Origin of the sequence: Corynebacterium sp. HMSC078H07, assembly GCF_001812805.1 — a bacterium.
Lineage (GTDB): Bacteria > Actinomycetota > Actinomycetes > Mycobacteriales > Mycobacteriaceae > Corynebacterium.
This window is the reverse complement of the sequence record NZ_KV810470.1, coordinates 97,305-154,975: the sequence shown is the minus strand read 5'-3', so window position 1 is coordinate 154,975 and position 57,671 is coordinate 97,305. Positions and strand designations below refer to the sequence as shown.

Annotated in this window: 53 protein-coding genes (2 of these 53 cut by a window edge); 15 read left to right on the top strand and 38 right to left on the bottom strand. The window is 59.6% G+C overall.

Annotation, left to right across the window (positions count from 1 at the left end):
- On the bottom strand, positions 1–1,330 hold the 5' portion of the coding sequence (gene sufB / locus HMPREF2875_RS05910; protein WP_070671183.1) for a Fe-S cluster assembly protein SufB. The gene continues 116 nt to the left of window position 1, outside the view; only the first 1,330 of its 1,446 coding nucleotides appear in the window; it begins with the start codon at positions 1,328–1,330; the stop codon falls past the left edge of the window.
- Between the two features lie 21 nt (positions 1,331–1,351).
- The gene (locus HMPREF2875_RS05905; protein WP_070671386.1) at positions 1,352–2,002 is read right to left on the bottom strand and encodes a helix-turn-helix transcriptional regulator; all 651 of its coding nucleotides are present in this window, start codon (positions 2,000–2,002) and stop codon (positions 1,352–1,354) included.
- Positions 2,003–2,196: 194 nt separating this feature from the next.
- Between HMPREF2875_RS05905 and mptB the strand changes: the two genes are divergently transcribed.
- The 5 genes from mptB to HMPREF2875_RS05880 all read left to right on the top strand — a co-directional run bounded on the left by mptB (position 2,197) and on the right by HMPREF2875_RS05880 (position 7,837).
- Positions 2,197–3,960: a polyprenol phosphomannose-dependent alpha 1,6 mannosyltransferase MptB gene (gene mptB, locus HMPREF2875_RS05900; protein WP_070671181.1), complete on the top strand. Its 1,764-nt coding sequence runs from the start codon at positions 2,197–2,199 to the stop codon at positions 3,958–3,960.
- 6 nt (positions 3,961–3,966) lie between these two features.
- Entirely contained in the window at positions 3,967–4,881 is a 915-nt protein-coding gene (locus HMPREF2875_RS05895) for an ABC transporter ATP-binding protein (RefSeq protein WP_070671179.1), read from the top strand.
- A 54-nt stretch (positions 4,882–4,935) separates the two neighbouring features.
- Positions 4,936–5,697, top strand: coding sequence for an ABC transporter permease (locus HMPREF2875_RS05890; protein ID WP_070671177.1), 762 nt, complete (start codon positions 4,936–4,938; stop codon positions 5,695–5,697).
- Positions 5,698–5,852: 155 nt separating this feature from the next.
- Positions 5,853–6,755 carry a COX15/CtaA family protein gene (locus tag HMPREF2875_RS05885; RefSeq protein WP_210388161.1) on the top strand — a complete coding sequence of 301 codons (903 nt, stop codon included), beginning with the start codon at positions 5,853–5,855 and terminating at the stop codon, positions 6,753–6,755.
- Positions 6,756–6,868: 113 nt separating this feature from the next.
- On the top strand, positions 6,869–7,837 hold the full coding sequence (locus tag HMPREF2875_RS05880) for a quinone oxidoreductase family protein (protein WP_070671173.1): 969 nt from the start codon (positions 6,869–6,871) through the stop codon (positions 7,835–7,837).
- On the opposite strand, the gene HMPREF2875_RS05875 is transcribed toward HMPREF2875_RS05880, so the two are convergent.
- Positions 7,834–8,778 (bottom strand): heme o synthase, encoded by a 945-nt coding sequence (locus HMPREF2875_RS05875; protein WP_070671171.1) that lies wholly within the window; start codon positions 8,776–8,778, stop codon positions 7,834–7,836. The two genes, HMPREF2875_RS05880 and HMPREF2875_RS05875, sit on opposite strands and share 4 nt — an antisense overlap.
- 276 nt (positions 8,779–9,054) lie before the next feature.
- On the opposite strand from HMPREF2875_RS05875, the gene tkt reads away from it, so the two are divergent.
- The 5 genes from tkt (at position 9,055) to pgl (ending at position 15,774) form a co-directional block, all read left to right on the top strand.
- Positions 9,055–11,130 carry a transketolase gene (gene tkt, locus HMPREF2875_RS05870; protein ID WP_210388160.1) on the top strand — a complete coding sequence of 692 codons (2,076 nt, stop codon included), beginning with the start codon at positions 9,055–9,057 and terminating at the stop codon, positions 11,128–11,130.
- Positions 11,131–11,218: 88 nt separating this feature from the next.
- Positions 11,219–12,304, top strand: a complete 1,086-nt coding sequence (tal, locus tag HMPREF2875_RS05865) for a transaldolase (RefSeq protein WP_070671167.1) — start codon at positions 11,219–11,221, stop codon at positions 12,302–12,304.
- Positions 12,305–12,557: 253 nt separating this feature from the next.
- Positions 12,558–14,009 (top strand): glucose-6-phosphate dehydrogenase, encoded by a 1,452-nt coding sequence (gene zwf / locus HMPREF2875_RS05860; RefSeq protein ID WP_371327557.1) that lies wholly within the window; start codon positions 12,558–12,560, stop codon positions 14,007–14,009.
- Positions 14,010–14,029: 20 nt separating this feature from the next.
- Entirely contained in the window at positions 14,030–14,968 is a 939-nt protein-coding gene (locus tag HMPREF2875_RS05855) for a glucose-6-phosphate dehydrogenase assembly protein OpcA (protein WP_070671164.1), read from the top strand.
- Positions 14,969–15,012: 44 nt separating this feature from the next.
- A complete protein-coding gene (gene pgl / locus HMPREF2875_RS05850) occupies positions 15,013–15,774 on the top strand; it encodes a 6-phosphogluconolactonase (RefSeq protein WP_070671161.1) in 762 nt (253 codons plus the stop codon).
- A 146-nt stretch (positions 15,775–15,920) separates the two neighbouring features.
- Here pgl and secG read toward each other — a convergent pair whose 3' ends face one another.
- The 29 genes from secG to pyrR all read right to left on the bottom strand — a co-directional run bounded on the left by secG (position 15,921) and on the right by pyrR (position 47,883).
- Entirely contained in the window at positions 15,921–16,154 is a 234-nt protein-coding gene (secG, locus tag HMPREF2875_RS05845; RefSeq protein WP_039675251.1) for a preprotein translocase subunit SecG, read from the bottom strand.
- 196 nt (positions 16,155–16,350) lie between these two features.
- Positions 16,351–17,130: a triose-phosphate isomerase gene (tpiA, locus tag HMPREF2875_RS05840; protein WP_070671159.1), complete on the bottom strand. Its 780-nt coding sequence runs from the start codon at positions 17,128–17,130 to the stop codon at positions 16,351–16,353.
- Positions 17,131–17,168: 38 nt separating this feature from the next.
- Positions 17,169–18,386 carry a phosphoglycerate kinase gene (gene pgk / locus HMPREF2875_RS05835; RefSeq protein ID WP_070671157.1) on the bottom strand — a complete coding sequence of 406 codons (1,218 nt, stop codon included), beginning with the start codon at positions 18,384–18,386 and terminating at the stop codon, positions 17,169–17,171.
- 191 nt (positions 18,387–18,577) lie between these two features.
- The gene (gene gap, locus HMPREF2875_RS05830) at positions 18,578–19,585 is read right to left on the bottom strand and encodes a type I glyceraldehyde-3-phosphate dehydrogenase (protein ID WP_070671156.1); all 1,008 of its coding nucleotides are present in this window, start codon (positions 19,583–19,585) and stop codon (positions 18,578–18,580) included.
- A gap of 389 nt (positions 19,586–19,974) precedes the next feature.
- Positions 19,975–20,964, bottom strand: a complete 990-nt coding sequence (gene whiA / locus HMPREF2875_RS05825) for a DNA-binding protein WhiA (RefSeq protein ID WP_070671154.1) — start codon at positions 20,962–20,964, stop codon at positions 19,975–19,977.
- 141 nt (positions 20,965–21,105) lie between these two features.
- Entirely contained in the window at positions 21,106–22,071 is a 966-nt protein-coding gene (yvcK, locus tag HMPREF2875_RS05820; RefSeq protein ID WP_070671152.1) for a gluconeogenesis factor YvcK family protein, read from the bottom strand.
- Between the two features lie 65 nt (positions 22,072–22,136).
- Positions 22,137–23,018: an RNase adapter RapZ gene (rapZ, locus tag HMPREF2875_RS05815; RefSeq protein WP_083311870.1), complete on the bottom strand. Its 882-nt coding sequence runs from the start codon at positions 23,016–23,018 to the stop codon at positions 22,137–22,139.
- 95 nt (positions 23,019–23,113) lie between these two features.
- Positions 23,114–25,168: an excinuclease ABC subunit UvrC gene (gene uvrC, locus HMPREF2875_RS05810; RefSeq protein ID WP_070671148.1), complete on the bottom strand. Its 2,055-nt coding sequence runs from the start codon at positions 25,166–25,168 to the stop codon at positions 23,114–23,116.
- The gene (locus HMPREF2875_RS05805) at positions 25,168–25,731 is read right to left on the bottom strand and encodes a PH domain-containing protein (protein ID WP_070671146.1); all 564 of its coding nucleotides are present in this window, start codon (positions 25,729–25,731) and stop codon (positions 25,168–25,170) included. Before HMPREF2875_RS05805 ends, uvrC begins: the two co-directional genes overlap by 1 nt.
- A gap of 82 nt (positions 25,732–25,813) precedes the next feature.
- On the bottom strand, positions 25,814–26,296 hold the full coding sequence (ribH, locus tag HMPREF2875_RS05800; protein WP_070671144.1) for a 6,7-dimethyl-8-ribityllumazine synthase: 483 nt from the start codon (positions 26,294–26,296) through the stop codon (positions 25,814–25,816).
- 36 nt (positions 26,297–26,332) lie between these two features.
- Positions 26,333–27,595: a bifunctional 3,4-dihydroxy-2-butanone-4-phosphate synthase/GTP cyclohydrolase II gene (locus HMPREF2875_RS05795; RefSeq protein WP_070671142.1), complete on the bottom strand. Its 1,263-nt coding sequence runs from the start codon at positions 27,593–27,595 to the stop codon at positions 26,333–26,335.
- Positions 27,596–27,606: 11 nt separating this feature from the next.
- Positions 27,607–28,221 (bottom strand): riboflavin synthase, encoded by a 615-nt coding sequence (locus HMPREF2875_RS05790; RefSeq protein ID WP_070671140.1) that lies wholly within the window; start codon positions 28,219–28,221, stop codon positions 27,607–27,609.
- A 7-nt stretch (positions 28,222–28,228) separates the two neighbouring features.
- Positions 28,229–29,227 carry a bifunctional diaminohydroxyphosphoribosylaminopyrimidine deaminase/5-amino-6-(5-phosphoribosylamino)uracil reductase RibD gene (gene ribD / locus HMPREF2875_RS05785; RefSeq protein WP_256389695.1) on the bottom strand — a complete coding sequence of 333 codons (999 nt, stop codon included), beginning with the start codon at positions 29,225–29,227 and terminating at the stop codon, positions 28,229–28,231.
- A gap of 8 nt (positions 29,228–29,235) precedes the next feature.
- The gene (gene rpe / locus HMPREF2875_RS05780) at positions 29,236–29,913 is read right to left on the bottom strand and encodes a ribulose-phosphate 3-epimerase (RefSeq protein WP_070671137.1); all 678 of its coding nucleotides are present in this window, start codon (positions 29,911–29,913) and stop codon (positions 29,236–29,238) included.
- 28 nt (positions 29,914–29,941) lie between these two features.
- Positions 29,942–31,486 (bottom strand): RsmB/NOP family class I SAM-dependent RNA methyltransferase, encoded by a 1,545-nt coding sequence (locus HMPREF2875_RS05775; protein WP_070671135.1) that lies wholly within the window; start codon positions 31,484–31,486, stop codon positions 29,942–29,944.
- Entirely contained in the window at positions 31,483–32,448 is a 966-nt protein-coding gene (gene fmt / locus HMPREF2875_RS05770; protein ID WP_070671133.1) for a methionyl-tRNA formyltransferase, read from the bottom strand. Before fmt ends, HMPREF2875_RS05775 begins: the two co-directional genes overlap by 4 nt.
- 55 nt (positions 32,449–32,503) lie before the next feature.
- Positions 32,504–33,013, bottom strand: a complete 510-nt coding sequence (gene def, locus HMPREF2875_RS05765; RefSeq protein WP_070671131.1) for a peptide deformylase — start codon at positions 33,011–33,013, stop codon at positions 32,504–32,506.
- Between the two features lie 91 nt (positions 33,014–33,104).
- Complete coding sequence (locus tag HMPREF2875_RS05760) at positions 33,105–35,138, bottom strand: primosomal protein N' (protein ID WP_070671129.1); 2,034 nt, start codon at positions 35,136–35,138, stop codon at positions 33,105–33,107.
- A gap of 11 nt (positions 35,139–35,149) precedes the next feature.
- Complete coding sequence (metK, locus tag HMPREF2875_RS05755; RefSeq protein ID WP_070671127.1) at positions 35,150–36,373, bottom strand: methionine adenosyltransferase; 1,224 nt, start codon at positions 36,371–36,373, stop codon at positions 35,150–35,152.
- 133 nt (positions 36,374–36,506) lie between these two features.
- Positions 36,507–37,748: a bifunctional phosphopantothenoylcysteine decarboxylase/phosphopantothenate--cysteine ligase CoaBC gene (gene coaBC, locus HMPREF2875_RS05750; RefSeq protein WP_070671125.1), complete on the bottom strand. Its 1,242-nt coding sequence runs from the start codon at positions 37,746–37,748 to the stop codon at positions 36,507–36,509.
- 197 nt (positions 37,749–37,945) lie between these two features.
- A complete protein-coding gene (rpoZ, locus tag HMPREF2875_RS05745; RefSeq protein ID WP_039675212.1) occupies positions 37,946–38,248 on the bottom strand; it encodes a DNA-directed RNA polymerase subunit omega in 303 nt (100 codons plus the stop codon).
- A gap of 38 nt (positions 38,249–38,286) precedes the next feature.
- Positions 38,287–38,856: a guanylate kinase gene (gmk, locus tag HMPREF2875_RS05740; protein ID WP_070671123.1), complete on the bottom strand. Its 570-nt coding sequence runs from the start codon at positions 38,854–38,856 to the stop codon at positions 38,287–38,289.
- An 8-nt stretch (positions 38,857–38,864) separates the two neighbouring features.
- Positions 38,865–39,185: an integration host factor, actinobacterial type gene (gene mihF / locus HMPREF2875_RS05735; protein WP_070671121.1), complete on the bottom strand. Its 321-nt coding sequence runs from the start codon at positions 39,183–39,185 to the stop codon at positions 38,865–38,867.
- Between the two features lie 259 nt (positions 39,186–39,444).
- Positions 39,445–40,305, bottom strand: coding sequence for an orotidine-5'-phosphate decarboxylase (gene pyrF, locus HMPREF2875_RS05730; protein WP_070671119.1), 861 nt, complete (start codon positions 40,303–40,305; stop codon positions 39,445–39,447).
- The gene (gene carB, locus HMPREF2875_RS05725) at positions 40,289–43,630 is read right to left on the bottom strand and encodes a carbamoyl-phosphate synthase large subunit (protein WP_070671118.1); all 3,342 of its coding nucleotides are present in this window, start codon (positions 43,628–43,630) and stop codon (positions 40,289–40,291) included. Before carB ends, pyrF begins: the two co-directional genes overlap by 17 nt.
- A gap of 30 nt (positions 43,631–43,660) precedes the next feature.
- Positions 43,661–44,869 (bottom strand): glutamine-hydrolyzing carbamoyl-phosphate synthase small subunit, encoded by a 1,209-nt coding sequence (gene carA / locus HMPREF2875_RS05720; protein WP_371327556.1) that lies wholly within the window; start codon positions 44,867–44,869, stop codon positions 43,661–43,663.
- A gap of 65 nt (positions 44,870–44,934) precedes the next feature.
- Positions 44,935–46,296 (bottom strand): dihydroorotase, encoded by a 1,362-nt coding sequence (locus tag HMPREF2875_RS05715; RefSeq protein ID WP_070671116.1) that lies wholly within the window; start codon positions 46,294–46,296, stop codon positions 44,935–44,937.
- 18 nt (positions 46,297–46,314) lie between these two features.
- The gene (locus HMPREF2875_RS05710) at positions 46,315–47,286 is read right to left on the bottom strand and encodes an aspartate carbamoyltransferase catalytic subunit (protein ID WP_070671113.1); all 972 of its coding nucleotides are present in this window, start codon (positions 47,284–47,286) and stop codon (positions 46,315–46,317) included.
- A complete protein-coding gene (gene pyrR / locus HMPREF2875_RS05705) occupies positions 47,287–47,883 on the bottom strand; it encodes a bifunctional pyr operon transcriptional regulator/uracil phosphoribosyltransferase PyrR (RefSeq protein ID WP_070671111.1) in 597 nt (198 codons plus the stop codon). It lies immediately after the preceding gene.
- Between the two features lie 172 nt (positions 47,884–48,055).
- On the opposite strand from pyrR, the gene HMPREF2875_RS05700 reads away from it, so the two are divergent.
- From HMPREF2875_RS05700 to HMPREF2875_RS05680, 5 genes are all read left to right on the top strand, one after another.
- Positions 48,056–49,402 (top strand): TIGR01777 family oxidoreductase, encoded by a 1,347-nt coding sequence (locus HMPREF2875_RS05700; RefSeq protein ID WP_070671109.1) that lies wholly within the window; start codon positions 48,056–48,058, stop codon positions 49,400–49,402.
- Positions 49,403–49,489: 87 nt separating this feature from the next.
- Positions 49,490–50,005, top strand: a complete 516-nt coding sequence (locus HMPREF2875_RS05695) for a YbjN domain-containing protein (RefSeq protein WP_070671107.1) — start codon at positions 49,490–49,492, stop codon at positions 50,003–50,005.
- Entirely contained in the window at positions 49,998–50,513 is a 516-nt protein-coding gene (locus tag HMPREF2875_RS05690) for a YbjN domain-containing protein (protein ID WP_070671105.1), read from the top strand. The genes HMPREF2875_RS05695 and HMPREF2875_RS05690 overlap by 8 nt, the downstream gene beginning before the upstream one ends.
- Positions 50,510–51,103, top strand: a complete 594-nt coding sequence (locus HMPREF2875_RS05685) for a hypothetical protein (protein ID WP_070671103.1) — start codon at positions 50,510–50,512, stop codon at positions 51,101–51,103. Before HMPREF2875_RS05690 ends, HMPREF2875_RS05685 begins: the two co-directional genes overlap by 4 nt.
- Before the next feature lie 2 nt (positions 51,104–51,105).
- Positions 51,106–51,585, top strand: coding sequence for a hypothetical protein (locus tag HMPREF2875_RS05680; RefSeq protein ID WP_246817043.1), 480 nt, complete (start codon positions 51,106–51,108; stop codon positions 51,583–51,585).
- A gap of 44 nt (positions 51,586–51,629) precedes the next feature.
- Here the strand turns inward: HMPREF2875_RS05680 and HMPREF2875_RS05675 are convergent, their stop codons facing one another.
- From HMPREF2875_RS05675 to HMPREF2875_RS05650, 6 genes are all read right to left on the bottom strand, one after another.
- Positions 51,630–52,484 (bottom strand): PPK2 family polyphosphate kinase, encoded by an 855-nt coding sequence (locus HMPREF2875_RS05675; RefSeq protein WP_070671099.1) that lies wholly within the window; start codon positions 52,482–52,484, stop codon positions 51,630–51,632.
- A gap of 24 nt (positions 52,485–52,508) precedes the next feature.
- Positions 52,509–53,264, bottom strand: a complete 756-nt coding sequence (locus HMPREF2875_RS05670) for a sulfite exporter TauE/SafE family protein (protein ID WP_070671097.1) — start codon at positions 53,262–53,264, stop codon at positions 52,509–52,511.
- Complete coding sequence (gene coaD, locus HMPREF2875_RS05665) at positions 53,261–53,746, bottom strand: pantetheine-phosphate adenylyltransferase (protein WP_070671096.1); 486 nt, start codon at positions 53,744–53,746, stop codon at positions 53,261–53,263. Before coaD ends, HMPREF2875_RS05670 begins: the two co-directional genes overlap by 4 nt.
- Before the next feature lie 5 nt (positions 53,747–53,751).
- The gene (rsmD, locus tag HMPREF2875_RS05660) at positions 53,752–54,321 is read right to left on the bottom strand and encodes a 16S rRNA (guanine(966)-N(2))-methyltransferase RsmD (RefSeq protein ID WP_070671094.1); all 570 of its coding nucleotides are present in this window, start codon (positions 54,319–54,321) and stop codon (positions 53,752–53,754) included.
- A 63-nt stretch (positions 54,322–54,384) separates the two neighbouring features.
- The gene (locus tag HMPREF2875_RS05655; RefSeq protein WP_070671092.1) at positions 54,385–56,481 is read right to left on the bottom strand and encodes an ATP-dependent DNA helicase RecG; all 2,097 of its coding nucleotides are present in this window, start codon (positions 56,479–56,481) and stop codon (positions 54,385–54,387) included.
- Positions 56,482–56,484: 3 nt separating this feature from the next.
- Positions 56,485–57,671: the 3' portion of a DAK2 domain-containing protein gene (locus HMPREF2875_RS05650; protein WP_070671090.1), read on the bottom strand. Its footprint extends 220 nt past the window's final position; only the last 1,187 of its 1,407 coding nucleotides appear in the window; its start codon lies beyond the right edge, outside the window — the gene reads right to left on this strand; its stop codon occupies positions 56,485–56,487.

Genomic DNA, 57,671 nt, shown 5'->3' with positions numbered 1-57,671 from the left:
CTTCTTCCTCGGCAATGCCGCGGGACATGAGGTAGAACAGCTGCTCTTCAGAGACCTGGGAGACGGTGGCCTCGTGGCCCAAGGTGACGTGATCGTTGCGGATGTCGTTGTACGGATAGGTATCCGAGCGCGAGTCATTGTCCACGAGCAAAGCATCACACTCGACGTTCGCGGTGGAGTTGGAGGCATTGTTGTTGACCTGCACGAGTCCGCGGTAGGCGGCGCGGCCGCCGTTGCGGGCCACGGACTTCGACACGATGTTGGAGGAGGTGTTCGGCGCCATGTGGATCATCTTGGAGCCGGTGTCTTGAACTTGGTTTTCGCCTGCAAAGGCCAAGGAAAGAACCTCACCCTTAGCGTGCTCGCCGGTGAGCCAGCAGGACGGGTACTTCATGGTGACCTTGGAACCGATGTTGCCATCGACCCACTCCATGGTGCCGCCTTCTTCAACCTTGGCGCGCTGGGTCACCAAGTTGTAGACGTTGGTGGACCAGTTCTGGATCGTGGTGTAGCGGCAGCGACCGCCCTTCTTCACGACGATCTCAATGACACCTGTGTGCAATGAGTCCGAGTTGTAAATCGGGGCAGTGCAGCCCTCGATGTAGTGGACGTAAGCGTCCTCCTCGACGACGATCAACGTGCGCTCGAACTGGCCCATGTTCTCGGTGTTAATGCGGAAGTAGGCCTGGAGCGGGATGTCCACGTGCACGCCCTTCGGGACGTACACGAAGGAACCACCGGACCAGCAAGCGTTGTTCAGTGCGGAGAACTTGTTATCACCAGCAGGGATCACGGTGCCGAAGTACTCCTGGAGAATCTCCGGGTACTCCTGCACGGCGGTGTCGGTATCGACGAAGATAACGCCCTGCGCCTCAAGATCCTCACGGATCTTGTGGTAGACCACCTCGGACTCGTACTGAGCAGCAACACCTGAGACAAGGCGCTTCTTCTCAGCATCCGGGATGCCCAGCTTGTCGTAGGTTTGCTTAATGTCTTCCGGAAGATCATCCCAGGTCTGGGCCTGCTTCTCGGTTGAACGAACAAAGTACTTAATGTTGTCGAAGTCGATCGCAGACAGATCAGGGCCCCACGTCGGAACCGGCTTCTTATTGAACACACGCAGTGCCTTGAGGCGCGACTCGAGCATCCACTCGGGCTCGTTCTTCTTCTTGGAAATGTCGCGAACGACATCCTCGCTCAATCCGCGGTGTGCTGCTTGGCCGGCTTCGTCGGAATCGTGCCAGCCATACTCGTAGCCGCCGATGGAGGAGATGATCTCGTCATCGCTCATCTTGGTTTCAAGCCCTGGTGCTGGTTGTGCCTGTGTCAAAGCCCGCTCCTTTCTCGTCGATTAGCGTTCCTGCCGTTCCGCCGTAGAGGGCGACACGGGTGTTAAAGGGATATTTGTGGTGCAAATGCCGTGGCCGTCCGCAATGGAGGCCAAAGGTTGCACATGTTTTCCTAAAAGGGCAGAGAAGACTTCCTGTTCAGCCTCACACAGCTCCGGGTGCTCAGCGGCCACATGAGCCACCGGGCAATGGTGCTGGCAAATCTGCACGCCGTTACCCACAGACGTGACCGTGGCAGCGTAACCGTGCGCATCAAGAGCCTCAGCAAGCTGGCGTGCTACCGCTGGAACCGATTCATCTTCGTTGACCAGAGGTTTAACGTCTTCCACGAGGCGCTCGAAGCGAGTCTTGGCGAAGCGGCGTACCGCCTCTGGGCCACCTGTTTCACGCAACGCAGTCAGAGCTTCAGCTGCCAGTTCGTCGTAGGCATGGCCAAATTGTGCACGGCCTTGATCAGTGAGACGAAAATGTTTGGCTGGGCGGCCACGCCCCGCCGTATGCCCGGGGCGGGCTGGCGGGCGGCGGTGTACCACCTCAGTGAGTCCTTCTTCCACCAGAATGTCTAAATGCCGGCGGATGCCAGCAGCCGAGAGACCCAGGCGCTCACCCAGGTACGACGCCGTCACGGGGCCGTCCTTGAGAAGCAGCAACATGACATGGCGGCGGGTATCGCCCTCGGTGGAGCGAGTCTCCTTGGTCACGGTGTGCACCTCCTTGAGTGTGTCCTGGGGAACGTGTCTCAGATTAGACAACACTAGTGTTCCTTAATTGATTCCCGTTTTCCACCTTTTAGCCTTCATCGGGACGTGCGTGTCGCCTGCGAGGCGAGCGACTAAGGTAGACACTCATGAATGAGGAGCGTCACTACACCCGATCGGGGCGGTTCATGCGCGTCGTGTGGGGTGTACGCGATGAACTGCCACGGATGGGCCTCGCCGGTTCACGTTCGGCTCTCCTCCACGAGGATGCTCCATATGCGGCACGCACGGATCACGAAGCCGGGCTTGGCGACGACCACCGGCGCACCATCGCCCATCTCCGTACATTGTTCACGTTGCGGTGGTTGGGCACCATCGGCGCTTTGCTCATCGGACTTGGGGGCCTCGGTGCAGGCGCGCTGCCGGTAGTTGGCAACCCTTATGAGTCCCTCCCCTTTGGTTCGCTCATGTCCCGCATGCTGCAATCGGCGTCTGCCCTTGTCTTCATTGGTGTGGCGTTCATGGTTCTGGCCTGGGTCTGCATGGCGCCCCTCGTGGGCGCTCCCTTGCGTCTGCCGATACCAAGGCAGCAGTCCTCGGGAGAAAACTATGGACAGGAACAGCGTTTTAGCCATTCTCCCCGCGTGGTTACTCAAAGTCAGATGTGGCGTACGTGGCTGGGATGGGTGCTGCCGCTTGTCGTCACCGCTCCCCTTTTTACCCAGGACATCTACTCGTACTTGGCCAACGGGTCGATTGTCATGCAGGGCCTCGATCCCTATTCTGCTGGCCCTGTCGAATTGCTCGGCGCCGATGACGACCTTGCTCGTTCGGTCCCCTTCATTTGGGCCAATTCGCCGTCGCCTTATGGGCCTGTTGCCTTGGGTTTGGCCGCCGTGGTGAGCTGGTTGACCAATGATTCCATTATTTGGGGCGTCATCCTTCACCGCCTTTTCTCCCTGTTAGGAATTGTCGCCGCGGGGTGGGCCATTGCGCGCTTGGCGGCGCGCTGCCGAGTGTCCCCCGAAGCCGCGCTGTGGCTGGGCATCCTAAATCCACTGACCATCCTTCACCTCGTTGGCGGAATCCACAATGAGGCTTTCATGTTGGGGCTAGCACTGGTTGGCCTCGAGCTGGGTCTACGAGCGGTTAATGACGAACACTCTGCACGCTGGCACGAATGGCTTTTGTTCTTCGCCTCCGGTGTGCTTATTTCCTGCGCCGGAATGGTCAAGGTCACTGGCTTTATTGGGTTGGGTTTTGTCGGTATGGCGTGGGCCAAGAGGCTCGTCGATAAGCACAGCGTCTCGCCACTTCGCGCCGTGCTCAGCGCTGGAGTCGTGCAGCTCGTAGTTCTGGCCTTCTCGATTGCGTTCATCACCTTAATAACCGGTATCGACATCGGCTGGGTCTTTGGCCAAGGCGGAGCAGCGACAATTCGCTCCTGGCTGTCCACGACGACGTCGGTAGGCGTCGGCGCCGGTTTCCTCGGCATGCTGTTGGGTCTTGGCGATCACACCGAGGCAATCCTCACCGTCACCCGCAGCGTCGGCGTGATCATCGCCACCGGATTTATGGTCCGCATGTTGTTCGCTGTCTATCGTGGCGCTATCCACCCAGTGGGTGGTCTGGGCGTATCCACATTCGTCCTCGTCGTCTTCTTCCCCGTCGTCCAGCCGTGGTACATCCTGTGGGCAATCCTGCCGCTAGCTGCATGGGCAAACCGTCGCTTCTTCAGGATGGCGGTCATTCTCTATTCCGGCGTGATGAGCTTCATCGTGCTACCCCGCGGTTTGGGGCTACCTCCGGGCACCGTCTTCGTTATCTATCTCGCCGCACTTCTCACCTTTGTGGCTCTCGCTACGGTGGGGTGGGTTGCGTTGCGCAGGGCTGGTGTCCGTGTCCTACACTAGGCCTTCGTGAATACAACAGCGCTGACCCTGGATAACGTTGTCAAGACCTATGGCGACGTGAATGCGGTAAACGGGTTAAGCTTCCGCGTCAATCGAGGCGAGATCCTCTGCTTGCTGGGCCCTAACGGCGCCGGTAAAACGACCACCATTGACATGTGTGAGGGGTTTACCACGCCCACATCTGGCACGATCAAAGTCCTCGGTCTCGACCCTTCCCGGCAACCGGATGCCGTCCGGTCCCGCATCGGCATCATGCTTCAAGGTGGGGGTTCTTATTCCGGAATCAAGGTGCGCGAGATGCTCAAACTCAGCGCTTCCTATAACAAGAATCCTTTGGACCCAGACTGGCTGCTTGATGCTCTCGGCCTAGGTGGTGTCGCGAACAATACCTACCGGCGTCTTTCCGGTGGTCAACAACAGCGCCTGTCCTTGGCCCTTGCCATTATTGGACGCCCAGAGCTGGTGTTCCTCGATGAACCGACCGCCGGCATGGATGCTCAATCGCGGCTTGCCGTGTGGGACCTCATCCGCGCCTTGCGCGCCGATGGCGTAACAGTCGTGTTGACCACGCACCTTATGGATGAAGCCGAGTCCTTATCCGACCATGTGGTCATCATTGACCACGGCAAGCTCGTGGCGAGTGGAACCACCTCGGACCTTATGGCCTCAACGGAGACCTCCCAGGTGAGCTTCGAAACCGCCAGTCCGGTGGACGTCGAAAAGCTCCGCTCCGCAGGTGTCAATGCCGAAACGGTTCGCCCCCTGCACTACCGGCTGAGCACCCCCGCTCATCCCGAGGCAATTGCTGCTCTCACCGCGGAGCTGGCCCGGCAAGATGTCCTCGTGCGCAGCCTCGAAACATCGCACCGCAATTTGGAAGACGTGTTCCTTGACCTTACCGGTCGGGAGATGCGCAGCTAGCAATCATCTATTTCCGCGCATCACGCTCGCGGAACGCTTCACGGAGACTACACAATGAGCACTTTCGCACCAGGTACGTTTACTCCTCAGCCGCAGCGCGTCGGCGTAGGGTCCATGGCGCGCGCCCAAGGCGCTATCGAGTCAAAGCTCATGCTGCGCCATGGTGAGCAACAACTGCTCAGCATCATCATTCCCCTCGCTATCCTCATCGGTGCCCACCGCCTAGAGAGAACCACCGGTCACGGTATCGCTGAGATTTTCCCAATGGTGCTCGCTGTCGCCGCAACCTCGTCCGGGTTTACCGGCCAGGCAATCTCCCTTGCCTTTGATCGCCGCTACGGGGCCCTCAAACGAACGGGCGCCTCCGGCGTTCCCGCCTGGGCCATCGTCGTGGGCAAGATTATCGCCGTGCTCTCCATGGTCGTCCTCCAAGTTCTCGTCCTCGGCACAACGGCAACGATTCTGGGTCTGCGTGTAGGAGTGGAGGGTATTGCCGTGGGCCTCGTCGCTCTTGTGCTGGGTGTCGCGGCCTTTACGGCACTGGGCCTGCTCCTCGGAGGCACCTTAAGTTCCGAGGTAGTTCTGGCCGTGTCCAACCTCATCTGGTTTATCCTCCTCGGCACCGTGGGATGGGTCATGTTCTCCCAGGGCTTGGGCGATAACGGGCTTCTTACCCTTGTGCCTACCGTGGCAATGGCGGCCGGCCTCGATACCGCGTTGAACGGGTCTTTCCCCGGAGTCGAGCTCCTGGTTCTCGCGGGCTGGGCCGCGGTGGCGTCGGTTGCTGCCGTGCGATGGTTCCGCTTCGATGGCTAAATGTGACTTTTCTCCTCAGGTAGCTGTGCCAGGCTCCTGGTATTAGTTCCGGGCGCGCCCGGGCGGTAGGGTTAAAAGCTGTGAGTACCGCCAATATATCGTCGCCCCCATCATCCGTTCAGGCAACCCGTGGCCAAGTTGGCCCATCGGTGAAGATGCAGCGCATCCTCGCGCTGATCCTTCTTCTATGCCAAGGTGGCATCACTGTTTCCGGCTCCATTGTTCGCGTCACCGGCTCCGGTTTGGGCTGCGTGACGTGGCCTAACTGCCATCCCGGCTCGTTGGTTCCGCTCAAAGGCGCGGCCCCTCTGGTCCACCAGGTCATCGAGTTTGGCAACCGCCTCCTCACCTTCGTCGTCGCAGCCGCCGCTGTGGCCACAATCGTGGCGATGTACAAGGCAAAGCGGCGGAAAGAACTCAAGGTCTATGCCTGGCTGGGGCTCTTCGGCATCGTGGTGCAGGCGCTCATCGGTGCGCTCTCGGTCATCCTCAAACTGTCGTGGTGGTCTGTAGCGATCCACTTCCTTCCGTCCATGGTGCTGGTATGGATTGCCGCTCTGCTGTACTCGCGCATCGCCGAACCTGACGAAGGGACTCCTACCCGTCTCTTCCCTGCTGCTATTCGTACCCTCGCGGTGGTTGCCGCTATAGCACTGTCTCTTGTCTTGCTTACTGGCACCTTTGTGACCGGTTCGGGAACGCATTCAGGTGATGCCGGCGTCGGCATGGAGGGCCGGCTTGGCGTTGATACCTACGGCATGGCCGTCATTCACGCGATCTGCATGTACGTGTACCTGGCCTTAACCTTGGTCGTCGTATTCCTCCTACACCGCTCTGATGCGCCGACGGCCGCTAAGAAGGCTGGCTGGGTGCTCATCGTGTGCATCCTCGTGCAGTGGGCCATCGGAGTGCTCCAGTTCTACCTGCACATTCCTCGCTGGACTGTGCCCTTCCACGTCGGCATGTCCTCTGTTGTGACCGCGTTTACCGCGTTGCTGTGGGCTCATGGCCAACGCCGCATCCTCAAAGAAGAGCAGCCGTCCGCGTCCGTGCAGTAGTTGCTGCCCAGCGCGTTGAAAGCCGAACGGGGCAAAAAGGCGCGGTCTCCCCTCATGACGGAGACGGCGCCTTTTTGCTGCGCTTTCACCGTGTTGTCATTTAGCCTAGGTATATGCATGCAATTCAGGTAACCACGACCGGAGGACCTGAGGTCCTCACCTACACAGAGGTGGACAACCCCGCGCCGTCAGAAGAGCAGTTGCTTGTCGATGTCTCCGTGGCCGGCGTCAACTACATCGATACGTACTATCGTGAAGGCATTTACAACGCCTCCACCCCGTTCATCCTAGGGCTTGAAGGCACGGGACGAGTCGTCCACGATCCCCAGGGCGAGATTGCTGAGGGCACCATGGTGGCTTGGGATCATGCCTTAGGTTCCTATGCAGAGCAGGTGTGCGTGCCCCGTGATCGCGTCGTCGCCGTACCGGATGACATTCCCTCAGACGTTGCCGGTTCCATGCTCCTGCAAGGTATGACGGCCCACTACCTCAGCCACGGCGTCTACCAGCTCGGTGAAGGAGCGTCCTGCCTCATCACGGCCGGTGCCGGCGGCGTGGGCCTCATCCTTACCCAGATGGCCAAGTCACTGGGTGCAACCGTGTACTCGGTGGTCTCAACTGAGGAAAAGAAAAAGCTCGCCTACTCCGCCGGCGCTGACGAGGTCTTTCTCTACAGCGAGGGACTAGCTGAGCAGGTGCGCCGCTTTAATGGTGGCCGGGGCGTCGACGTGGTCTATGACGGCGTGGGCAAAGATACCTTTAACGAGTCCCTTGAGGTTGTCCGTCCCCGCGGCACCGTGGCACTCTTCGGCGCTGCCAGCGGTCCGGTTCCCCCGATGGACCCCCAATTGCTCAACAAGCACGGCTCCATCTTCCTTACCCGTCCCTCCCTGGGCGCGTGGACGGCCCAAGAGGGCGAGTTCGACATGCGCGCCCAGGCGGTTGTACAGGCGGTAATTGAAGGTGACCTCAACTTCCGCGTCTCTGCCGAGTACCCCCTCGCTGAGGCAGAGCAGGCGCACCGCGACTTGCAGGAGCGCAAGACAACTGGCTCGATTGTCCTGCGCGTACGCGAGGATTAAAAGAGAGTCGCAGACCAGCCGAGCATTCGGCCGATGGGCTCCCAGCCCACCACGGCGTCGACAGACAAGCCGATAAACAGTACCGAGAGGTAGTTGTTGGAGTAGATGAACAGGCGCATGGGCTTGACCTTAGCGCCCTGTTTAACTCCTTGGTGAAGGCGGATGGCCATCCACAGGAAGACCGCTCCCGAGGCCACCGCGGCAATGAGGTAAATCCACGATGCCGCCGGAATGATAAGCAGGGTGACTATGACCGTGCCTACCGTGTACCAGACGATCTGACGGGTGACCTCAGATTCTGGGGCCACGACCGGCAGCATTGGTACGCCTGCCTTGCGGTAGTCCTCCTTGTACTTCATGGCGAGCGCCCACGTGTGCGGCGGCGTCCAGAAGAAGATGATGAGGAAAAGCACAATTGCCTGCCACCAGCGGTCCGGCTCCCCTGCCGGCGCATTATCGCGGATGACGGCCCAACCCACCATGGCGGGCATACAGCCGGCAAGGCCACCCCACACGATGTTTTGCGAATTCCTCATCTTGAGGAACTTGGTGTAGACGAAAACGTAGAAGAAATTGGTGAGCAGCACGAAAAAGGCTGCGAGCCAAGAATGAGCCAGCACGCCGAGCCAAAAGACCGACAGCGCCAACATAATCCACGCGAAAATCGCGGCATTACGACGCGAAATGGTGGCGCGCACGAGTGGGCGTGCACGGGTGCGCTGCATCTTCTGATCGATTTCATAGTCCACAACATTGTTAAATGTGTGGGCTGCGGCCGCGCCCATCCAACCACCGAAGATGGTGGAGATGATGAGCCAGAAGTTCGAGGACACCGCCTCAAATCCGCGCTGTGCCTGGAGCATCGCCGGGATTGCCGCAACGAGGAGGAGCTCAATGATCCTCGGCTTCGTTAGCGCAAAATAGGCCTTGATGGTCTCCAAGGAACAGTCCTCCGTAAATCCGGCTACACCAGCGTCTGGGTTATGGGTCTTTGTAGTGGTCGGCTACGCGCACTGAAAAGTTCCCACGCATCCCACTGAGCTTGAGCACACAGGCGCTAGCCTCAACCATGCCAGCCTACCGCTCGGAACCCGGTTTCTATAATTCGGCGGAGCGTGGCCAAAAGCGCCTAGACTGTTGAACGGTATATCTGTTTCCAGAAGCGAAGTGAGGTTTTCGCCGTGTCGCACGAGAAGTTGTCCCCAGAACTGCAGGCTATGGTCCAGCGCCGCTACCCTTCAGACTGGACCGACCTTGATACCCGCGCTGTGGACACCGTGCGTGTACTGGCTGCAGACGCTGTACAAAATTGCGGTTCGGGTCACCCGGGTACTGCGATGTCGTTGGCACCGCTGGCCTACACGTTGTACCAACGCGTCCTCAACCACGACCCCGCAGACGTGCACTGGGCTGGCCGTGACCGCTTCGTACTGTCCGTTGGTCACTCTTCCCTGACGCAGTACATCCAGCTTTTCCTCGGCGGCTTCGGCCTCGAGATGGAGGATCTCAAGGCGCTGCGCACTTGGGGCTCCAAGACCCCGGGCCACCCGGAAGTCCACCACACCGATGGTGTCGAGATCACCACGGGTCCATTGGGCCAAGGCCTTGCTTCCTCGGTAGGTATGGCCATGGCGGCGCGCAAGGAGCGCGGGCTTTTCGACGGTTCCGCTCCCGCCGGCGTGTCTCCCTTCGATCACTTCATCTATGTCATCGCCTCCGACGGCGACCTGCAGGAAGGTGTCACCGCTGAAGCATCGTCCCTCGCGGGCACCCAGCAGCTGGGCAACCTCATCGTCTTCTGGGATGATAACCGTATTTCCATTGAGGACGATACGAATATTGCCTTCAATGAGGACGTGGTCAAGCGCTACGAGGCTTATGGCTGGCACGTGCAGACTGTGGACTCCGGCGAGGATGTCGAAGCCCTCGAAGCTGCCGCTGAGGCGGCCCGCGCCGAAACCACCCGCCCATCCTTCATTCGCGTCAAGACGGTCATCGGCTACCCAGCCCCCAACAAGATGAACACCGGTGGCGTCCACGGTGCTGCCCTGGGTGAGGACGAGGTCGCCGCCACCAAGGAAGTCCTCGGCTTCAACCCTGAACAGCATTTCCACATCGACGAGGACGTTCTGGCTCATACCCGCAAGCTCACCGAGCGCGGTGCCCAGAAGCACGCTGAATGGCAGAAGAAGTTTGACGAGTGGGCAGCAGCCAATCCGGAGGAGAAGAAGCTTTTCGATCGGCTCCAGGCCCGTGAGCTACCGGAGAATTTTGCCGCTGAACTGCCCTCCTGGGAGGCCGGTGAATCACTAGCAACCCGTAAGGCGTCTGAGGCCGCTATCCAGGCGCTGGCAGCGTCCCTGCCGGAGATGTGGGGTGGCTCCGCCGACCTAGCGGGCTCCAACAACACCGTCATCAAGGGTGCTGATTCCTTCGGCCCAGAATCCATCACCACGAACGCATGGTCCGCACAGCCCTATGGCCGCAACCTGCACTTCGGTATTCGTGAGCACGCGATGTCCGCGATCATGAACGGCATCGCACTGCACGGAAATACCCGTGTCTACGGCGGTACCTTCCTCATTTTCTCCGAGTACCAGTATCCGGCCGTGCGCCTCGGTTCGCTTATGTCTACTGATACCTACTACGTCTGGACCCATGATTCCATCGGCTTGGGTGAGGACGGTCCTACCCACCAGCCAGTGGAGACACTCGCTGCACTGCGCGCCATCCCGAACCTCTCCGTCATCCGTCCGGCAGATGCCAACGAAACTGCCCAGGCTTGGGCCGCGGCGATGGAATACAAGGCTGCACCGAAGGGCCTGGCCCTCTCTCGTCAGAATCTCCCGGTTCTCGAGGGCACCAAGGAGAAGGCCGCCGAAGGTGTTCGCCGCGGCGCCTACATTCTTGTCGAGTCTTCGAAGGAGACTCCGGATGTCATCCTGCTGGCCACTGGCTCCGAGGTGCAGCTGGCCGTTGAAGCCGCCAAGCAGCTCGAGTCCGAGGGCACCGCTACCCGCGTTGTCTCTGCTCCTTGCCTGGAGTGGTTTGACGAGCAGGACACCGAGTACCGCGAATCCGTCCTTCCTTCCTCCGTCCTTGCCCGCGTGTCCGTCGAAGCTGGTGTGTCGATGCCATGGCACAAGTACACCGGTTCCTTCGGCCGCACGGTTTCGCTGGAGCACTTCGGTGCCTCTGCCCCGGCAGGCGAGCTTTTCGAGAAGTTCGGTTTCACCGCCGAGGCTGTAGTCGATGCCGCCCGCGACGCCCTCGGCGCTGCTCAAGCCAACTAGTCCACGGCCCAAACCAACTAGCCCACGCTTATTTAAGCCCTCCACCACGGCATTTCACCGCCGGCTACGAAAGGATTCTGCACTCACCATGACATATATCGATGATCTTGCTGAACTCGGCACTTCGACATGGCTCGATGATTTGTCGCGCGAGCGCCTCGACTCGGGCAATCTCCGCGAGCTTCTCACCTCCAAGTCCATCGTGGGTGTCACCACGAATCCGGCTATCTTCGCATCAGCGATGTCCTCCGGAACCTCCTACGACGCTGATATCGCTGCGCTGAAGGAAAAAGGCACTGCTGCTGATGAAGCTGTCTACTCCCTCGCCATCGACGATGTCCGCAATGCCTGCGATGTATTTTCGGACATCTTCGACAAGACCGAGGGCCGCGATGGCCGGGTTTCCATCGAGGTGGATCCGCGCATCTCCGCAGATGCTGAGGCCACGTTGGCTCAGGCCCGTGAACTGTGGGCGAAGGTGGATCGCCCCAACCTCATGATCAAGATTCCCGCTACGGAAGGTTCCCTTCCCGCCATTGTTGATGCCCTCGCTGAAGGTATCTCCGTCAACGTCACTCTGATTTTCTCGGTGGAGCGCTACGCCGAGGTCATTGCCGCCTACAAGGAGGGCATCGCACGTGCGGCGAAAGCCGGTAAGGACGTCTCCGCTATCCATTCCGTGGCGTCCTTCTTCGTGTCTCGCCTTGATACCGAGGTGGACAAGCGCCTCGAATTGCTAGGTAGTGACGAAGCTTTGGCACTTCGTGGGAAGGCCGGTGTGGCCAATGCTCAGCGTGCCTACGCACTGTTCACCAAGGAGTTCGGCGCCGATTCTGGGCTTCCAGAAACCGCGCAAGTACAGCGTCCGCTATGGGCATCCACGGGTGTGAAGAACCCCGAGTACCCCGCCACGCTGTATGTCTCCGAGCTGGCAGGCCCGAACACGGTGAACACCATGCCGGAGAAGACTATCGACGCTGTCCTTGAACAGGGCAACCTGCACGGCGATACGCTCAGTAACGCTGGTGCACAGGCAGATAAGGTCTTCGCACAACTGGAAGCAGTGGGCATTGACTTCGCCGATGTCTTCTCTGTGCTGGAGCAAGAAGGCGTGGACAAGTTCGTCACTGCGTGGGAAGAACTCCTCTCCTCGATGACGGATCGCTTGGCTTAGCCGCCGCCTTCTCCGAGTCCATCCGCAGCCGGAAAAACCGCGCTGCGAAGCATCTCTTTAAGGTTCAGCCGCACCACTCGCCCCACCAACACACAGGCAACTATCGTTGGTGGGGCGCGTATCGCTATGCTGGGCTGTTGGACTTACCTCACACAGACCGAAAGGACACTTAGTGAGCACTACCAGCGCGTGGGTCAACCCGTTGCGCAACGCGAAGGACAAGCGTCTTCCGCGCATTGCTGGACCCTCTGGCATGGTGATTTTCGGCGTGACCGGTGACTTGGCACGCAAGAAGCTCCTGCCGGCCATCTACGATTTGGCCAACCGCGGTCTGTTGCCGGCCGGCTTCACCCTCGTAGGCTACGGCCGCCGCGACTGGGACAAGGACGCCTTCTGCGCCTACGTTCGCGAGGCTGCCGAAGCAGGCGCCCGCACTACCTTCAATGAGCATGTCTGGGAGCACCTAGCCAAGGGCATCGAGTTTGTTCAAGGCAACTTCGATGATGCCGGCTTTGACAAGCTCTCAGCGCGGCTGTCTGAGCTCAACACCTCCCGTGGCACGGGTGGTAACTGGGCCTACTACTTGTCCGTTCCACCAGAGTTCTTCTCTGATATTTGCCACCAACTGGAACGTGTAGGCATGGCCGATAGCACGGAAAGCTCATGGCGCCGCGTCATCATTGAGAAGCCATTCGGCCACGATCAGGCTTCCGCCCGTGAGCTCAACGAGATTGTTAATGCTGTGTTCCCAGAATCGTCGGTCTTCCGTATCGATCATTACCTGGGCAAAGAAACCGTGCAAAACATCATGGCACTGCGCTTTGCCAACCAGATCTTCGAGCCGATGTGGAATGCGCACTACATCGACCACGTCCAGATCACGATGGCTGAGGATATTGGCCTAGGCGGCCGAGCCGGCTACTACGACGGTATTGGCGCTGCGCGCGACGTCATTCAAAATCACCTGCTGCAGTTGCTTGCACTTGTCGCTATGGAGGAGCCATCTTCCTTCGCCCCGGCAGCCCTACAGGCCGAGAAGATTAAGGTCTTAGAAGCCACGCAAGCGGTGCATCCGCTCAACAAGACCACTGCCCGTGGTCAATACTCTGCTGGCTGGCAGGGTTCGGTGTATGTCAAGGGCTTACGTGAAGAAGAAGGCTTCGATCCCGAATCCACGACCGAGACCTACGCCGCCTGCACTCTCAAGGTGAATTCACGCCGTTGGGCTGGAGTCCCCTTCTATTTGCGCACTGGCAAGCGCTTGGGCCGACGTGTCACCGAAATCGCCCTAGTGTTCAAAACTGCCCCGCACCAACCTTTTGACCAGGGTCAGGCCGAGGCACTCGACCAGAACGCTGTGGTTATCCGTGTTCAACCGGATGAAGGCGTGACCATGCGCTTTGGTTCAAAGGTTCCAGGTTCCACGATGGAAGTCCGTGATGTCAACATGGACTTTGCTTACGCCTCCGCCTTCACCGAAGAGTCCCCCGAGGCTTACGAACGCCTCATCCTCGATGCGCTTTTGGATGAGTCTTCGCTCTTTCCCACCAACCGTGAGGTTGAATTGTCGTGGTCCATCCTGGATCCCATCATTGAGTACTGGTCTGGTATTGGCCAGCCCGAACAGTACCGCGCGGGAACGTGGGGACCCGAGTCCGCTGATAGAATGCTGCGCCGTCAGGGTCACTCCTGGCGCCGTCCGTAGGTCCTGAGGAGTACAGCACCATGATTATCCCTTTGCCCGATACGACGACGCGCAAGATTTCCCAGAAGCTCGTGGAGATGCAAGAGCACTACACCCTTACCACGGGCCGCGTGCTCACACTTATCGTCATGACACAGGAAGGCGATGACCTTGACAATCTGCTGGACTCTGTCCGCGATGCCTCTCATGAGCATCCTTCCCGCGTGATCGTCATTGCGCGCGCCAATCCGGCTGATAAACCGCGCCTTGACGCGGAGCTGCGTGTTGGCGGCGAGGCTGGTGCTTCCGAGATCGTAGTCATGCATCTCCACGGCGCTTTGGCCGACCAAGCAGAGGCAGTGGTCACTCCCCTGCTGTTGCCCGATACACCTATCGTGGCGTGGTGGCCTACGGCCTGCCCTCAGTCCCCAGCTTCGGTTCCGATTGGTAGGCTGGCTCAGCGCCGCATCACCAACGTGGCCCATGGTGATGGCGTCGATCAATACGACCTTCACCTGTTGTCGTCAGGTTATAAGCCGGGTGACTCCGATATGTCCTGGGGCGCTATCACCTTGTGGCGCGGCATTGTTGCGTCGGCGCTGGACCGCCACCCACACGAGCCTGTGACCTCGGTGGAAATCGCCGGTGCACACAACCATGCAGCCGTGGACTTTGCCGCAGGGTGGCTTCTCGACGCCCTCTCCGTCCCCGTCCACCGCACCGTCACTGAGTGCGACGACAACACGTTCCCGATTGCTTCCCTGGTGTTCCGCCGACCGACTGCAGATGTCAGCATTACGGTCGTCGACTCCGAAACCGTCAAGGTCACCGTTCCAGGCTCACCGGAATCCCTCGTGAGCCTAGCGGTTCGCTCGGAAGCTGAGGTGCTGTCCGAGGAACTTCGCCATTTAGACGCAGACAGGACATACGCCCATGCTCTCCGTGCTTTGGCGAACGTAGACTACAGTGAGAAGCAATAAAGAAACTGAACCTCGATAGTTTTCACGAAGGATCGCCCTGCACCATGGTTACTCTTCACCGCGTCAGCGATGTAGACGAACTCATATCCTCCGCCGCTCTCGCATTCGTCGATGCGATTGCGGCAGTCCAGACCCCGGGCGGCGGCCTGCATAAAGATGGCGTCGCCCGCGTAGTGCTCACCGGTGGCGGCGCAGGGATTGGTCTCCTTCGCGAGCTGGCGCGCTTGGACCACGCTGCCAAGACGCAGGGACCCGATTTCCCTGCGCTCGCGGTGGATTGGTCTCGCGTTCATGTCTTCTTTGGTGACGAGCGCAATGTGCCAGTCACGGACCCCGATTCCAACGAAGGTCAAGCCCGTGAAGCACTCCTCAGCCACGTAGATATTCCAGAGCAGCACATCCACGGTTATGATCTCGGCGCTATCTCGATGGAGCACGCGGCTCAGGCCTACGAGGGCGAGATTCGTGAGTTCGCTCCTGAAGGCTTTGACCTCCACTTGCTGGGCATGGGCGGAGAAGGCCACATTAATTCCATTTTCCCGCACGCAGAGGCTGTGTACGAAGACAAAGACTATGCCTTTGCAGTCCATGATTCGCCCAAGCCCCCGGCAGAACGTGTCACGCTGACCTATCCTGCGATTAACCGTTCGCAGCGCGTCTGGTTCCTCGTCGCGGGCGAGGAAAAGGCAGAGGCCGCAGCGCATCTTGTCGCAGGCGACGCTGCTGAGGACTGGCCCGCTGCCGGTGCCCACGGCACCGAGGAAACTGTTCTATTCCTCGCTGACAGTGCTGCCACTGAGCTATAGAGCATAGAGTCCCTCAGGCTTTTAGAAAGCCGACTCACTAGGGACTTCTCGCATCAACGACAAAAGCCGCGACCTTACCTTCTTGAAGGAGGTCGCGGCTTTTGGTTCTGCTACCCACACGCACATGGCGTGCAGAGATAAATATTCTAGCTGTACGCCTGAAGCAGGTTCAGGGCCACGATGCAGGCGAGCCAGATAATGACCATGACCACGGTGTAGCGATCAAGGTTCTTCTCCACCACGGTAGAACCAGAAAGGTTGGACTGCACGCCGCCGCCGAAAAGACTCGACAGGCCGCCGCCCTTGCCCTTGTGCAGAAGCACGAAGATGGACATGAGGATTGCGGCAATCACCAGGATGATTTCCAGTGCCAAGATCATGAAATAGTTCCTTGTTTACACGGTTGAAGCGTTTGTAATGGTTGCGCGGCAACAAGACGGCACTACTGGAGGTGCCTCAGTATCTAGCCAGCGCAGGATATTCCTCGATGCTACACCATAAAGCGGGCCGGAAACCATTCCGACCCGCTTAGCGGTAGTGCAGCTGTGTGGTGCAGCGGCGTGAGTGCGTCAGAGCTTAAGCATCCGAAGCAGCGTTGGCTGCCAGCTTGGCAAACTCCTCACCCTTGAGCGATGCGCCGCCAACCAGACCGCCGTCAACGTCCGGCTTGCCTACGATTTCAGCAACAGAGTCAACCTTGACGGAGCCACCGTAGAGAATACGGATGCTCTCTGCAACGTCATCGCCACCAAGCTCGCGGACGAGGTCACGGATGGCCGCGCACACTTCCTGAGCGTCATCAGCAGAGGCCACCTTGCCGGTACCGATGGCCCACACTGGCTCGTAAGCAATAACAGTCTTGGCCAAGTCATCGGCTGACAGGCCCTCCAGCGAGTTGCGGGTCTGGGTAACCACGTAATCAACGTGCGTGCCCTTTTCGCGAACGTCAAGCGGCTCGCCTACACAGACGATAGGGCTGATGCCATTGGCCAGAGCCGCAGCGGCCTTCTCAGCCACGAGTTTGTCGGTCTCGCCGTGGTACTGGCGGCGCTCGGAGTGGCCAACGACTGCCCACGAGCAGCCCAGAGCAGAGAGCATCTTGCCGGAAACCTCACCGGTGTAGGCGCCGGACTCGTGCTTGGAGATGTCCTGGGAGCCGTAGGTGAACTTGAGGTCGTCGCCGTCAACAAGAGTCTGCACAGTGCGGATATCGGTGAACGGAACCATGAAGGCGACGTCGACCTTCTCGTAGTAATCCTTCGGCAGTGCAAAGGCGAACTTCTGTAGGGAGCCAATGGCTTCCTTGTGGTCGAGGTTCATCTTCCAGTTGCCTGCGATAAGTGGGGTACGTGCCATGATGTGCCTTTCTACAGGTTGAGCTTGAACGTAGTGGATTAGGACTCGAGGACCTTGACGCCCGGCAGCACCTTGCCCTCCAGGAACTCCAAGGAAGCGCCGCCGCCAGTGGAAATGTGGGAGAAGCCTTCTTCGTCGAGGCCGAGGAGGCGGACGGAGGCTGCGGAGTCGCCACCGCCAACGACGGTGAAGGAACCGTTCTTCGCGGTGGCATCGATGATGGCCTGTGCGACACCTGCGGTGCCCTTGGAGAAGGCCTCCATCTCGAAAACGCCCATGGGGCCATTCCAGAAGACAGTCTTGGAGGTAGCGATGACCTCATCGAACTTCTTCACAGACTCCGGTCCGATATCGAGGGACATCCAGCCTTCCGGAATCCCGTCGAGCGCGACGACCTTGTTCTCAGCGTGAGCATCGAACTCAGTGGCTGCTACTAGGTCGACTGGGAGAACAATCTTGTCGCCGAAACGCTCAAGCAAGTTCTTGCAGTTGTCAATCTGATCCTCCTGCAGCAGAGAGTTCTGAACGTTGTAGCCCTGTGCTGCCAAAAGCGTGTAGCACATGCCACCGCCGATGATGACCTTGTCAGCCTTGCCAGCCAGTGCCTCGATAACGCCAAGTTTGTCGGAGACCTTAGCACCGCCAAGAACGACGACATAGGGGTGCTCCGGCTCCTTAGCCACAGCAGCGAGAGTCTCTACTTCCTTCTGGACGAGCTTGCCAGCGTAAGCGGGAAGGCGCTTAGCCACGTCGTAGACGGAAGCCTGGGCGCGGTGGACAACGCCGAAACCGTCGGAAACAAAGGCTCCGTTGTCAGCGGCTAGAGCGACAAGTTCATCGGCAAAAGCGCCACGTTCAGCTTCTTCCTTCGAGGTCTCACGCGGGTCGAAGCGAACGTTTTCCAACAGGAGAACATCGCCATCGTTGAGGCCGTTCGCGCGTTCATGAGCGTCCTCACCGCTGACATCGCCGGCGAGCGCAACGTACTGGTCGAGAGCTTCGGACAGAGCCTCAGCAACCGGCGCCAGCGAGTACTTCGGCTTGACCTCACCTTTCGGACGTCCCAGGTGAGCGGACAGGATTACCTTGGCGCCGCCCTCCACGAGTGCCTTGATGGTGGGAAGGGACGCAGTGATGCGGCCGGAGTCAGTGATGTTTCCTTCATCATCCAAAGGGACGTTGAAGTCCGAGCGCACGAGGACGTGGCGGCCCTCGACGCCTTCTGCGAGCAGGTCATCCAAAGTCTTGAAAGCCATGGTGTTCTCCTTTAATGGTCTGTGTTCAAGCTAAAGGTTAGAGGTATTCAGTTAAGAAGTGTGGGAAGGTGTATCACTATCACCCCCACAGACGACAACCGGCCCAGCGCACGCCACGATAGCGAGGGCGTAGTGCATGGGCCGGAGTAGTCACAGCGTTGTCACTGTGGTCATCTAAAGGCGCCGGAGCCTTAGAGCTTGGAAGCTACCAGGGAGGTGGTGCGGACCAGCTGGTTGGTGTAGCCCCACTCGTTGTCGTACCAGCCAAGTACCTTGACGAAGTTGCCGTTGGACACCTTGGTCATACCAGCATCGAAGATGCAACCGTGCGGGTCAGTGATGATGTCGGTGGAGACAATCGGGTCCTCGGTGTAGCCCAGGGTCTCACCGAACTCGCCGGTAGCGGCTTCCTTGATAGCGGCGTTGATTTCCTCAGCGGTAACCTCACGAGAAGCCTGGAAGGTCAGGTCGGTAGCGGAACCGGTGATTGTCGGCACACGCATGGCGTAGCCGTCGAGCTTGCCCTCCAGCTCCGGGAGAACCAGGGAGACAGCCTTGGCTGCACCGGTGGAGGTCGGAACCATGTTCACGGCTGCGGCGCGAGCGCGGCGCAGGTCGCGGTGCGGAGCGTCCTGGATGCGCTGGTCACCGGTGTAAGCGTGGATGGTGGTCATCAGGCCCTTTTCGATGCCGAACTTCTCGTGCAGGACCTTGGCCATCGGAGCGAGGCAGTTGGTGGTGCAGGATGCTGCGGAGATAACGTTGTGGTTGGCAGCGTCGTACTCGTCAGAGTTGACACCATAGACGAAGGTTGCGTCAACGTTCTTGCCCGGTGCGGAGATGATGACCTTCTTGGCACCAGACTCGAGGTGAGCCTTTGCTGCTTCACCATCGGTGAAGAAGCCGGTGGACTCGATAACAATGTCGACGTTGTGCTCGCCCCAGTTCAGGTTCTTCGGGTCGCGCTCAGCGGACACGGCAATTCGGTGACCGTTAACGGTGATGGACTCATCATCGTGTTCAATCTCGCCATCAAAGCGGCCGAGAACGGAGTCATACTTGAGCAGGTTTGCCAGAGTAGCGTTATCGGTCAGGTCGTTGACGGCGACAACCTCGAGGTCATTGTTGCCCTGTGCAACTGCACGGAAGAAGTTACGGCCAATGCGGCCGAAGCCATTGATGCCTACGCGAATGGTCACGGTAATGTCTCCTCAAATAATCGAGTGAAGTTCTGCGTGGGGACGTCCGATAGGCGGCCACTCTCTTGTGACGTCGTCGTCGGTTTTCCCAACACGGCCGATACTACCCACGGATTTTGACCTTCGCACAGGTCCGTAGCTCCCTCAGTGAACGCGCTAGCAGCATGTTCAAAAGAGGCGTACACTGGTAGAGCGTCTTTTAGCGCTCGGGGGTCAGATACACCGTTACACCTGCAGATATGCCCGTTCATGTGGGATTGTGTTGCATAGTGTTGAAACGACGTGGGATATGTCACCCAACCAAAAACTAGTTAAGCCACCCAGACATATATTCAGGGTGGCTTCGCCGAAATCCGTCAGACTCATGTCCGAACGGGCATCAACATGGCTTAGGCATCATCGAAAAGGTCCTCGGTGACGGACTTTGTTGTGTCGGGGACGCCTAGCTCTTTCGCGCGTTTATCTGCCATGGACAGCAGTCGTCGGATACGGCCCGCTACTGCATCTTTGGTCATCGGCGGGTCCGCCAGACGTCCTAGTTCTTCCAAGGACGCTTCACGGTGCTGTACGCGCAAACGGCCTGCATCGGCCAGGTGCTCAGGTACGTCATCCCCCAAAATCACCATTGCACGCTCGACGCGCGCAGCTGCAGTGACAGCCGCACGCGCCGAGCGGCGCAGGTTGGCATCGTCAAAGTTGTCGAGGCGACGGGACGTATCATGAGCTTCGCGCTGAATGCGCTTCTTCTCCCAGGTCAGGCGAGTTTCTTGTGCGCCCATACGAGTCAACAGCGCACCAATAGCGTCACCGTCGCGTACTACGACACGGTCCGCACCACGAGTTTCCTTCGTCTTAGCTGGCACACCTAGGCGGCGGGCACAGCCCACAAGCGCTAGCGCTGCCTCTTGGCATGGGCAGGTAACTTCCAGAGCTGAAGAACGCCCCGGCTCAGTGAGCGATCCCTGGGCCAGGAATGCGCCACGCCACGCGGCCTCATTATCGGCAATAGAACCGGAGATAACTTGCGGTGGCAGGCCCACTACTGGGTGCCCAGAACGCGTCACCAGACCGAGTCGACGGGTAAGCTCCTTCGCGCCAGACGTGATACGTACCTGAATGCGGTTCTTCTTTGACGAAGACGCGGGACCCGCTAGGTGCGTCGTGGCGGTGATCGAATACAGCTCATCCAACGCCGCGACGAGGCGGTCAGCCACCTTTTTAGACTCCAGCTCGACGTCGTAGGTGACGCGCTCGCCAGTGACGTGAAGCTCGCCAGCGAACCGCAAGATAGCCGCAACCTCTGCCGCGCGGGCAGACTGACGCGGTACGGAAACCGCCGTTAGTTCCTCCTTGACCTGATCGGTCAATGACGCAGACACCTCGTGTCTCCCCTTTCGACTGTTGATGCCGCCATGCGGCTGTAAGTGCCCCACAGTTTAACGTGCGGGCCGTGCGCACGCGCACGCCAGGGGTTCTACCGCACCTTGCTGGCCGAACTAAGCAGTACGTCGATGCTTCGGCTAGTGGGTCTCTCTGGCGTACTCGCTGTAGAGCTCATTAAACACCGCAGCAAGCTTATCGGGACAATGCTTGTTAAGGGTTTGCCCGTTGTCATCGACCTGGCACACGTCCCGGAATACCGCCGTCGCTCCTAGCACGCTTGCAGCACGCTGAACAAAGACACGCTCGGATTCATTCGGCAAGCTTTCGCTGTCGACGATAACGCGGTCAACCCGTAGATTCGGGGCATGTTGTGCCAGTACGTGAAGGTGACGTTCGGCAGAAAACCCTTGGGTTTCTCCCGGCTCGGCAGACAGATTCAGGACGACGACACGCAGCGCGTCCGAGGACGTTATAGCTTCCACGATGTCCGGAACCAACACGTGTGGCAAGACAGAACTAAACCACGATCCAGGCCCCAGGGTAATCATGTCCGCTTGATGTAGCGCGTCAAGAGTTTCTGGGTTTGCATCCGGACGTGCCGGAATGATGCGCACGCGGCGTACCTGTCCCACCGTCGAGGCAACGGCTACTTGGCCGCGCACTGCGCGCATGACACGGGGGTCGTCGTCAAGCCCGGCAACATCTGCCTCAATATTAAGCGGGAGGTTGACGGACGGGAGCACCCGTCCAGCGGAGTCCGTAAGCTTAGCCACCGCATCGAGCGCGGCCTGGAAATCACCCAGCACGTCGCTCAATCCGGCGATGAGCAGGTTACCCACGGCGTGTCCAGCCATGGCACCATCGCCGCGAAAACGGTGCTGCAAAGTTGTGGCCCACAGCTGGCCTTCTTCGGAATCACCGGACAACGCAGCTAACGCCATGCGTAGGTCCCCGGGAGGAATGATGTCAAGCTCACGGCGAAGCCGACCGGAAGAGCCGCCGTCATCCGCCACTGTCACAATGGCAGAGATCGACTCGGCGCCCGTGCGGCGAGCTGCCAACAAGGTTTGGTAAAGGCCATGGCCACCTCCAAGGCTAGCCATGTGAGAAGGAGCTGTGGTCACGTAAGCACCGGCTTTCGATTATGGATGTGTGAGAGAAAGTGAAATCAATCGCGATTGATGTCGCGGTGCAACGTGCTGACATCGATGTCTCCGCGTTCGCGCAGTCTGCGCGCGATTTCTTCCGTAATCGCAACGGAGCGGTGGTGCCCACCAGTACAGCCAATGCCTACCGTGATGAAGTTTTTTCCTTCGTGGCGGTAGCCAGTAAGCATCGAATCAAACATGTTGATGAAGTTTTGGATGAAGGGTTGTGCGGCGTCACGCGACAAGACATAGTCCGACACCGGCTCGTCCGTACCGCGATAGCCTCGCAATTCTGGGACCCAATAAGGATTGGGGAGGAACCGGACATCAACGACAAGGTCGGCATCGCGCGGTGAACCGTGCTTGAAGCCGAAGGACTCAAGGGTCACGTGCTGGCGTTCATGCCCCATCTCACCGAACGACGCCTCGATAGCTCGGCGCAGGTCGTGGATGGATAGATTAGTTGTGTCGATGATGATATCGGCACGGTCACGAATCTCCTGGACGGCTACGCGCTCACGCTGGATACCTGCCTTGAGGGTCTCTCCATCTTGGAGCGGGTGAGTACGACGTACCGAATCGAATCGACGAATAAGGACATCATCGCGTGCATCGAGGAAAAGAAGCGTGGGCTTCATATCCAACTCAGTCAGCTCATCCAGTGTTTCTGGAAGGGATCCCGGGAACATACGGGAGCGCACATCCGTCACCGCCGCAATCTTCGTCACCGGTGAGTCCGGGCGTGCACAAAGCTTGAGCAGGTCAACGATGGCTTTCGGCGGGATGTTGTGGGCTACGTAGTAGCCCTTATCCTCCAACACCTTGGCTGCCGAGGTTAGGCCTCCACCGGACATGCCGGTCACCAAAATGGGCGGGGAATCAAACAACGTCATGGCCTCTATTCTTACCACCTCACCTGAAGATTCGGTGTGAATACGGCAACGAAACCGTGACGGGGGTACAACTTCCTACAGCGGGGTGTGCGGACGCTGAGGACTTAGTCCTTATGCAGGTGGTCGTACACTGTCTGCGCGAGCTTGGGGCCGAACCCCTTGACCTCTGCGATGTCCTCCACGCTGGCTTCCTTGAGCTTCTTCACGGAGCCGAAATGTTTGACCACATCAGTGCGTCGTTGTGGCCCCAAGCCTGGTATGGAGTCCAGCACGGATGTCCGCATGCGCTTGGAACGTTGCTGACGGTGATAGGTAATGGCCACACGGTGCGCCTCATCACGCAGGTGCTGAAGGAGGAATAACGCTTGCGAATTGCGGGGAAGAATGACTGGTTCATCGTCACCGGGAACCCAAATCTCCTCCAGACGCTTAGCCAAGCCAATCAGGGTGACATCGACAATGCCCAGTTCGTCGAATACTGCCTGGGCAGCTGCCACCTGGGGCGCGCCGCCGTCGACGATAAAGAGCTGGGGAGGATAGGAGCTGCGAGTGGTGGTGCTAGCAGCTTCCTCGCGCACGCGTTCGTCAGCGAATGTGGTGTTCTCCAGTTCCTCATCCGGCACGGCGCGTTTGTCATCGTGGTGGTGTTTAAAGCGGCGTCGGGTGACCTCAGCAATGGAGGCCACGTCATTGGAATGCCCGTCACCGGCGGCTTCCTTGATACGGTAGCGGCGGTAATCCGACTTGCGCGGCAGGCCATCTTCAAACACAACGAGGGACGCCACCACATCGGTGCCTTGGATGTGCGAGATATCCGTACATTCAATGCGCAGCGGTGCAGAGTCCATTCCCAAGGCTTCCTGCAGTTCTTGCAGTGCTGCCGACCGTGCGGTGAGATCACCAACGCGTTTGAGCTTGTGCTGACGCAGCTGCTCTTTAGCGTTGCGTTCCACGGTCTCCATGAGCGCGCGCTTATCGCCGCGTTGCGGGACGCGCAGGTCTACTTGGGCGCCACGCAGTTCCTCCAGAACGATCTTGACTTGTTCAGCCTCCTCCGGGGGGACCTGCACCAAGATTTCACGCGGAATAGCGTTGCCGCGATGAACTTCGGTGTGGGACTCTTGGTCTACTCCCCTGCGCTCCAGTTTGGCGTCTTCGGCGGCTTCTTGGCGCTGCCTATCGACGGCATCGGAATAGAACTGCACAAGGAAGTTCTGGATAAGTGCCGGCAGCCCAGGGTCGGGTTTGCCCTCCTCGATGGGCTCCGTCGTGGCTTGGTCGCCCGAGCGCTCTACTACCCACCCGCGCTGGCCGCGGATACGGCCTGCACGTACATGGAAGATCTGTACTGCTGCTTCAAGCTCATCGGAGCAAAACGCAATGAGATCGGCGTCAGTGCCATCAGAGAGCACCACGGCCTGCTGCTCCATGAGCTTGTCAATCGCGCCCAAGTCATCACGGAGGCGCGCGGCCAACTCGAACTCTAGATTCTCCGAAGCTTCCTCCATCTTGCTGGTCAATCGCTTACGCACTGGTGCCGTGTTGCCGTTCATGAAGCTTATGAGTTGGTTCACCGTCTCGCGGTGTTCTTCGGGGCTGACCCGCCCAATACATGGGGCATCGCACTTGCCGATGTAGCCCAGCAAGCACGGCCTGCCTAGGCGCTCGTGGCGGTTGTACACGCCTTTAGCGCACGTGCGCATGGGGAACACACGGGTGAGGAGATCGAGTGACTCACGTACTGCCCACGCATGCGAATACGGTCCGAAATAGCGCACGCCTTTGCGGCGCGGGCCACGGTAGAAAAACGCACGCGGGATAGTCTCCCCCACCGAAACCGCCAGCATAGGATAGGTTTTGTCATCGCGGTACATGACATTGAACCGCGGATCGAAACGCTTAATCCAGGTGTATTCCAGCTGGAGTGCTTCCACCTCGCTGGCCACCACAGTCCATTCCACCGACGCGGCTGTGAGAACCATCTGGCGGGTCCGCGGATGCAGTTGCGTGATGTCCTGAAAGTAGTTGGACAAACGCGCACGGAGGTTCTTTGCCTTGCCCACGTAGACAACGCGGCGGTTCTCATCCCGGAATTTATAGACGCCCGGGTCCGTAGGAATGCTTCCAGGAGCCGGGCGGTAAGTCGTGGGATCAGCCACTAGTCATCCTGCGGCATGTAGCGGGCTTCAAGGTCACGGAAGGAACGCACCTTCGGGATCACGTCAGCCTTATCACCGGATTGCAGTGCCCACACCGGCACGTACTCGAAGTCCGGCAGCTCGATGCGAGCCATTCGCGAACCTTCCGGGAAGGACAGGCCGTAGATCACCTGCCATGGATAAAAGCGCGTACCCACAATGTTGCGAACCTCCACACCATCAGAATTAGCGCGAAGACGCGGACGGGTAAGCGCGATCCAGGACAGGACGGAGATCAGCACGCCCACTCCGGGGAAAGCGAATTTATCAATAGTGGTCACGCTGGCGCCGGTAAAGGACAAACCTACGGTAAAGCCCATGAAGAGGTGCGCCGCCATCACAAGAATGACCCAGACGATGGCTACTTTGCGCAGGAAGGGCGAGCGGGCTTCGTACTCCCAAGGCTTCGTCGATGTCTGAGCGAAGGGATCGGCACTGGTATAGGCCAACATCTGTTCTTCACTCAGTTCGGGGCGAGCAGTATTCGGCTGCTCCTTATCCGAAGGAACCTGTGGGTTCGTCATCGAGTCCTCCATCCGTTTATCACTCCCGTTTCTCGGCGTCGCCTACCGCAGCTAGGGCCGCGTCACCCATCAACTGCGCAGGCTACTGCGGGGTCGACTCGTTTAGTGTACGCAAGGTGTGCACGGTTTCTAAAGCTGCGTGCATGGATTCCGCGCCCTTGTCTTCGGCGGAGCTTTCAAAACCTGCGCGGTCGACGGCTTGGTCATACTCGTTGACGGTGAGCACGCCGTTGCCTACCGGCGTCGACTCATCGAGAGCAATGCGTGTGAGGCCCTGCGTTACCGAGTCACACACGTAATCAAAGTGCGGGGTCCCACCGCGGACAACGCATCCGAGCGCAACGACGGCATCGTGCGTGCGTGCCGCAGCTTGGACCACCACGGGCAGCTCCAACGCGCCGACGACGCGCACAGCGGTGATTTCCGCGCCGGCTTCTTCAGCGGTCTCAATAGCGCGGCGGTGCAGCTGATCACAGATTTCCTCGTTCCACGTCGCCGTCACCACAGCCACGCGGATGCCCTCACCGGAGACATTCTTTGGAGTAGGAAGGCCGTCTTTGCTCATTGTGTGCTCCTTTGTGAACCTTGAAGTCGTGAACGTTTAAGAGTGCTTCTTGTCCCACTCTGCCACCTGCGGCAGGTCATGGCCCATACGGTCGCGCTTGGTGCGCAGGTAGGCGATGTTGTCTTCCGTCGCCGGGGTAGCCAAAGCGGTGCGTGCAGAGGCATCAATGCCAAAGCCCTGCAGGCCTTCGCCCTTGTGCGGATTGTTGGTGAGCAGGTTCACTGAAGAAACGCCGATATCCCGCAGGATCTGTCCGGCTACGGAGTATTCGCGGGCGTCTTCCGGCAGGCCTTGCTCGACGTTGGCGTCGACGGTATCCAAACCGTCGTCCTGCAGGCTATAGGCCTTGAGCTTGTTGATGAGCCCAATGCCGCGCCCTTCTTGGCCGCGCAGGTAGATAACAATGCCCCGTCCTGCCTCCTGCACCGCACGCAGGGATTCCTGCAGCTGTGGACCGCAATCGCAGCGCTGGGAACCGAAAACATCGCCAGTAAGACACTCCGAGTGCACACGCACCGGCACATCGGTGGCACCGGCGTAATCGTCGAGGTCACCGACAATGAGTGCTATGTGCTCGTGCTTGTCGACGTCATTCCGGTAACCCACCACCCTGAACTCGCCGTGCTCAGTGGGCAGGCGAGTTTCTACTTGGCGGGTGACGTACTGCTCGTGGTGTCGACGCCAGTCAATAAGCTGCTCAATGGAAATCATCGTTAGGCCGTGTTTATCGGCGAAGCGACGCAGCTCCGGGGAACGCGCCATATCGGTCGGATCCTCTTCGGACACGATCTCACACAAAACACCTGCGGGTCGCAGCCCTGCGAGGCGGGCCAGGTCGATGGATGCCTCAGTATGACCATCGCGCTCAAGCACACCGTTGGGGCGTGCTGCGAGAGGAACCACGTGTCCGGGCCGGGTAAAGTCTGCAGGTTCCGATGCAGGGTCCGCCAACGCACGAATCGTCTCGCAGCGAGAGGTGGCAGAAATGCCCGTGGAACCGTTTGCTAGGTCCACCGTCACCGTGTAAGCGGTATGACGCACGTCTTGGTTCACGGCCATCATTGGTGGCAGGTTGAGCCGCTCACAATCCTCCGGCAGGAGCGGTGCGCAAATATAGCCGGAGCTATAGCGCACCATAAAGGCCACGAGTTCTGGAGTAGCCAACTCAGCGGCAAAGATGAGGTCACCCTCGTTCTCGCGGTCCTCGTTGTCCACGACGATGACAGCTTTGCCGGCCGCGATGTCCGCGATGGCTTGGTCGACGCTATCTAGAGTGAAGGTTGAATCTGCGGCGGTCATAAGGATTAACTCTATCCCTCAGCAGAATGCGCAGTGACGTTAGGGTAAACCATCTTCTCCACATACTTAGCGAACACGTCAACTTCCAGGTTTACTGTTGCCCCAGGCTCCAAGGAACCGAATACAGTATCGCGCAGAGTGGTCGGGATGAGTGAGACCTCGAAGTAGTCCTTTCCCACTGCCGAGACAGTCAGCGAGGTGCCTTGCACAGCAATGGAACCTTTCTCCACCACGTAGTGCGCTAGATCCTGCGGGAGGCTGAAGCGCAGAACTTCCCAATTCTCTGATGGGGTTCGAGAAAGCAACTGTGCCGTTCCATCCACGTGCCCTTGCACAATGTGTCCGCCAAGGCGCGTTGTGGGAAGAACCGCGCGCTCGAGGTTGACCGCCGAGCCAATTTCTAGTTCTCCCAGTGAACTGCGATCCAAGGATTCCTGCATGACATCGGCGATAAAGGTGCCCTCGCCAAGTTCCGCTACGGTCAGGCACACACCGTTGACCGCGATAGAATCACCAAGCTGGGCGTCGTCTAAAACCGCCGCCGCGGCAATGCCGAGACGCACGGCATCGCCCTGGTGCTCCACGCTTTCCACGCGACCAATTTCTTCTACAAGTCCGGTAAACACCGAGTCTCTATCCTTTCCTCTGATATTCAATAAGCACGTCATCGCCTAATACCTTGACCGAGTGACGGCACCAGCGCGGCGCTTCTGCCAGCGTCGATGCGGCCGCGTGCTTAAGCACACCAGTGCCTTCACCGAGGATGACGTTGCCCAGGTAGGCCTGGATCGAGTCGACGTACCCGAGCTCCAGCATGCTGGAAGCAAGTCCGGCTCCGCCTTCCACGAGGACGTCACGGGCACCGCTGGCGTACAGTTCAGCCAGAGCTGCCTGAGGCGTGGCGTATTGCTCGAAACCTAGACGTGCGAGGTTGTGAGCGCCGTGCTTGGCGACGTCTCTACGTCCCACCACGACACGCCGCGGCTGGTTGTCCCGCAATCCACCGTCCGGGTAGCGCGCGGTGAGCGAAGGGTTATCAGCCAACGCCGTGCCGGTACCGATGAGGATGGCATCGCGCCGAGCGCGGTCGATATGGACGTGTTCGCGGGCCTGAGCACCCGTAATCCACTGGCTTGTGCCATCAACAGCAGCGGTAAAGCCGTCGAGGCTTTGAGCAAACTTCAGCGTGACATGTGGCCGGCCCAGCTCCATCGCAGTGAGCCAGGGAATGAGCACATCCTCGACCCCTGCGGGCGCCTCAACCGTGCCGACGGTGATACCGGCCGCTGCTAGTGCGGCGGCACCGCCCGCTGCTTGCGGAGTGGGATCAGGATGGAGGAAGTAAACGCTGCCCAGGGAGGCGTCGATAAGCGCCTGCGCACACGGTCCCGTACGGCCGGTGTGGTTGCAAGGCTCCAGGGTCACCACGGCAGTCCCGCCGCGGGCCTTCTCCCCTGCCATCTTCAGCGCCATAATCTCCGCATGGGGTCCGCCGGGCGGCTGCGTGTGGCCCACGCTGGCAATTTCACCGGCGGCGTCCAGAATGACCGCTCCGACAGGTGGATTGGGGCTGGTGGTGCCTCGTGCCTGGGCGCCGGCTGTCATGGCCAGGCGCACTGCATTCTCAATCAAAGCTCTGGTTACAGCGTGGCTAGGCGGCGCAACTCATCGACAGCCGCGGCCTTATCCGCCTGCTTGTAAATGGCGGATCCCGCCACAAAGGCATCACATCCGGCTTCTGCGGACTGGCGGATGGTTTCGGCAGAAATGCCACCGTCGATCTCAATGAGAACATCAAGACCGCGTTCATCAATAACCTGGCGCAAGGTGCGGACTTTGTCGAGTTGCTCAGGCATGAAGCTTTGACCGCCAAAGCCCGGCTCCACGGACATGACGAGAACCTCGTCGAAGTGCTCCAAAGAATCCAACCACGGTTCAATCGGGGTGCCCGGCTTGATGGAGAATCCTGCACGCACACCGAGATCACGGATCTTCTGCGCGAGCGCTAGCGCTGCGTCCTTATCGGCGACAGCCTCAACGTGGAAAATGATGCAATCAGCGCCCGCCTTAGCGTAGGTATCTACCCACTTCTCCGGCTCCTCAATCATGAGGTGCACGTCAAGGGTTTGCGTCGTGATGCCGTCCACGGTGGCGGTGATGTCCGGGCCGAAAGACAAGTTGGGGACGAAATGACCATCCATAATGTCAACGTGGATCCAGTCCGCGTTGGCTACTGCGCGGACTTCGTCACCAAGTTGGGTAAAGTCGGCGGCCAGAATGGACGGGGCAATGATGGGACCAGACTTTTCTGCAGACATGTCACTCAGCCTAGTCCCTTCGTCCCCTCTAGTCCGCTAGTCGGCGAAGGACTGCGAAAAACATGGCGTCGGTGCCATGACGATGCGGCCACAACTGCGCGGAGAGTTCGCTGCCCACATTGCCCATGTCCGGCAGAAGTTGGCGCGCATCGAGCTCTTCAATGCGCAACGCTGCCCCCTCGCCATGCTGGGCGACGGCCGCGTCGACAATCTCGCGGGTTTCGCGCAGGTCTGGCGAACACGTCGAATAGACCACAACGCCGCCCGGGCGAACCAGGTTGAGTGCAGATTCGAGAAGCTCTGCCTGCAGTGAGGTGAGGTCCTTAATATCGGACTCAGACTTGCGCCATCGAGCTTCTGGTCGGCGACGCAGGGCTCCGAGACCGGAACAGGGGGCGTCGACAAGAACGCGGTCATACCCTGGCTCGAGGCCGGGCGAGCGGCCATCGGCCGTATGCACCCGCACCGGTAGATCCCTCGCGGTCTTTTCGACGAGCTTTACTCGGTGCGGGGAGACCTCGATGGCGTCGACAGTAGCGCTGTCGATTCGGGCAATCGCCCCCATGAGCGCAGCCTTGCCACCTGGTCCGGCACAGAGATCCAGCCAACGGCCGGTGTCATCACCAATCAAGGGAGCTTCCGTGACTGCGCGTGCAATAAGCTGCGAACCTTCATCCTGTACCGCCGCCATGCCTTGGCGCACGGGTTCCAGGGAACCGGGGTCACCGTGTTCCAAATACACCGCGTACGGCGAATACTGGCCTTCCTCACAGCCGGTCATGAGCGCGAGCTCTTCTGCCGTTATCTCCCCTGGACGTGCTACGAGGTGCACGATGGGCCGCTGGGAATCAGCCTCAAGCGCTTTCTCCAACTCCTCCGAGTCACCTAAAGCTCGCGCAAAAGAGCTCGCAATCCACTCAGGATGGGCGTGGCGGAAGGCTAGGGCGGCAATCTCGCCGCGCGGTGTCAGCTGTTCGAGCCACTCCTCTGCCGGAGTGCGCGTGATGGTGCGCATGATGCCATTGGCAAAACCTTTGGCCTTCTCGTGGTCAGCTGCCTCGACGAGGCGCACGGTGGTATCGACGGCTGCATGTGCCTCCACACGGGTATAGAGCACCTGGTACGTACCCAAACGAAGTGCAGTCAGCACCTCCGGCGCCATCGCGTCGAGCCCGCGGGAAGCACATGTCGCGATAACCGCATCAAGCACGCCTTCGGTACGCAGGGTCCCGTAGGTAAGTTCTGTAGCAAACGCCGCATCGCGTCCAGTGAGTTTGTTCGCGCTGAGCGCCTTGGGCAGTGTGAGGTTGGCAAAGGCGTCATCGGCAGCCACGCGACGCAATACGTCGAATGCCACCGCGCGCGGGACATCGACACCGCTGCGGCGCGCGGCTTGAATCAGCGAGTCTGTGGGGCGAACGCGAGCATTTCGGCGCCCCGCGGCGGTGCCTCGATTGTTGTGGCGCGTGGAGGCACGCTTTTGCGTGCCTCCATGACGCTTTTTGTCGTGGTTCTTCTTTCCGCGATCAGCGGGGTCACCGGACTTGCTGCGAGATCTGAAGCCTCCGCTCACGAGAAGGTCACCTCATCCTGTTCATCCTTGGCCATCTGGCTGCTCAATCCCCTGCCCCAATCGGCGGCGTTCATCATCTTCTTTCCTGGTGGCTGAACTTGTCCCAGGCGCACTGCGGTGCTGCCCGTGCCGACGAGGACCTCCTTTTTTCCTACTCGGACCTCGCCTGGGCGCAACGCAGACGCGCCCGATTCACCATCAGCCAGGCTGATAGGGCCGACCTTAAGGCGGGACTCGCCCAGCAGCGTCCATGCACCTGGACCTGGAGTGTGAGCGCGGATGTGGCGGTCGATGACGTCGGCAGGCGCTGCCCACTCAATCCGGGCATCCTCAGTAGCAATCTTGTGCGCGTACGTCGCTTCCCCTTCCTGCGGCTGCGGGGAAATGCTGCCGTCCTCGAGGCCATCCATCGTCTCCACGAGAAGGTCCGCCCCTGCGTAGGCAAGGCGTGTGAGCAGATCATCTGCGGTATCGGTGGGCTGGATGCGCTGCTCCAAGGTGGCAAGGATGTCACCGGTATCTAGCCCCTTGTCGATGCGGAAGGTAGAAGCACCAGTGACCTCATCGCCGGCCGCAATGGAGGCTTGTACCGGGGCCGCGCCGCGCCATGAGGGAAGCAAGGAGAAGTGCAGATTCACCCAACCGTGGGTCGGAACGTGGAGAAGGTCTTCAGTAATGAGGTTGCCATAAGCCACGACGGGGATAGCCTCGGGAGAAAGCTCGGCGAGACGTGCGCGGAGAGCATCGCCGTCCTCAGTCCCCGGCTTCAGCGTGGTTGGTGTCAGCACCTCAATGCCATGTTTCTCTGCCAGAACCTTGACCGGACTCGGGTGAAGGGTGCGTCCACGACCGCGGCGGGCATCTGGGCGGGTAATGACGGCAGCGACCTCGTGACGGGAAGCAATGAGCTTCTCCAGCGCCACAACGGCTGGCTCGGGGGTTCCGGCGAAAATGATGCGCACTGTAAGACTCGTACCTTTCTAGTAAACGTATAGGGTTCGCGAATGCGGATGTGTATTACGCGTTAAACCAGTCTGATTCTCGGATGGTCTTCATAGATTCCTTCCGTAGCTCTCTACTCAAGCGCTGCAGGAAAAGCACGCCGTCAAGGTGGTCGGTCTCGTGCTGAATACACCGCGCCATAAGGCCTGACGCCACCATCGCCAAGGGCCGTCCTGAGGGATCGGAGCCGCGCACTCGGACCGTGTTGTAGCGCTCAGTTGGCTGCGAGATGCCCGGGATGGACAAACAGCCCTCGGTTCCTAGCTGGGTATCCTCCCCAATGGCGTCCCATTCTGGATTGACAATGGCCCCACGAAGCCCATCTTGATAATGCGAGCAATCGAAGACAAAGATGCGCTTGGTCAGGCCAATTTGGTTAGCAGCAAGGCCGACTCCACCGGCATCCTCCATCGTCTCAAGCATGTCTTGAGCGAGGCGCTCGAGGGATGGCCCGAACTCGGTAATCTCCTCGGCACGGGTATTCAGGACGGGATCGCCATATAGGCGAACCTCGCGCACAGTCATGGTGAGTACTCCTCGTCGTTGGGATGTTCTTGACCGACAATAGTTCACCGCGCACCATCCGCGCCGACGAGGTACCCCTCGTGCGTGCTGCCTAACCAATGTTGATGGGATCGACGGCGATACGTAGCGGCAACACATCTTTGCGTGCACTGCGCACCGCGTTCGCGGTACGCAACCTCACTCCAAGTTCCGAACGCGGCCCTAGAGGGGTGCGCAAGAGCAAGCGCTGAGGCTCGCCGCCGCGCTCACGGTCATAGTCGCCCGGCAGACTCACACCAGGCGGCAAGGGCACGGGGCCGAGAAGCTCAGCATGTTCCGGGAGCTCTACCAGCTCAAGGAAGGAAGCCAAGGAAGCATCAGCGCCGTCGATAGCTGCCATATGCACTGCGGGTGGGAAACGCACCTCCCGACGTGCATGCAACTCTGCGGCAGCAGCGCCCACCATGTCCCAGTTCATAAAGAAACCCACGAGTGGTAGCTGTTCGTCAGCCGCCACAATGACCGCACCACCGGCTTCCGCTGGGCAGACGAGACTCGCCGCAGCAGCCCACTTAGCCAGAGTATCTTCCGTTGCGCGCAGATCCTGGCGGCCCAATAGCGCACCAGTCTCCACGAGTAATGCTGCACCATAATGACCGTTGTCCGCCACATAAGGTTCCGCACCGGGTGTTGCAATAACGAGAGCCGGCCCTTGTGGGATCTCATCGACCACCTTCGAACCACCCGACAGAATAATACGAGTCTGGGGGAAGGCGCGGCCTAGCTCCTCCGCTGTGCGCTCGGACCCCAGCACGATGGCGCGCAGACGCGGTGAGCCGCACTCGGAACAGCGATAGTGTGTGTCCACTCGCCCACACCAACGGCAGGTAGGCAAAGACGCCGACTGGGAGTTGGTACTTCCGGCGGCGGGAAGACCCAGCGGGCCGTTGCAGTGCCGGCAGCGCGCCGGGGAAGAGCACTGCCCGCAGGCAAGGATTGGTGCGTAACCTTTACGCGGCACTTGAACGAGGACAGGCTCGCCACGGTCGAGGGCAGCTCGCGTGGCCTGGAAAGCTGGACCAGAAACCGAGGTGGTTCCTCCCTGCATGTGCCTAGCGAGTTGTACTCCGAAGGCACCTACCGGGACGATGTCAGGGCGGGAGGCTTTAAGCGCCTCTTCTGTGGGGACGAGGTTGTGGGCCCACCCAGACTCCACTAAGAGCTGAACCTCAGCGGTACGCGAATGACCAGCCACAATGAAGCTGCAGCCTTCGTGTGCAGAACGCGTACTGAGTACCTCGCGAGCATGGACGTAGGGCTTAAGGTTATCCACGAGGTTATCGTCACCATCATTGAGGATGACCGCAAGCTGTAAGTCTTTGACAGAAGCAAAAGCCGCCGAACGCGTTCCAATGACAATGCGGGATTGACCAGTCAGCGCAGAAAGGTAGCGCCGATAGCGCGCCTGGGGGCCAGTGCTGTGAGCAAGCACAGTAACCTGTTTGGCGGAGACATACTGACGGAAGGCCTTTTCCAACCGGTCGAGGTCACGCTGGTCAGGAACGACCATGAGCACTCCCCCGCCCTTGATCGCCACGCTCGTGCCGAGAGCTGCGAGTGCTTCAGCCCAATCTGCGCCAGGCGCTATTTGCCAGGCAGCACGAGCGATGTGCCCAGCTAGAACCGAGTCAACGAAGGACTCACCATATTCATACCGTGACCACGCAGAAAGATCTGGGTGCTCAATGCTGCCTAACTCTTCCCACGGCGTCTCAAGATCGGCTTCTTCCGCCTTCGCATGACGTGCCGGAATAGCCGTACGAATAATGTCAGAACGCACCCCGCCATAACGGGCTGCTAGAGAATCCACTAATGCTGACATGACGGGCGTATATACCGCGTACGGCGAAATGACTCGGTCAATATAGCGCAGCGATCCCTCAAATTCTGAATCACTACCGCGGGCGAGAAGGATGGCGTCAACCAGCCGCCCGTTAAAGCGGATGCGCACGCGAACACCCGGTTGCGCTGCCTCTGAATCTGCCTCATCAATGAGGTAATCAAAGGCACGGTCCAGGTGTGCTACCCCCAACAAAGGCAACACCCGCCCGACCGGTTGATGGGCGGCGGGTGTCTTCTTGGGCATGGTGCCCGATTCTACAGGCCGGCAGCGCGGCGTAGTTCTTCAGCGCGGGAGGTGTCCTCCCACGGGAGGTCGACGTCGGTTCGGCCGAAGTGGCCGTAGGCGGCAGTCGCACTGTAGAGCGGGCGCAGCAGGTCCAAATCGCGGATGATGACAGCCGGTCGAAGGTCAAAGACCTTGTTGACAGCGGCCTGGATGGCTCCGTCGGTCAACCCGTTCTTAGCAGTGCCAAAAGCCTCGACGTACAGGCCTACCGGCTTCGCACGACCGATGGCATAGGCCACCTGAACTTCGGCGCGGTCAGCAAGACCGGCAGCCACGATGTTCTTAGCCACCCAGCGCATTGCGTAGGCAGCAGAACGGTCCACCTTGCTTGGGTCCTTGCCGGAGAACGCGCCGCCGCCGTGGCGGGCCATGCCGCCATAGGTATCGACGATAATCTTGCGGCCGGTCAGACCGGCATCACCCATGGGCCCACCCAAGATGAAGGAACCAGACGGGTTGATGAGCAGTTCGGTGTCATCGGTGTAGTACTTGCCCAACTCGGCATCATCGATAACCCATTCCACCACGTGCGTACGCAGTTGTTCAGTGAGCCATTCCTGCGTAACGTCCGGATCGTGTTGGGTAGAGATCACAATGGTTTCCAGACGGGTCGGTACATCGTCCTCGTCGTAGGCAAAGGTTACCTGAGTTTTACCATCGGGACGCAGGGAGGGAATAATTCCTTCCTTACGCACCTGGGTCAGACGGCGGGATAGGCGGTGAGCCGTGGAAATCGGCAGCGGCATAAACTCAGGCGTCTCGTTAGTGGCATAGCCGAACATGAGGCCTTGATCGCCGGCACCGTACTGGTCATCATCCTCATAGTCACCGGAACGAACTTCGGTGGAGGCATCCACACCGGCGCCGATCTCCTGAGACTGCTCACCGATGGCGACGTTGACGCCGCAGGTACGGCCATCGAAGCCCACATCAGACGAGGTGAATCCGATGTCCACGAGAGTCTTGCGAACAATCTGTGGGATTTCGACATAGCCGGAGGTGCGGACCTCGCCCACGACATGGACCTGGCCCGTGGTCACCATCGTTTCGACGGCGACGTGGGCATCGGGGTCGACCTCCAGTAGGGCGTCAAGAATGGCGTCCGAGATCGCATCACAAATCTTATCCGGATGACCTTCTGTCACGGATTCGCTGGTGAAGAGGCGTACTGCCTGGGTAGCTGATTCAGTCACACATTGTCCTTAAGCTAGTTCCGCGCGCCGTGGGATGGGTTGAGAGGCTGGTACGTAGATCCCAGCGTGAAGTAGCGGCGCGTTGACACCAGCCCATCGTAGACCAAGCGGTCTACAGCTGCAAGAATGACCGCTACACCGGAAGTATTTCATTCACTGCATCAAGAATCTGCGCCGCCACTACTTGTTTGCTGCCGTGCTCCACCACTACCGGCTCAGCATTGCGCCGAAAGATCCACCCCGCGCTAGTGGGTTGTCCAAAGACCTTGCCTTCGCCCACTTCATTGGCCATAAGGACATCGCAGCCCTTCCGGTGAAACTTCTGCTGGGCGTACTCAAGAACGCTTGTGTTGTCATCGCCGGTTTCGGCAGCGAAGCCTACAATGACGGCGTCTTTGTTGAGTTCTCCACCGTCGCGTCGCTTCACGAGGCCTTTGAGGATATCCGGGTTCTCCACGAGCTCGAGTCGCGCTAAATCCTCGTCAGCAGCGCCTTTTTTCATCTTGGAATCGGCCACGTGTGCTGGGCGATAGTCCGCTACCGCGGCGGCCATAATGACGATATCGGCATCTGCGGAATGCTCGTTCATGGCAGCCTCCATATCGCGTGTTGAGGTCACGCGTACTACGTCGGCACCGGAGGGAACAGGAAGATCCTCAGTAGCTCCCGCAACGATTGTGACATCAGCCCCGCGCTGTGCGGCAATCTCCGCTAATGCAAAACCTTGGCGGCCCGATGAACGGTTACCAAGGAACCGTACTGGATCCAGATTCTCCTGGGTGCCACCGGCGGAAACGACAACCTTGCGGCCTTGCCAGTCGAAAGGAACCTGATGGCCGTCCATGACGGTACGTGCAAATTCGGCGATCTGGTTCGGCTCCGGCAGCCGTCCAGCACCAGTGTCCTTACCAGTAAGACGTCCGTGTGCGGGTTCCATAACGGTAATCCCACGGCGGCGCAGCGTTGCCACGTTGTCTTGTGTTGCCGGATTCAGCCACATCTCAGTATGCATCGCGGGAACTACGATGACCGGGCATGTCGCCACGAGTACGGATGCAGTGAGCAAATCATCCGCACGGCCACAGGCTAGCCGTGCAATGAGATCCGCCGTTGCTGGCGCGATAACGACGGCATCTGCTTGCTGGCCCAAAGCCACATGCTGAACTTCATCCACCGCATCAAACACAGAAGTCGAGACCGGGTTGCCTGATAGAGCCTCGAAGGTGGCCGCGCCGACAAAATTCAGGGCAGATTCAGTAGGTATGACGCGAACATCATCGCCTTGCTCTTTGAAGTCACGAATGAGGTGGCAGGCTTTGTATGCGGCGATGCCGCCGGCGACACCGACAAGGATGCGACGGTGGGCACTGGTCATGTCTGGGGTTTCCTGTACGTCCTTCACCCGGACGATGTTACCCAAGACGCAGGAAACCCACCCATGCTTCCTTCAAGATGCATGGGTGGGTATCGAAGACAACTCACTGTGTTCAATCGCCCGGCGGTGAATCCCCCGGCCCGGCAGGCCAAGAAGCCACGAGACACAGTCAGTCGACGCGTTAACCCGCGTAGAGCCTAGTTGCCTTCCTCGTGGTCGAGGAGACCGGCCTCGATCTCACGCAGGGCGATGGACAGCGGCTTCTCACCCGGCTCCGGGGTCACCAGCGGTCCAACGAACTCGAAGACGCCTTCGTCTTGTTCCTGGTAGTAGCTGTTAATCTGACGCGCTCGCTTCGCGGCGAAGATCACCAGTGCGTACTTGGAAGAGACCTTATCCAGCAGCTCATCAATCGGCGGGTCAGTAATACCCGTTGGCGGATCGAAAACTGGCTCAGGCTTTACGGCCTCAGAATTAGCAGGTGTGGTCACGTTGGTCACATGCACCTTTACTGTTGGTAGATGGTCAAAATCTTGGTCTATCCACGCAGGATAGCACTAATAGCAGTTACGGCCTCATCGAGTTCATTGTTAACTACGACGTGGTCGAACTCCTTTTGCGCGGCAAGCTCCGTCTCTGCAGTCTGCAGTCTGCGGTCGATGACATCCTGGGGTTCCGTTCCCCGCCCGGTCAGGCGCTCAACGAGAACATCCCATGAGGGTGGGGCAAGAAACACGGTTTCTGCCTCCGGCATCGCCGCCTTGACGTTGCGGGCGCCTGCAAGATCAACCTCCACCAACACCGGACGGCCAGCCTGCAAAGCTTCCTGGACCGGCTGTGCCGGCGTGCCGGAACGCTGCAAGCCGCCGTGGATTTCTGCCCATTCGAGCATGTCTCCGGCGTCGATACGTTCCTGGAAGTCCTCCGGGGTGACGAAGAAATAGTCAACCCCGTCGGTCTCGCCAGGACGGGGTTGGCGCGTCGTCATAGAGACGCTGAAGTAGAGGTTGTCGACATCGTCGCGCAGGCGCGAAACCACAGTGGACTTACCCACTGCAGACGGCCCGGCCAGTACAACCAGGCGTCCGCGTGCAGTTTCGTCAGCCATTGCGCTATTTACTCGCTGTAGCCGAAACGCTCGAGCAGGGCGCGACGCTGACGGTCACCCAGACCACGCAGGCGGCGGGTCTGAGCAATCTCCAGGTCCTCCATGATTTCCTTAGCCTTGACCTTGCCCACCTTCGGCAGGGCCTCGAGGAGAGCGGAGACCTTGGTCTTGCCGATGATCTCATCGGTCTCAGCCTTCTCCAGAACGTCCTGCAGGTTGGTCTCGCCGCGCTTCAGCGCAGCCTTGAGCTCAGCACGAGCCTTGCGGGCCTCAGCGGCCTTTGCGAGAGCTTCCTTGCGCTGCTCATCAGTCAACTTGGGAAGGGCCACGGGTTTCCTCCGATTTCATTAGTGTGAACATTTTCGTCTGATGGCTGGCACCAGAATCTCGGTCCTCAGGGGCATGATTTCCCCAGCGGGAGATAGCTTTTGCTACCTCCACGAACCGACTTCTGGCAATCCTAGCACTGGTCTGTACGCGATGACGTAACCCGGTCCCCTTCTTTTAAAGGTTCCTGCACGTCAACGCACATGCCTTAAACAAAATACCAGGTAAACGGCGCGCTCGTTAATTGGGCACGCCGTTAACTTAATCTCGGAACTCTGCCGCCGTCTCTATTACCGCTTTCCGCAGGTCATCGACCTTCGGGCCGCACGAAAGAATTGCGCGTGACACGTTGGCAAAGCCTAACTCCGGCGCTGCCTTGGTCAGCGCTCGAACATCTGCAGGCGTAGCTCCCTGAGCACCCACGCCCGGCAAAAGAACCGGACCGTTCAATTGGTCTAACTCTGGCGGAGTGTCGAGCGTTGCTCCTACAACGACGCCCAGAGCACCGACGCTCGGCTCATTACCGTCGCCTTGAGTGGCCACCGCTGCGTTGCGTTCTGCCAGCTCATCAACGACGCGCTGGGCTACACTACGGCCTTCGACGCTCAACGATTGCAGGGCCTTCGCTTCTGGGTTGGACGTTGCCGCTAGGACAAACACTCCCCGACCCGAATACTCGGCCACATCAAAGACCGGGCTGAGTGCACCGACGCCGAGGTACGGGGAGACGGTCACCGCATCTGCACGCAACGGGGAGTCCTCCCCCAGCCACGCTTCGGCATAACCAGCCATAGTGGAGCCGATATCGCCACGCTTGGCATCGGCCAGGCTGAGGCAACCGCCCTCACGCAAAGCAGCCAAAGCTTCCTCCAGCACCGCGAAGCCCTGGGAGCCACAGCGCTCGAAGAAAGCTACCTGCGGCTTGACCATGGCAGCGGTATCCACGAAGGCTTCCACACAGGTCATGGTGAAGGTACGAAGACCGTCAACGTCAGCAGACAGTCCCCAGGCCTCAAGCAGGTGCGGGTGCGGGTCAATGCCGACGCACAGCCGTCCACGCTCGCGGCCAGCGGCAACGGCTTTCTCGCCGAAGGTCACCGTAGATTTAGTTGGCTGGGGCATGCTCAAGCTCCTGGAGTGCGCGAACCTTCAGGTCGCCTCGACGCAGGGCCTCGATGCCCTGCACTGCTGCGGTCACGCCCTGAACAGTGGTCACGAGCGGCACGCCGACAGACACTGCAGCGGCACGAATGTCGTAGCCATCGTGGCGAGCGCCGGCGGAGCCAGCTGGCGTGTTAAGGATGAGATCAACTTTGCCGCCAAGGATGGCATCAACGATGGACTCCTGGCCGTCCCCAGCCTCAGACACCTTGGTAGCTACCTCGCACTCCACACCATTGCGGCGCAGCATCTGCGCCGTACCGTCAGTAGCGACGATAGTGTAGCCCATGTAGGCCAAGCGTTGAATCGGGAAAATCAGTGTGCGCTTATCGCGGTTAGCCACAGACACGAAGACGGTTCCTTCGGTCGGCAGTTCACCGAACGCGGCCATCTCGCCCTTGGCGTAGGCAGCGCCGAAGTTATCGGCCAGACCCATGACCTCACCAGTGGACTTCATCTCAGGCGACAGCAAAGTATCCAGCAAACGGCCGTCTGGACGACGGAAACGGTTGAACGGTAGAACCGCTTCCTTTACCGCGATCGGGTGCTCGAGCGGAAGGGAGCCGCCGTCGTAATTAGTCGGGATAATGCCGTCCTCCCGCAGCTGTGCAATGGAATCACCAAGCATGACGCGTGCAGCGGCCTTGGCCAGCGGTACGCCCGTAGCCTTAGACACGAACGGCACCGTGCGAGAAGCACGCGGGTTGGCTTCGATGACGTAGAGGGTGTCGTCCTTCAGTGCGTACTGAACGTTCATGAGGCCCTTGACGCCGATTCCGTGAGCAAGGCGGCGCGTGGACTCACGCACCTTGTCAATATCCTGCGGGCCGAGCGTCATCGGCGGGAGTGCACACGACGAGTCACCGGAGTGAATACCGGCTTCCTCAATGTGCTCCATCACGCCGCCAAGGTAGACTTCCTCGCCATCGCAGAGTGCATCGACGTCGATCTCAATAGCGTTGTCGAGGAAGCGGTCCACCAGTACCGGGTGATCCGCGGTGATTTCAGTTGCGCGCTCAATGTAGTCGCGCAGGGAGTCCTCATCGTAGACAATCTCCATTCCACGGCCGCCCAAGACGTAGGACGGGCGGACTAACACCGGGTAGCCGATACCTGCGGCAACCTGGCGTGCCTCGTCGAATGACGTTGCGGTACCAAACGCTGGGGCTGGAAGCTCAGCTTCCGCAAGGACCTTGCCGAACTCACCACGGTCTTCTGCCAAGTCAATGGCGGCAGCGGAGGTACCGACGACCGGGACACCGGCAGCGGTGAGGCGCTCTGCCAGACCCAGCGGAGTCTGGCCACCCAGCTGAACGATGACACCGGCAACCTCGCCGGACTGGGCTTCTGCGTGGTAGACCTCCATGACGTCCTCGAAGGTCAGCGGCTCGAAGTAGAGGCGATCGGCGGTGTCATAGTCCGTAGAAACCGTCTCCGGATTGCAGTTGACCATGACGGTCTCGTAGCCCTCACGGGAGAGCTCCAGTGCGGCGTGGACGCAAGAGTAGTCAAACTCGATGCCCTGGCCGATGCGGTTTGGGCCAGAGCCCAAGATGATGACCTTTCCCTTGGAACCGTCCGCGCTCGGGCGGACCTCGGACTCGGCGTTGGGATCCAGCTCATAGGTGCTGTAGTGGTACGGGGTCTGAGCTTCGAACTCACCAGCACAAGTATCGACCGTTTTGTAGACCGGACGAATACCCAGGGACCAGCGCAGGGAACGTACGCCGTCTTCGCCAGCGAACTCCGGACGCAGCGCGGCAATCTGGGCATCAGACAGGCCGAAGACCTTAGCGCGGCGCAGGAGCTCAGCATCGAGCACCGGTGCCTCAACGAGTTCGGTGCGGAACTGAACAAGTGCCTCAAGCTCCGCGAGGAACCAGGGGTCAACGTTCGAGTGTTCGTACAGCTGTTCCACGGTGGCGCCGAGGCGGAAGGCCAGCTCGATATCGTACATGCGGCCTTCAGTCGGGCGTTCCAGATCCTTGAGCACAGCGTCAAGATCGGTTGCGCGCTCGCCGGCGAAGTACTCGTCCGGCTGGGTCCAGAATCCGGCAGGCTTGCCCTCCAGGGAACGCATGACCTTGTTGAGGCCCGAGATGTAGTTGCGGCCAATGCCCATGGCCTCGCCCACGGACTTCATTGTCGTGGTCAAGGTGTCGTCAGCACCCGGGAATTTCTCAAAGGCAAAGCGCGGGGCCTTGACAATGACGTAGTCCAGCGTCGGCTCGAAGGCTGCCGGCGTCACGCCGGTAATGTCGTTGCGAACCTCATCAAGGGCGTAGCCGATGGCCAGCTTGGCGGCCAGCTTGGCGATGGGGAAACCGGTGGCCTTGGAGGCCAGCGCGGAGGAACGGGATACACGTGGGTTCATCTCAATGGTGATGATGCGGCCGTCATCCGGGTTCACAGCAAACTGGATGTTGCAGCCGCCGGTGTCAACGCCAACCTCGCGGATAATGGCAATACCCTGGTCCCGCATCTTCTGGTACTCGCGGTCCGTCAAGGTCAGGGCTGGGGCCACGGTCACGGAGTCACCAGTGTGAACGCCAAGCGCGTCGACGTTTTCGATGGAAGCGATGACCACGACATTGTCGTCGCCGTCTCGCATGAGCTCTAGCTCGAATTCCTTCCACCCCAGGATGGACTCTTCGATAAGAACGTTGGCTTCCGGGGACGCTGCCAAGCCGCCACCAGCAATGCGCTCGAGGTCTTCTTCGTTGAAAGCAAGACCGGAACCCAAGCCACCCATGGTGAAAGACGGGCGCACCACTACCGGCAGTCCGAGTTCCGCTACGGTCTCATGGACCTCCTCCATCGTGTGGCATACGCGGGAACGAGCGGATTCACCGCCGATGGAGGCGACGATGTCCTTGAATTTCTGACGGTCCTCACCGCGTTCGATCGCGTCAATATCGGCACCGATGAGCTCGATGTCGTACTTCTTCAGGATGCCCAGGCGGTCCAACTGGACCGCGGCGTTGAGGGCGGTCTGGCCACCTAAGGTTGCCAGAACAGCGTCGATGGGGTGGCCTTCCTCCTTTTCTTTGAGGAGGATCTTTTCAATGAATTCTGGCTCGATGGGCTCGACATAGGTGTGGTCGGCGAACTCGGGGTCCGTCATGATGGTGGCCGGATTGGAGTTAACCAGCGTTACGCGCAGGCCCTCTTCCTTGAGGACACGGCAGGCCTGGGTACCGGAGTAATCGAACTCACAAGCCTGACCGATGACAATCGGACCGGAGCCGATAACCAGGACGTGATTGATGTCGTTGCGCTTTGGCATAAGTTTCTTCTTCCTTTTCCTGGTTGCGGTTTACTTGTTCGGGGACTTCTCGGCCATGAGCTCGATGAACTGGTCAAAGAGCGGGTTCGCATCGTGCGGACCGGCGGCAGATTCGGGGTGATACTGCACGGAGTAGGCCATGCCGTTCTTGAGGGCAACGCCTTCGATGGTGTTGTCGTTGAGGCACGTGTGGGAAACCACTGCCGGACCGAAGTCGGTATCGAACTCCTCGCCGGCGGGGTCTTCCTTGCCGGACGGGCTGGCTAGAGCAAAGCCATGGTTCTGGGAGGTGATGTCGATCTTGCCAGTGAGCTGGTTGCGCACCGGTACATTGATGCCGCGGTGGCCAAACTTCAACTTGTACGTGTCCATGCCCAGCGCACGTCCGAGGATCTGGTTTCCAAAGCAGATACCAAAGAACGGGTACTCGGCTGCAAGGATGTCGCGGACGATACCCACCATGACGTCTGCGGTCGCTGGATCGCCCGGGCCATTGGAAACGAAGACGCCATCTGGGTTGTACTGCTTGATCTCCTCGAACGGGGTATTTGCAGGTACCACGATGGTCTCGATACCGCGCTGCGCAAAGTTGTTCGGCGTCGCGGTCTTGATACCCATGTCATAGGCCACGACGGTGAAGCGCTTCTCCCCGACTGCCTCAATCGTGTACGGCTTGTCGGTGGTTACTTCGTCGGAGAGGTCAAGCCCCGCCATGGAGGCCTGGTTCTTGACCTCGTCGAGCAGCTCCTCGACGTCCCGCTCTGCTGCTTCACCGGAGAAGATACCGGCCTTGATAGAGCCGTGATTGCGCAGGTGGCGGACCAGAGTGCGGGTATCGATACCGCCGATGCCGATGATGCCCTGCTTCTCCATTTCCTCCGGCAGGGATCGCTCCGCGCGCCAGTTGGAAACGCGGCGGGAAAGGTCACGTATCACGAGGCCAGCGACCCATATCTGGTTGTCATGGGACTCGTTGTCTTCATCATTCCAACCGGTGTTACCAATCTGCGGTGCGGCGGTCACCACAATCTGGCGGTGGTAAGACGGATCCGTCATCGTTTCCTGGTAGCCGGTCATGGCAGTGGTAAACACGGCCTCTCCCAAGGTAGTGCCGGTAGCACCGAAGCCGAAGCCGCGGAAGGTACGGCCATCAGCCAAAACCAGGATGGCTGGAATAGGTTTCGTGCCGGAACGCGCCTCACTGGTCGAGGTTGCGGTAGAAGTCTCTGTGGAAGTCACGGTGTGTGGTGGCCTTTCGAATAGAAAGCGTTGGTTGCTCGTGGTGTCTGTATTCATTGTCCCGTTTATTCGGCGGTGAGGTCGTAGGTCACCGCTCCGCGCAGGATGGTGTGCGTAACGCGTACGCCAAATTCCTCGCCCTCGTAAGGATTGTTCTCGGACTTAGAAGCTAAGCGCGTGGAGTCAGAGACCCACGGGTGCTCCGGATCGACGATGGTGAGGTTGGCCGGCTCGCCTTCGGCAATGGGGCGACCGTGGCCGGGCAGGCGGGTAATTTCGGCCGGGCGCTCGGACATGACGCGGGCGACGAAGCGCCAATCCGCCAAGCCGGTGGCAACAAAAAGCTTGGCGATGACGGCCAGGGAGGACTCCAAGCCCAACATTCCGGGCTTGGCGTTTTCAAACTCCACGCACTTATCCTCGCTGCCGTGCGGGGCGTGGTCGGTAGCCACGACGTCGATAAGCCCGTCCAGCAAAGCTTGGCGTAGCGCTAAGGTATCGCTCTCCTCGCGCAGCGGCGGGTTGACACGAAAGACACCGTCATAGGACACCAGTTTGTCATCCGTCATGAGCAGGTGATGCGGAGTAACCTCCGCGGTCAGCGGGATATCCTGCTCCTTCGCCCACTTGAGCAGCTCCACGGTTCCCTTCGTCGAAGCATGGCAGATGTGCATGCGGTTGCCGTAGTCACGAGCAAGGAGTGCATCGCGCGCGACGATGGACTCCTCAGCCACGCGCGGCCAGCCACGCAGGCCCAAACGCGCGGCGACCTCACCTTCATTGGCGCAGGCCCCTTGAGTCATCCGGTGATCCTCAGCATGCTGGGCCAAGAGGACATCGAGGCCCTTGGCGTATTCCAACGCACGGCGCATAAGCTGCGGGTCCTCAACGCACTTGCCGTCATCGGAGAACATACGCACCTTGGCATCGGAGCGGGCCATCATGCCAAACTCCGTAAGGGTCTTGCCTTCGAGGCCCTTGGTGATGGAGCCGACCGGGTGGACATCGCACAGGCCCAGCTTCTGGGACTTTGCCCATACGGACTCGGCGATAATCGGCTGGTCAGTCACCGGAGTGGTATTCGCCATGGTGAATACTGCTGTGAAACCACCTTTGGCAGCAGCGCGGGAGCCGGTCTCAATGGTTTCAGTGTCCTCGCGACCAGGCTCACGCAGGTGGACGTGCATGTCTACCAGGCCCGGCAACAGGATGTTGCCGCCAGCGTCAATGGTGCGGTCTGGGGTGGTGTTGCCGGACTCATTGCCCGTGGCCCCCGCCGCGTCGGCCCCAGCACCGATCGAGGCGATAACGCCGTCTTTGATGAGGACGTCCGTGGGTTCGCCCTCACCGTAGGGACGCACGTTGGTGATGAGAAGGGTGCCCGCCGCTGGGGCGGAGAGCACGCCGGTGTCGGGATAAGTAGTCATATCTAGGTATCTCCTCGTCTAGATTCCGGCGTTCTCGCCATTAGTAAGCAGGGTAAACAAAGTAGCCATGCGCACGTGGACGCCGTTGTTGACCTGCTGGAGCACAGCCGAGTTAGCGAAGTCTGCGACGGCGTAGTTAATTTCCATGCCGCGGACCATGGGGCCTGGGTGCATGATGATGGCGTCCTTCTTCATTGCCGCGGCACGGTCCTTGGACAAGCCATACAGCGTCGCGTATTCGCGGTGCGAAGGGAAGAAGCCGCCATTCATGCGCTCGGCTTGAACGCGCAGCATCATGACCACATCCGAGGTGGGAACCTCAGCATCGAAATCGTGGGATACCCGTACCGGCCAGTTCTCCACGCCGAAGGGCAGCAATGTGGGTGGCGCTACCAAGGTGACGTCAGCACCCAAGGTGGTCAACAAATCCACGTTAGAGCGCACCACGCGAGAGTGCAGGCAGTCACCCACGATGGTGACCTTCAGTCCTTCAAAGCCGGTACCAGAGCCGGAACGTTCGGTGTCAAGGCCTAGGCGTTGGCGCATCGTGGTGGCGTCGAGAAGCGCCTGCGTTGGGTGTTGGTGTGCCCCGTCACCGGCGTTGATAACACTCGGTCCCTGACCTCCTGGGGCTACCCAGCTGGCCAGCTGCTGTGCTGCACCCGAAGAAGGATGACGGATGATGATCGCATCAGCACCAATAGCGGTCAGCGTCAAGCCCGTGTCCTTGAGTGATTCGCCCTTCTTGACTGACGAGCTGGACGCGGAGAGATTAATAACGTCTGCAGACATCCATTTGCCGGCAGTTTCAAAGGAAGAACGCGTGCGCGTGGAATTCTCGTAGAACAAAGTGAACACGGTGCGGCCGCGCAGGGTCGGAAGCTTCTTGACCTCGCGGCCGTTGAGCGCTTCACGGAAGCGGTCCGCCTCATCCATGAGGGCCAAGATTTCAGCAGCGCTCAAATCAGCGATATTAATGAGGTGTTTCATTTAGTCCTCCTTGCCGGACTCGGCCGATGCGGATGATCGAGTGAGCACTACGGCATCGCGGCCGTCGATGTCGGCGTTGTAGACGGTGACGTCCTCGTCACGCGCGGTGGGGATGTTCTTGCCCACATAATCCGCGCGGATAGGAACTTGGCGGTGGCCGCGGTCCACGAGGACGGCGAGCTGAATAATATCGGGACGGCCAATATCGGCGAGGGCATCGAGCGCAGCGCGAATGGTGCGGCCAGAATAGAGCACATCATCCACGAGAATGACGGTGGCGCCATTGATGCCGCCATCGGGAACCGTGGTGGGCTTGAGCGCGCGATGCGGGCGCGAATACAGGTCATCACGGTACAAGGTGATATCAAGGGAACCCCAGGGAACCTCCACCCCAGAGAATTCCTCGATCTTGTCAGCGAGGCGCTGTGCTAGCGGCACGCCACCAGAGGGAATGCCCAAGAGCACGACCCGAGGAGAATCACTCGAATCAAGCGCAGTTTTTTCAATGATCTGGTGCGCGATGCGTGCGACGGTACGCGCGACGTCGGACGAGCTCAATAGCTCATTGGACTCCGCGTGAATGTCGGTTTCACTCATCGTGACCTCCTTCCCCGCCTCACAGTGCGGTCTTTAAAGGATGTCGGACAAGGGTTACTTAGACTGTCTATGCTTGAAAGCCAGCACTAACCATAGCACTTTTCCCTTGCTCTTTTGAAGGCTCGCGCTGAGCTTTCTTACCCCCAATCACCGTGAGGCAGGTCTTTACACAGTGAGTTTCACCACCCAGCACGTTGTTCCAGCACCGCGCGAGGAGGTGTGGCAATGGCACGAGCGCCCCGGAGCGCTGACAAGGCTCAACGCACCGTTTGGATTCATGACCCCTCTGCAACAAGCGCAATCTCTGGCCACTGGCACCTCAGTGTTGGGACTGCCGGGCGGACTGAAGTGGGTTGCGCGCCATGACTTAGCTGGATACCAGCCACAGAAGTCCTTCCGAGACGTGTGCATCAACGCGCCGTTCCGCGCAGTAGCCCATTGGCGCCACGAGCACCTCTTTGCGGACCACCCCGAGGGCACGCTCATTACGGACAAGGTGGATACCCGCATCCCCACCGCAGTGATTGAGTCCATGTTTGCCTACCGTCAGCATCAGCTCGTGGAGGATTTCCGTTTCAAGCAGCGCTTGGGTGTGCTGAATGATAAGCCATTAACGGTGGCTCTTACTGGCTCGCACGGCACGGTGGGAAAGGCAGTGTCCGCGCAGCTAAGCACACTGGGCCACTCCGTCATCCCGCTGGTTCGTTCCAACCCGGCGGCCGGCGAGCGTCTGTGGCGTCCTCAACTTCCCGCCAAGGATCTCCTTGAGGGCGTCGACGTCCTCATTCACCTCGCCGGCGAGCCCATCTTTGGGCGTTTTAACTCCTCTCACAAGGAAGCTATTCGGGATTCCCGCGTCGGACCAACCCACTTGCTCGCACACGTTGCCGCCACTACGGATTCTGTGCGCGCCATGGTATGCGCCTCCGCCATTGGGTTCTACGGCCCCGACCGCGGCGATGAAGAACTTACCGAGAACTCTGAGCGCGGTGAAGGTTTCCTTGCCGATGTCGTCGAAGCATGGGAAAACGCCTGCGCACCAATCCGCGATGCCGGCAAGCGCTTGGTGAATATGCGCACAGGCATTGTGCAAGCAGGAAACGGCGGCATGCTCCCACTGCTGCGTGCGGTGTTTTCTACCGGCCTCGGCGGCGCGTTTGGCAAGGGGGACATCTGGTACAGCTGGGTGGCCCAGGATGATCTTCAGGACATGTATGTTCGCGCCGCCCTCGACCCGGAGTGGGAAGGGCCCATTAATGCTGTTTCCCCCACCCCGGTTCACAATCGCGACTATGTCGACGCTTTGGGTCGTAGACTGCACCGCCCCACCGTTATTCCTATCCCTAGCCTGGGCCCCGCCCTGCTTCTTGGCAAAGAAGGCGCCCGAGAATTGGCACTAGCCAACCAGAAGGTAGTCCCCGCCAAATTGGAAGAATTGGGCCATGTTTTCCGCTATCCCGAGGTGAGCCAAGCTCTGGCGCACGAGCTGGGCGGCGAGGAACTCTTCCAGACCCCCTAGGACGTACCCGGCCAACCTGGCTCCGGTAGGGTCGGGGCGTAAAGAAAAATGTGGTTGTTAACCAAGCGAAGTGAGTGAGACAAAGAATTGACTGACGCTACTAACCAGGGCGGCGCGCAGGAGCGCGTCCTGCTGCCCGATACCCCAGTGGAGGACGTAACGCTCGAGCGTATTGCGGAAATCTTCGAGTCCGAAGGTTTGGAGTACCGCATAGAGGAGCAGCAGACTGAGAGCCAAGGCACCGTGACGCTACTGCGCACGGGTTTCTCCAACGCGGCCATTGCTTTCCAGCTCGTCGGCTCTTCCCTTATCGTGGACTCCGTCTGGCGTGGCTCGGTACCTTCCTCCGAGGCACCGAACCTGCTCATGCACATCAACTCGTGGAACCAGGACCACTTCACGCCGACGTTCCGCTTCTTCGAGGCCCCCGACAATGCCTTGGCGGTGTCCGGCGCCCGGGAACTCGACACGACGCATGGCGCTTCCCGCAATCAGCTGGGCGCCTTCGTGATGTCCACCTTGGATGCCATCCTGCAGTCCTTCGAGTGGATTGAACAGCACTACCCGCAGCTTGTGACCTGGAAGGAGCACAACCATGACTAAGCCGGCTCAGGATCCTCATGCCCTGCCCGACGTCACCCTCGACCGCATCATCGCCGCGATGAAGACCTTCGATATTGAGCTCGAGCCCGTCACCGGCCGTACCGACGCCGCCACCGCCAACCTCAACGGCCTGCCGTGCATGTTCGCTGTGCTCGACAGCGTGGCCATCGTGCGCTGCGATGTGCCGACTGACGCCGAATATGCCAAGGCTGACGCCGGGCTTTTCTTGGCTGCCAACCAGATCAACTCGGTGGCCATGGGTGCCAGCGCGGTCATCACGGACTTCGACGGCATGCTGCTGGTGCGCACTGAGTCCGATATCCCCTGCGCCGCCGGCATGAATGACGAGCAGCTAGCTTCTGCTCTGCGTGCCTCTGTGGATGGCGTTATCAACGCCCAAAACGCCATGGTTGCTGCCGTTGAGGAGATGGCCAAGCTCGGTTCCGAATCCGCCGCACAGGCCGGCGAAGGCAAACCCGAAGGCAGCCCTGAAGGCGCGGAGCAGTGACCGACCTCCACGCTGTTGAACCGGTAAGCATCGATAGGCTCGCGCAACTGTGCGAGCTTATCGACGCCGACTATGCCATCCTCGAAGCTCCCCGCGCCACTGGCGTTGCGGATTCCCACGCCGATGAGACCGACGATCAATCTCTCGATGACGATGCCAGTAATGCCGGTGATGAGGCTGGAACCACCTTCCACCGCGTGCTCCAGACTGGTATCCCCCACATTGCAGTGCACTGTGACCTCAATGAGGAAGGCGATACTCTCAGTGCATTCGCTACGTGGGAAGGTACCCTCCCAGAATCCGCGGAAGAAGAGGTTGCGGCCACCGTCGCTGAACTCAACTGGGCCAGCGTTGCGCCAACGTTGAGCTACTTCGTCGCAGACGGTCCAGAAGGGCCATCAGATGGCGCCGAGGTCCAGTTGTGCGCCAACCGCGCCATGGCTGTCGGAGAAGGCCTGTCCTTGACGCAACTCGGCCACTTTTTGCTCAGCTCCCTGGCGAGCTTTGCCGAGATTTTTGAGATCGTGGCCGAGCGTTTCCCACAGGCAGTGACGTGGAATGACACCCAAGAACAGGAAGCAGAGGACTAATCGTGAGTGCTGATCCCTACGAGATTTTGTCTGGCTCTCCCCTGCCGGCGGTCACCCGCGATCGCGTCCTCAGCCTGCTCAATGGCGCGCAACTCGACATGGCAGCTACCGCTTACCCCGAGGATGACACCACCGCTGTCGCTCGACTCAATGACCTGGATTGGGTCATAACCGTCGAGGAAGGCCTTGTACGCTTGGAATGCGTTCTGCCTACCCAGCTCGGCGAAGAGGTCATTTCCCTGTTCCACGTGTTGTGCAATGAGTTCAATTCCGGTGCCTTCGATGGCCGCGCCCTCGTGGGCACCGATAACGGCAGCATTGAGCTGCGGGGCGACGCCTGCTTCGTCACCACCGCGGGCCTGAGCGAGGACCAGCTTTTCCATGCCCTCAACGTGGCCATCATTAACGCCCAGGAGGCACTGCTGTCCGTCCTCGATACGTTTAACGCCACTGCCCGCGAACTCGCAGACAGTGACGACTAAAACGCTGTCAGGTTAAGAAACCGGGTAGAGGGTAGAAACAGCACCTAGTCGGCGTTCTCAATGCGCTCGCGCTCGACTTCTGGGTCGAAGTCGGGCGCTGGCCACTCCAGATGCAGGTGGCGCAGGAGATCCACGATGAGGAACTTGAGCGCCATGCGGGCATACTTCTTATTGTCAGTGGGGATGACATACCAGGGGGCGTAATTCTCATCAGTACGCTGAATCGCGTCCTGGTACGCCTCCATGTACTGGTCCCAATATGCGCGTTCCTCAACGTCTGAAGGATCGTACTTCCAGAACTTATCGTCGCGCTCCGTGCGCTCCAGCAGATTGTCCTTCTGAGCCTCCTTGGAGATGTGCAGGAAAATCTTGATCACCTTCACGCCTTGAGCCGTTAGTTCTAACTCATAGTCACGAATGGCTTCGATACGGCGATCAACTTCCTCCTCATCTACCCACTCATGTACGCGCTGGATAAGCACGTCCTCATAGTGCGAGCGGTCGAAGGCCACGATTTGGCCTGGCTTCGGATCGTGTTTGCGGATGCGCCACAGGAAGTCGTGCTTTAGCTCCTCCTCGGTAGGTTTTCCAAAGCCGACAGTCGTCGTTCCTTGCGGGTCAAAGGTGCTAAAGACGTGGCGGATGGCACCGCCTTTTCCGGAAGTGTCCATACCCTGCAGGACGATAAGTGCGGCCGGGGCATCCTCACCGTAGGCACGCCCGTTAGCAAAGAGACGCTCCTGCAGCTCGTAGAGCACATCGTCATACTTGGAGAACCGCGCATCGAGCTCTTCTTTATCCCCGTCGAAACCCGGGGTGCTCGAGGGATCTACCGAGTCAATCTGGAAGTTTTTGCCTGCGCGTAGGTTGAGTGCGTCTTCGATTTTGAATTTCGCCATGGCGACCAGCCTACAGAAGCCGCCCTAGGCACCCAGCGTCATGAGTCCCCGAATGAGCGCGCTAAGGGAGCCCAGGCTCGCCACGGTCAGGGAGAGCTTGCGCGCGTCTTCACGGGACACCCTCCCAGCAATCTTTGTGCCCACCTGGATGCCGATAAACATACCTATAATGCCGAAAGGCCATACCAGCCAATGCAAGCCATCGAAGCCGCCAGCACCTAAGAAGTACTTCGTAAGCACAGAGAACAGTCCACCGACGAAGAAACAGGGCTGAAGCGTAGCTGCATACACTGCTTGCGGCCAGCGTGCGGCCTGGGCATAAACAGTAATCACGGGCCCCGCAACACCAGCCAACGTATTGGTAAAGCCACCCAAAATACCGGCGGATACCGCCGGACCCGTGCCATGCAATTCCGGCACAAAGTGCCGGCCAAAAGACACCACGCCCAGCGCGGTGAGAAGCGCACCTCCGACGAGGACGAGGAGCATGGCTGTATCGATCCGCGCAATGAGCAGGGCCGCCGGGATAGAGCCCAGAACCATGAAAGGAGCGATGCGCGCCCATTTGCCCCAGTCCACGTCCTTGCGCATGGAATAGGTCGTGAGGACCGCGTTGAGACAGGCCAATACATTGGTGACCATGATGCCTTCCACCGGCCCCAGCATGAGGGTCAAAATGGGACCACCAATAAGCCCCAACCCCATGCCGGATACGCGTTGCAGACACGAGCCCACGGCCACAATGAGAAGGATTGCGAGTGGGATGGCCAGTACGGTCACAGCTGCTGGTCCCGGTAGCGCGCCATGACGGCCTTAGCCACATGCTCAGGGAACATGCCCGTCACATCGCCGCCGTACTTTGCAACCTGTTTGCACAACGAGGAGGAGATGTAGCCGTATTTCTCATCCGTAAGAAGAAAGACGGTATCAATTCCGGACAAGCGGCGGTTCATCTGTGCCATGGGCAGCTCGTACTCGTAGTCCAATGAGGAGCGCAAACCTTTGACCAGAGTGTCCACGCCATGTGCGCTGGTGTAGTCCACAAGCAAGCCGCCCCACCAGTCCACCTCAATATCCGGTGACACGGTCTGACGGATGAGGTCAACGCGTTCTTCGACGTTGAACAAACCAGAGGGTTTATCAGGGTTCGCCGTCACGAGCACGGTGACCTTATCGAAAAGCTCAGCTGCGCGCTTGAACACGTCAACGTGTCCCAGTGTGATGGGGTCAAAGGAACCAGGGCAAACTGCGTGGGTTGGCATAGTGCTTAGTTCTCCTCGCTTCGGTGATAAATGGCCATGTCAAAGCGCGCGATACCAAACGTACGCTTTTTGAGCTTCTGTCCGGTGGGTTCAAACCCTTCCGGCCACTCCGTCTGGGGTGTATCGACGTGGCGTTCAATCACCACAATCGCGTCATCATCCAGCACAGGTTCAATGGCTTCGAGCAAGCCATCAACGTCGTCAAACTCATAAGGTGGGTCGGCAAGGACGATATCGAAGTAACCGCGAGGTGCGGTGGCCAAGTAGGTCGAGGCTTTCATTTCACGTACTTCGACGCGAGGGTGCTTAACCACGCCAATATTATGGCGAATCACCTTGACTGCGGCAGGGTTATGTTCCACCAGCACCACCTCTTCGGCGCCGCGACTCGCCGCCTCCAGGCCCAGCGCACCGGAACCAGCAAACAAGTCGAGCACGCGGGAATCGTTGAACCCCCAGCGCACGTCTAGTGAAGAAAATAGGCCCTCACGGGCACGGTCGGACGTCGGCCTCGTCCCAGATTCGGGAACCTTGATGCTGCGTCCGCGGGCTTCCCCAGCGATGATTCTCGTCATGGCCTCTACCCTATCGCCCTTGACCCCAGTCGCGGGACGTCTCCCCCTAAAGTTCGGTTTGGATTAGTTCTTCTCCAGAAAGTCCTGCTCGTCCGCAGTGAGGTTGTGTGTCAGTTCTTCTGCAAGCTCAGGGTTGCGCTCGACCATCGCGGCGGCGTCCGCGTGGGTGCGCTCGACAATCTCGCGGTCGTTGCTCAAATCTAGCAACTTGAGCGTGCGCTTCGTACCGGATTGCAAGGTGCCCAAAATGTCGCCCTCATGGCGTTGCTTGAGGTCGAGCTCGGCTAAGTCAAAGCCGGAAGGTGTATCTGCGATAGCCGCCACACGCCGATAGGATTTTGAATCTGGCAAGGCAGTGGTGTGTAGTAGACAGACTGATGCATTGCCGCCGCGCCCGACACGGCCGCGCAATTGGTGTAGCTGAGAGACACCAAAGTTTTCTGACTCTCGAATCAGCATGACCGTAGCATTGGGCACGTCAACGCCGACTTCAATCACGGTCGTGGACACAAGGATATCGATGTCGCCACGCGCAAAGCTCGCCATGACCTCGTCTTTATCGGGCATCTTGCCGTGGAGCATTTCTACACTCAGCCCACGGAACGGCAGGTTGCGTAGCTGCACGGAAAGCTGCTCGACTCCGCCGTCACCTTCAATGCGCGGGCACACAATATAGGCTTGGTGGCCTTTTTCTACCTCTTCACGAATGCGCTCGATAGCACGGCGAACCCAATCGGGTTTCCACTCGGGCACCACCGCCGAGAGGATAGGTTTGCGTCCACCGGGCAACTCCTTGAGTGTGGAGACGGCCAAGTCACCAAAGACGGTCATAGCAATTGTGCGCGGAATAGGCGTAGCCGTCATCACCAGCAGATGGGGGCTTGTGCCCTCCCTAGTCTTGGTGCGCAGGCTATCGCGCTGCTCAACGCCGAATCGGTGCTGTTCGTCCACGATAACTAGTCCCAAGTCAAAGAACTCGACGGTGTCCTGAATGATGGCATGAGTGCCAATGACGATGTCTGCCTCGCCCGACACGATTTCCAACAGCGCCTGGCGTTTCTCCGCAGTCTTCATCGACCCGGTCAGCACGGTGACGGTTACCCCTTCGGGAACGCTGGCGCTTATCGACGCCCCATGTTGCACCGCCAGCACTTCCGTCGGCGCCAACAGCGCTGCCTGTTTGCCAGCATCCACTGCCTGGAGCATCGCGCACGTGGCAACGAGCGTTTTGCCCGATCCGACCTCGCCTTGCAGCAGGCGCATCATCGGGACGGTGCCGGAGAGGTCGGCATCGATCTCACCGATCACGCGGCGTTGCCCATCCGTCAGCTGGAATGGAAGCTCCGACAGCAGCTCATCACGGTAGCCGTCAATAATGGCTGGCATTGGGGCGGCAGTACGCGCTTTGACATCGCGTTGGCGCAGCGCCATCACCAGGCCGATGGATAGGGCCTCGTTGTACTTGAGGCGTTGAATCGCTCGTTCCGGCCCATTCGGTCCCGGCTCGTGAATCTCGCGCACAGCCTGATCCAAGGTCACCATCATGCGGTAATCCAACGGTTCTGGGATCGGCGGAGTCTGCTCCAGCACTTTATGGATTGCGCCCATGACATACCACGACGTTGCCGACCCACTGGCTGGATACACCGGAATCCACTCGCGCTTCAGGAAGGTATCGAGTGAACCAAACTGCGCGAGTTTCTTCAGCGAACCGCTGCCTTTTCCGGCAGCTTTATCCCACATCGAATCCTGGAGGCTGCCGGGGTCCAAAATGAGAAAATCTGGGTGCTGCAGGCTTGGTATACCGCGGAAATACTTCAGCTTGCCGGAAAGCATAATGCGCATGCCGCTGCGGAGAATGCGCTGGACATAGTAGGCGTTGAAAAACGCCGCCTGGATCCCGCTATCCATGTACAAGGTAAAGACGACGGTCTTGGAGGTATGGCGAGTGCGAACATCCTGGATAACACCGGTAATTGTGACTTGGTCACCTTCCTCGGCACCACCCAGGCCGACCTCTTTGTTGTGGCGGATGTAGTCACGCGGGTAGTGACTGAGCAACTCACCGCAGGTGGTATAGCCGAAGGCTTTTTTAAGCGCCGTCGCATCCTTCTTCTCTAGTACGTCAGTGAGTTTGCGGTCATCCTGCCACCCCAGCACGGTCTATTCCACTCCAATCTCAGTGCGCGTGCCCGGCACGCGCACAACGACCACGTCCACTCCCAGGCTGTGAGCGAGTGACTCGTCGGACACCTCGAGGGCTGTGAGCACGGTGACTTGTTCACCGCCATGGGCTAACAGCGACCGCGAAGCCTGCTCGACTGCGTCCACGGTTTCTTCCGCCGGATGCCCCACACGCATGGACCGTGCCGCATCTCCCATGACAGCTACTACCTCAGCAGTATCCGGGTTATTCGGCTCATAGACGGACATCGCCGCTAGGCCCGCTACCAGAGAATCGGCGGGAATGACGCTAGCTTTCCCCGCATCACCTCCGTACCCATTGGTCAGGAAAAGATCGCCCGCAACAGCTTCGTCCACTGTGACGCCAGGTTCGACCACCTGCACCCCGACCTTCTCAAACAGCTCCCTGACCGCACCGTCTGGTACGGCAGCGAAGATCCGTCGCGCTGACTCCCCTGCGGTGTCCTCCGCCGCCTTTTCTACCGCCGGTAGCGCTTCCAGCCTCACATCACTGACCTTGCCCAGCGCATAGGCCTTTTCGATGACCGCCCCTGCGTCGGCACTGTGGATATGCACGCTCGCAGATTCATCGGTGGCGCGCGCAATGACGAGGCTATTGCCCATGGAGCTCAAGTTTTCTTGGAGCACATCCAAATCGCCTTCATAGAAGAAAATGGCTTCGATCTCGGATCCAGTCAACTCCGTCCCAGCCGTCTCGGAACCGGGCCGCGGGCTGTTCTTGCACTCACCGGATTTCAGTGGCTGCACATCCGGTTCCTCGCCGGTGACCTGGGCCAGCAAACACTCCAACAAAATCACCAGCCCCGCACCGCCGGCGTCCACGACGCCCGCTTCGCGCAGAGCCGGCAGCTGCGAGGGGGTTTCAGCAAGTGCGCGCCGGGCAGCATCGAGTGCCGAGACAAGAATGTCGTGCAGCTGCGCACCGGACTTCTCAGCCGCAGCGCGCGCAGCGTCACTGGCAGCGCGCAACACGGTAATGATGGTGCCTTCCACGGGAGCCGCGAGGGCGCGGTCGACGAGGTCGACGGCGTGCGTGAGGGCGGCGGCTAGGACAACGCCATCCACTCGCGACTCCGTCGTCGCCTCTGCTACGCCGCGCAAAACCTGCGAGAGCACCATGCCTGAGTTGCCACGCGCTCCCCGCA

Excerpts from the sequence above, each read along its gene's own strand:
- HMPREF2875_RS05905 (WP_070671386.1), bottom strand. The coding sequence starts at position 2,002 with ATGTTGCTGCTTCTCAAGGACGGCCCCGTGACGGCGTCGTACCTGGGT.
- mptB (WP_070671181.1), top strand. The coding sequence starts at position 2,197 with ATGAATGAGGAGCGTCACTACACCCGATCGGGGCGGTTCATGCGCGTC.
- HMPREF2875_RS05890 (WP_070671177.1), top strand. The coding sequence starts at position 4,936 with ATGAGCACTTTCGCACCAGGTACGTTTACTCCTCAGCCGCAGCGCGTC.
- HMPREF2875_RS05885 (WP_210388161.1), top strand. The coding sequence starts at position 5,853 with ATGCAGCGCATCCTCGCGCTGATCCTTCTTCTATGCCAAGGTGGCATC.
- HMPREF2875_RS05880 (WP_070671173.1), top strand. The coding sequence starts at position 6,869 with ATGCATGCAATTCAGGTAACCACGACCGGAGGACCTGAGGTCCTCACC.
- tkt (WP_210388160.1), top strand. The coding sequence starts at position 9,055 with ATGGTCCAGCGCCGCTACCCTTCAGACTGGACCGACCTTGATACCCGC.
- tal (WP_070671167.1), top strand. The coding sequence starts at position 11,219 with ATGACATATATCGATGATCTTGCTGAACTCGGCACTTCGACATGGCTC.
- zwf (WP_371327557.1), top strand. The coding sequence starts at position 12,558 with ATGGTGATTTTCGGCGTGACCGGTGACTTGGCACGCAAGAAGCTCCTG.
- HMPREF2875_RS05855 (WP_070671164.1), top strand. The coding sequence starts at position 14,030 with ATGATTATCCCTTTGCCCGATACGACGACGCGCAAGATTTCCCAGAAG.
- pgl (WP_070671161.1), top strand. The coding sequence starts at position 15,013 with ATGGTTACTCTTCACCGCGTCAGCGATGTAGACGAACTCATATCCTCC.
- secG (WP_039675251.1), bottom strand. The coding sequence starts at position 16,154 with ATGATCTTGGCACTGGAAATCATCCTGGTGATTGCCGCAATCCTCATG.
- tpiA (WP_070671159.1), bottom strand. The coding sequence starts at position 17,130 with ATGGCACGTACCCCACTTATCGCAGGCAACTGGAAGATGAACCTCGAC.
- pgk (WP_070671157.1), bottom strand. The coding sequence starts at position 18,386 with ATGGCTTTCAAGACTTTGGATGACCTGCTCGCAGAAGGCGTCGAGGGC.
- yvcK (WP_070671152.1), bottom strand. The coding sequence starts at position 22,071 with ATGGCTAGCCTTGGAGGTGGCCATGGCCTTTACCAAACCTTGTTGGCA.
- HMPREF2875_RS05805 (WP_070671146.1), bottom strand. The coding sequence starts at position 25,731 with ATGACGAACCCACAGGTTCCTTCGGATAAGGAGCAGCCGAATACTGCT.
- ribH (WP_070671144.1), bottom strand. The coding sequence starts at position 26,296 with ATGAGCAAAGACGGCCTTCCTACTCCAAAGAATGTCTCCGGTGAGGGC.
- HMPREF2875_RS05795 (WP_070671142.1), bottom strand. The coding sequence starts at position 27,595 with ATGACCGCCGCAGATTCAACCTTCACTCTAGATAGCGTCGACCAAGCC.
- rpe (WP_070671137.1), bottom strand. The coding sequence starts at position 29,913 with ATGTCTGCAGAAAAGTCTGGTCCCATCATTGCCCCGTCCATTCTGGCC.
- def (WP_070671131.1), bottom strand. The coding sequence starts at position 33,013 with ATGACTGTGCGCGAGGTTCGCCTATATGGCGATCCCGTCCTGAATACC.
- HMPREF2875_RS05760 (WP_070671129.1), bottom strand. The coding sequence starts at position 35,138 with ATGCCCAAGAAGACACCCGCCGCCCATCAACCGGTCGGGCGGGTGTTG.
- coaBC (WP_070671125.1), bottom strand. The coding sequence starts at position 37,748 with ATGACCAGTGCCCACCGTCGCATCCTTGTCGGTGTCGCCGGCGGCATC.
- gmk (WP_070671123.1), bottom strand. The coding sequence starts at position 38,856 with ATGGCTGACGAAACTGCACGCGGACGCCTGGTTGTACTGGCCGGGCCG.
- pyrF (WP_070671119.1), bottom strand. The coding sequence starts at position 40,305 with ATGCCCCAGCCAACTAAATCTACGGTGACCTTCGGCGAGAAAGCCGTT.
- carB (WP_070671118.1), bottom strand. The coding sequence starts at position 43,630 with ATGCCAAAGCGCAACGACATCAATCACGTCCTGGTTATCGGCTCCGGT.
- HMPREF2875_RS05715 (WP_070671116.1), bottom strand. The coding sequence starts at position 46,296 with ATGACTACTTATCCCGACACCGGCGTGCTCTCCGCCCCAGCGGCGGGC.
- HMPREF2875_RS05710 (WP_070671113.1), bottom strand. The coding sequence starts at position 47,286 with ATGAAACACCTCATTAATATCGCTGATTTGAGCGCTGCTGAAATCTTG.
- pyrR (WP_070671111.1), bottom strand. The coding sequence starts at position 47,883 with ATGAGTGAAACCGACATTCACGCGGAGTCCAATGAGCTATTGAGCTCG.
- HMPREF2875_RS05690 (WP_070671105.1), top strand. The coding sequence starts at position 49,998 with ATGACTAAGCCGGCTCAGGATCCTCATGCCCTGCCCGACGTCACCCTC.
- HMPREF2875_RS05675 (WP_070671099.1), bottom strand. The coding sequence starts at position 52,484 with ATGGCGAAATTCAAAATCGAAGACGCACTCAACCTACGCGCAGGCAAA.
- coaD (WP_070671096.1), bottom strand. The coding sequence starts at position 53,746 with ATGCCAACCCACGCAGTTTGCCCTGGTTCCTTTGACCCCATCACACTG.
- rsmD (WP_070671094.1), bottom strand. The coding sequence starts at position 54,321 with ATGACGAGAATCATCGCTGGGGAAGCCCGCGGACGCAGCATCAAGGTT.